General features: G+C 60.3%; 51 protein-coding genes (2 of these 51 running past the window's edge). 43 read left to right on the forward strand and 8 right to left on the reverse strand.

Annotation, left to right across the window (positions count from 1 at the left end; genetic code table 11):
* The 8 genes from GTP23_RS00780 to GTP23_RS00815 form a co-directional block, all read left to right on the forward strand.
* Nucleotides 1–76, forward strand: partial view of an ABC1 kinase family protein gene (locus tag GTP23_RS00780; RefSeq protein WP_161033455.1) — the end only. The gene continues 1,232 nt to the left of window position 1, outside the view; only the last 76 of its 1,308 coding nucleotides appear in the window; the start codon falls outside the window, past its left edge; its stop codon occupies nucleotides 74–76.
* Nucleotides 77–128: 52 nt separating this feature from the next.
* Nucleotides 129–845 (forward strand): DJ-1/PfpI family protein, encoded by a 717-nt coding sequence (locus GTP23_RS00785; RefSeq protein ID WP_161033456.1) that lies wholly within the window; start codon nucleotides 129–131, stop codon nucleotides 843–845.
* The gene (locus GTP23_RS00790; RefSeq protein WP_202411863.1) at nucleotides 842–1,357 is read left to right on the forward strand and encodes a DUF2867 domain-containing protein; all 516 of its coding nucleotides are present in this window, start codon (nucleotides 842–844) and stop codon (nucleotides 1,355–1,357) included. Before GTP23_RS00785 ends, GTP23_RS00790 begins: the two co-directional genes overlap by 4 nt.
* 48 nt (nucleotides 1,358–1,405) lie before the next feature.
* The gene (locus tag GTP23_RS00795) at nucleotides 1,406–2,290 is read left to right on the forward strand and encodes an alpha/beta fold hydrolase (RefSeq protein WP_161033457.1); all 885 of its coding nucleotides are present in this window, start codon (nucleotides 1,406–1,408) and stop codon (nucleotides 2,288–2,290) included.
* Nucleotides 2,291–2,587: 297 nt separating this feature from the next.
* Nucleotides 2,588–3,232 carry a TetR/AcrR family transcriptional regulator gene (locus GTP23_RS00800; RefSeq protein ID WP_161033458.1) on the forward strand — a complete coding sequence of 215 codons (645 nt, stop codon included), beginning with the start codon at nucleotides 2,588–2,590 and terminating at the stop codon, nucleotides 3,230–3,232.
* A gap of 169 nt (nucleotides 3,233–3,401) precedes the next feature.
* Nucleotides 3,402–4,055 (forward strand): protein-L-isoaspartate O-methyltransferase family protein, encoded by a 654-nt coding sequence (locus tag GTP23_RS00805; RefSeq protein WP_161033459.1) that lies wholly within the window; start codon nucleotides 3,402–3,404, stop codon nucleotides 4,053–4,055.
* Between the two features lie 17 nt (nucleotides 4,056–4,072).
* The gene (locus GTP23_RS00810) at nucleotides 4,073–4,396 is read left to right on the forward strand and encodes a rhodanese-like domain-containing protein (protein ID WP_155432689.1); all 324 of its coding nucleotides are present in this window, start codon (nucleotides 4,073–4,075) and stop codon (nucleotides 4,394–4,396) included.
* A gap of 68 nt (nucleotides 4,397–4,464) precedes the next feature.
* A complete protein-coding gene (locus GTP23_RS00815) occupies nucleotides 4,465–5,793 on the forward strand; it encodes a TolC family outer membrane protein (protein WP_161033460.1) in 1,329 nt (442 codons plus the stop codon).
* Nucleotides 5,794–5,883: 90 nt separating this feature from the next.
* Here GTP23_RS00815 and gloA read toward each other — a convergent pair whose 3' ends face one another.
* Together gloA and GTP23_RS00825 are read right to left on the reverse strand one after the other, a co-directional pair.
* Nucleotides 5,884–6,291 (reverse strand): lactoylglutathione lyase, encoded by a 408-nt coding sequence (gene gloA / locus GTP23_RS00820; RefSeq protein WP_161033461.1) that lies wholly within the window; start codon nucleotides 6,289–6,291, stop codon nucleotides 5,884–5,886.
* A 65-nt stretch (nucleotides 6,292–6,356) separates the two neighbouring features.
* Nucleotides 6,357–6,614, reverse strand: a complete 258-nt coding sequence (locus GTP23_RS00825; protein ID WP_161033462.1) for a hypothetical protein — start codon at nucleotides 6,612–6,614, stop codon at nucleotides 6,357–6,359.
* Between the two features lie 130 nt (nucleotides 6,615–6,744).
* Between GTP23_RS00825 and GTP23_RS00830 the strand changes: the two genes are divergently transcribed.
* The 4 genes from GTP23_RS00830 to hemH all read left to right on the forward strand — a co-directional run bounded on the left by GTP23_RS00830 (nucleotide 6,745) and on the right by hemH (nucleotide 11,659).
* Entirely contained in the window at nucleotides 6,745–7,728 is a 984-nt protein-coding gene (locus tag GTP23_RS00830; protein WP_161033463.1) for a DUF3667 domain-containing protein, read from the forward strand.
* Between the two features lie 160 nt (nucleotides 7,729–7,888).
* Nucleotides 7,889–8,797, forward strand: a complete 909-nt coding sequence (locus GTP23_RS00835; protein ID WP_161033464.1) for an NAD kinase — start codon at nucleotides 7,889–7,891, stop codon at nucleotides 8,795–8,797.
* Between the two features lie 14 nt (nucleotides 8,798–8,811).
* Nucleotides 8,812–10,464, forward strand: a complete 1,653-nt coding sequence (gene recN / locus GTP23_RS00840) for a DNA repair protein RecN (RefSeq protein WP_161033465.1) — start codon at nucleotides 8,812–8,814, stop codon at nucleotides 10,462–10,464.
* An 85-nt stretch (nucleotides 10,465–10,549) separates the two neighbouring features.
* On the forward strand, nucleotides 10,550–11,659 hold the full coding sequence (hemH, locus tag GTP23_RS00845; RefSeq protein WP_161033466.1) for a ferrochelatase: 1,110 nt from the start codon (nucleotides 10,550–10,552) through the stop codon (nucleotides 11,657–11,659).
* Between the two features lie 10 nt (nucleotides 11,660–11,669).
* Here the strand turns inward: hemH and GTP23_RS00850 are convergent, their stop codons facing one another.
* Complete coding sequence (locus tag GTP23_RS00850; protein WP_161033467.1) at nucleotides 11,670–12,680, reverse strand: TraB/GumN family protein; 1,011 nt, start codon at nucleotides 12,678–12,680, stop codon at nucleotides 11,670–11,672.
* 381 nt (nucleotides 12,681–13,061) lie between these two features.
* Between GTP23_RS00850 and grpE the strand changes: the two genes are divergently transcribed.
* The 19 genes from grpE (at nucleotide 13,062) to GTP23_RS00945 (ending at nucleotide 36,076) form a co-directional block, all read left to right on the forward strand.
* Nucleotides 13,062–13,604 carry a nucleotide exchange factor GrpE gene (gene grpE / locus GTP23_RS00855; RefSeq protein WP_155432700.1) on the forward strand — a complete coding sequence of 181 codons (543 nt, stop codon included), beginning with the start codon at nucleotides 13,062–13,064 and terminating at the stop codon, nucleotides 13,602–13,604.
* Nucleotides 13,605–13,697: 93 nt separating this feature from the next.
* Nucleotides 13,698–15,641, forward strand: a complete 1,944-nt coding sequence (dnaK, locus tag GTP23_RS00860; protein WP_161033468.1) for a molecular chaperone DnaK — start codon at nucleotides 13,698–13,700, stop codon at nucleotides 15,639–15,641.
* 163 nt (nucleotides 15,642–15,804) lie between these two features.
* The gene (gene dnaJ, locus GTP23_RS00865; protein WP_155432702.1) at nucleotides 15,805–16,929 is read left to right on the forward strand and encodes a molecular chaperone DnaJ; all 1,125 of its coding nucleotides are present in this window, start codon (nucleotides 15,805–15,807) and stop codon (nucleotides 16,927–16,929) included.
* An 86-nt stretch (nucleotides 16,930–17,015) separates the two neighbouring features.
* A complete protein-coding gene (can, locus tag GTP23_RS00870; RefSeq protein ID WP_161034567.1) occupies nucleotides 17,016–17,693 on the forward strand; it encodes a carbonate dehydratase in 678 nt (225 codons plus the stop codon).
* 76 nt (nucleotides 17,694–17,769) lie between these two features.
* Entirely contained in the window at nucleotides 17,770–18,393 is a 624-nt protein-coding gene (locus GTP23_RS00875) for an ANTAR domain-containing response regulator (protein ID WP_155432703.1), read from the forward strand.
* Between the two features lie 371 nt (nucleotides 18,394–18,764).
* Complete coding sequence (locus GTP23_RS00880) at nucleotides 18,765–19,973, forward strand: CmpA/NrtA family ABC transporter substrate-binding protein (RefSeq protein ID WP_308494793.1); 1,209 nt, start codon at nucleotides 18,765–18,767, stop codon at nucleotides 19,971–19,973.
* Between the two features lie 11 nt (nucleotides 19,974–19,984).
* Entirely contained in the window at nucleotides 19,985–20,866 is an 882-nt protein-coding gene (ntrB, locus tag GTP23_RS00885) for a nitrate ABC transporter permease (RefSeq protein ID WP_161033469.1), read from the forward strand.
* A gap of 15 nt (nucleotides 20,867–20,881) precedes the next feature.
* On the forward strand, nucleotides 20,882–21,688 hold the full coding sequence (locus GTP23_RS00890; protein WP_161033470.1) for an ABC transporter ATP-binding protein: 807 nt from the start codon (nucleotides 20,882–20,884) through the stop codon (nucleotides 21,686–21,688).
* Nucleotides 21,688–22,359, forward strand: a complete 672-nt coding sequence (locus tag GTP23_RS00895; RefSeq protein ID WP_161033471.1) for a methyl-accepting chemotaxis protein — start codon at nucleotides 21,688–21,690, stop codon at nucleotides 22,357–22,359. Before GTP23_RS00890 ends, GTP23_RS00895 begins: the two co-directional genes overlap by 1 nt.
* 10 nt (nucleotides 22,360–22,369) lie before the next feature.
* Nucleotides 22,370–23,140 carry a uroporphyrinogen-III C-methyltransferase gene (gene cobA, locus GTP23_RS00900; RefSeq protein ID WP_161033472.1) on the forward strand — a complete coding sequence of 257 codons (771 nt, stop codon included), beginning with the start codon at nucleotides 22,370–22,372 and terminating at the stop codon, nucleotides 23,138–23,140.
* Nucleotides 23,141–23,416: 276 nt separating this feature from the next.
* Complete coding sequence (locus GTP23_RS00905) at nucleotides 23,417–24,736, forward strand: MFS transporter (RefSeq protein ID WP_161033473.1); 1,320 nt, start codon at nucleotides 23,417–23,419, stop codon at nucleotides 24,734–24,736.
* Between the two features lie 23 nt (nucleotides 24,737–24,759).
* Nucleotides 24,760–27,291: a nitrite reductase large subunit NirB gene (gene nirB, locus GTP23_RS00910; RefSeq protein WP_161033474.1), complete on the forward strand. Its 2,532-nt coding sequence runs from the start codon at nucleotides 24,760–24,762 to the stop codon at nucleotides 27,289–27,291.
* A 10-nt stretch (nucleotides 27,292–27,301) separates the two neighbouring features.
* Complete coding sequence (nirD, locus tag GTP23_RS00915; RefSeq protein WP_155432710.1) at nucleotides 27,302–27,649, forward strand: nitrite reductase small subunit NirD; 348 nt, start codon at nucleotides 27,302–27,304, stop codon at nucleotides 27,647–27,649.
* Nucleotides 27,646–28,863, forward strand: coding sequence for an NAD(P)/FAD-dependent oxidoreductase (locus tag GTP23_RS00920; protein WP_161033475.1), 1,218 nt, complete (start codon nucleotides 27,646–27,648; stop codon nucleotides 28,861–28,863). Before nirD ends, GTP23_RS00920 begins: the two co-directional genes overlap by 4 nt.
* 20 nt (nucleotides 28,864–28,883) lie before the next feature.
* Entirely contained in the window at nucleotides 28,884–31,607 is a 2,724-nt protein-coding gene (locus tag GTP23_RS00925; protein WP_161033476.1) for a molybdopterin-dependent oxidoreductase, read from the forward strand.
* 53 nt (nucleotides 31,608–31,660) lie between these two features.
* Complete coding sequence (locus GTP23_RS00930; protein WP_161033477.1) at nucleotides 31,661–33,031, forward strand: glutamine synthetase family protein; 1,371 nt, start codon at nucleotides 31,661–31,663, stop codon at nucleotides 33,029–33,031.
* Nucleotides 33,032–33,162: 131 nt separating this feature from the next.
* Complete coding sequence (locus GTP23_RS00935) at nucleotides 33,163–34,302, forward strand: ABC transporter ATP-binding protein (protein WP_161033478.1); 1,140 nt, start codon at nucleotides 33,163–33,165, stop codon at nucleotides 34,300–34,302.
* Nucleotides 34,303–34,316: 14 nt separating this feature from the next.
* Nucleotides 34,317–35,228, forward strand: coding sequence for an ABC transporter permease subunit (locus GTP23_RS00940; protein WP_155432714.1), 912 nt, complete (start codon nucleotides 34,317–34,319; stop codon nucleotides 35,226–35,228).
* Nucleotides 35,225–36,076, forward strand: coding sequence for an ABC transporter permease (locus GTP23_RS00945; RefSeq protein ID WP_229255881.1), 852 nt, complete (start codon nucleotides 35,225–35,227; stop codon nucleotides 36,074–36,076). The genes GTP23_RS00940 and GTP23_RS00945 overlap by 4 nt, the downstream gene beginning before the upstream one ends.
* Nucleotides 36,077–36,117: 41 nt before the next feature.
* On the opposite strand, the gene speB is transcribed toward GTP23_RS00945, so the two are convergent.
* The 5 genes from speB to pdxR form a co-directional block, all read right to left on the reverse strand.
* Nucleotides 36,118–37,059, reverse strand: a complete 942-nt coding sequence (gene speB, locus GTP23_RS00950; RefSeq protein WP_161033479.1) for an agmatinase — start codon at nucleotides 37,057–37,059, stop codon at nucleotides 36,118–36,120.
* 3 nt (nucleotides 37,060–37,062) lie between these two features.
* Entirely contained in the window at nucleotides 37,063–38,517 is a 1,455-nt protein-coding gene (gabD, locus tag GTP23_RS00955; protein WP_161033480.1) for an NADP-dependent succinate-semialdehyde dehydrogenase, read from the reverse strand.
* Entirely contained in the window at nucleotides 38,514–39,788 is a 1,275-nt protein-coding gene (locus GTP23_RS00960; RefSeq protein WP_161033481.1) for a 4-aminobutyrate--2-oxoglutarate transaminase, read from the reverse strand. Before GTP23_RS00960 ends, gabD begins: the two co-directional genes overlap by 4 nt.
* An 80-nt stretch (nucleotides 39,789–39,868) precedes the next feature.
* Nucleotides 39,869–41,047: an MFS transporter gene (locus tag GTP23_RS00965; protein ID WP_161033482.1), complete on the reverse strand. Its 1,179-nt coding sequence runs from the start codon at nucleotides 41,045–41,047 to the stop codon at nucleotides 39,869–39,871.
* Nucleotides 41,047–42,561, reverse strand: a complete 1,515-nt coding sequence (pdxR, locus tag GTP23_RS00970; protein ID WP_161033483.1) for a MocR-like pyridoxine biosynthesis transcription factor PdxR — start codon at nucleotides 42,559–42,561, stop codon at nucleotides 41,047–41,049. The genes GTP23_RS00965 and pdxR overlap by 1 nt, the downstream gene beginning before the upstream one ends.
* 200 nt (nucleotides 42,562–42,761) lie before the next feature.
* Between pdxR and GTP23_RS00975 the strand changes: the two genes are divergently transcribed.
* The 12 genes from GTP23_RS00975 to GTP23_RS01030 all read left to right on the forward strand — a co-directional run.
* Nucleotides 42,762–43,526 (forward strand): gamma-glutamyl-gamma-aminobutyrate hydrolase family protein, encoded by a 765-nt coding sequence (locus tag GTP23_RS00975; protein ID WP_161033484.1) that lies wholly within the window; start codon nucleotides 42,762–42,764, stop codon nucleotides 43,524–43,526.
* 103 nt (nucleotides 43,527–43,629) lie between these two features.
* Nucleotides 43,630–45,000 carry a glutamine synthetase family protein gene (locus GTP23_RS00980; protein ID WP_161033485.1) on the forward strand — a complete coding sequence of 457 codons (1,371 nt, stop codon included), beginning with the start codon at nucleotides 43,630–43,632 and terminating at the stop codon, nucleotides 44,998–45,000.
* Nucleotides 45,001–45,029: 29 nt separating this feature from the next.
* A complete protein-coding gene (locus GTP23_RS00985) occupies nucleotides 45,030–46,481 on the forward strand; it encodes an aspartate aminotransferase family protein (protein WP_161033486.1) in 1,452 nt (483 codons plus the stop codon).
* Between the two features lie 113 nt (nucleotides 46,482–46,594).
* Entirely contained in the window at nucleotides 46,595–47,704 is a 1,110-nt protein-coding gene (locus tag GTP23_RS00990) for a polyamine ABC transporter substrate-binding protein (RefSeq protein WP_161033487.1), read from the forward strand.
* A gap of 73 nt (nucleotides 47,705–47,777) precedes the next feature.
* Nucleotides 47,778–48,926, forward strand: a complete 1,149-nt coding sequence (locus GTP23_RS00995; RefSeq protein WP_161033488.1) for an ABC transporter ATP-binding protein — start codon at nucleotides 47,778–47,780, stop codon at nucleotides 48,924–48,926.
* Nucleotides 48,927–48,934: 8 nt separating this feature from the next.
* Nucleotides 48,935–49,843, forward strand: a complete 909-nt coding sequence (locus GTP23_RS01000; RefSeq protein WP_161033489.1) for an ABC transporter permease subunit — start codon at nucleotides 48,935–48,937, stop codon at nucleotides 49,841–49,843.
* Nucleotides 49,843–50,691 carry an ABC transporter permease gene (locus GTP23_RS01005; RefSeq protein WP_161033490.1) on the forward strand — a complete coding sequence of 283 codons (849 nt, stop codon included), beginning with the start codon at nucleotides 49,843–49,845 and terminating at the stop codon, nucleotides 50,689–50,691. The genes GTP23_RS01000 and GTP23_RS01005 overlap by 1 nt, the downstream gene beginning before the upstream one ends.
* A gap of 27 nt (nucleotides 50,692–50,718) precedes the next feature.
* A complete protein-coding gene (locus GTP23_RS01010) occupies nucleotides 50,719–52,191 on the forward strand; it encodes a DUF3138 family protein (RefSeq protein ID WP_161033491.1) in 1,473 nt (490 codons plus the stop codon).
* A gap of 23 nt (nucleotides 52,192–52,214) precedes the next feature.
* On the forward strand, nucleotides 52,215–53,702 hold the full coding sequence (locus GTP23_RS01015) for an aldehyde dehydrogenase (protein ID WP_161033492.1): 1,488 nt from the start codon (nucleotides 52,215–52,217) through the stop codon (nucleotides 53,700–53,702).
* 8 nt (nucleotides 53,703–53,710) lie between these two features.
* Entirely contained in the window at nucleotides 53,711–55,084 is a 1,374-nt protein-coding gene (glnT, locus tag GTP23_RS01020; RefSeq protein WP_161033493.1) for a type III glutamate--ammonia ligase, read from the forward strand.
* Nucleotide 55,085: 1 nt separating this feature from the next.
* On the forward strand, nucleotides 55,086–56,384 hold the full coding sequence (locus GTP23_RS01025) for an NAD(P)/FAD-dependent oxidoreductase (RefSeq protein ID WP_161033494.1): 1,299 nt from the start codon (nucleotides 55,086–55,088) through the stop codon (nucleotides 56,382–56,384).
* 29 nt (nucleotides 56,385–56,413) lie between these two features.
* Nucleotides 56,414–57,671, forward strand: the 5' portion of a protein-coding gene (locus GTP23_RS01030) for a glutamine synthetase family protein (protein ID WP_161033495.1). Its footprint extends 77 nt past the window's final position; the window shows 1,258 of its 1,335 coding nt (coding positions 1–1,258); its start codon is at nucleotides 56,414–56,416; its stop codon lies beyond the right edge, outside the window.

Genomic DNA, 57,671 nt, shown 5'->3' on the forward strand with positions numbered 1-57,671 from the left:
ATTTGAGCGCCTCGGTGCCGAAGTGCGGATGCGCCATCACTGGGAGCCCATGCTCAGCCCGGGCGGACAGGTATAGGCCGGTCCCGGGAGACACTGCACAGGTATCAGTACACGCGGAGAAACCAGCCATGTACAACATCTCTATCATCGTCTTCGATCAGTTCACCGACATCGATTTCTTCCTCATGCGCGACATCCTGGGACGGACCAACACCGATTGGCGTGTGCGCGTGCTGGGCACCAAATCGACCCATAGCTCGGCACTGGGTACGGTCATTCAGACCGATGGCCATCTTGCCGAGGCCAATAGTGCCGATGCAGTGCTGTTCGTTAGCGGTCAACAAGGGGTGCCGGCGGCGTTGGCAGACCCGGCATTTATGTCGGCCTTCCAACTAAATCCCCAAAAACAACTGATCGGCTCCGTCTGCGCCGGTTCGTTCATCCTGTGCGAACTCGGATTGCTGGACGGCCTGCCGGCAACGACACATCCGGACGCTCAACAGGGGCTGGTGGCGATGGGCGTTCAGGTGATCGACCAGGCTCTGGTAGTTGCGGGCAATATTGCCACAACGGGGGGATGCCTGGCGGCGCTGTACCTGACCGGTTGGCTGGCCGAGCAGTTGGTCGGCGTAGCCAAGCGGCGCGAGATCCATCGGCAGCTCCTTCCGGCAGGACAGAGTGAAGTTTTCGAGGCGCTTGTCCAGCAGACCATTGCCGCCGCGACGCTCACTGTCCCGCTCGAGCAGGCTCCGCGGGGTCAGCCGGCGCGCGCTCCTCATAGGCACAAAGCAACGATTTATGGCGCAGGCTCGCCCAACCCCAACGATGGAGAGATAGTTAAATGAACAATATCCAGAAAGCACAGGCGATCGCTGTGCCATCCGACTGCATCCTGGCGCCGCTGTATCGGAACGCGGATCTGGTGGATGCGTACGCGGTTCAGTTGCCGGCCGGGGCTAGCGATGATCTCGTCGCGCTGGCTCGCGCCGGGTTCGAGCGGCAGGTCTGGTGGATCCGTGCACTGATGGGGGTACGCGACACGGTGATGGCGACAGTCGGCGTCAAATCGTCGCGCGCGATCGCCATTGCTGCGGCGGCGCGGGGACCGGTGATCGGTTTCTTTCCGCTGCTTTCGAGCAGCGCGGGAGAACTGGTGATGGGCGAGGATGACCGGCATCTCGACTTCCGGCTCGCGATCCAGTTGCGCGCGGGCGCGGCAGGCGGCAAGGAGCTGGTGGCGGTGACCGTGGTGCATTGCCATAACTTGGTGGGGCGGGCCTATCTTGCCGCCATCACCCCATTCCATCGTGTCATTGCGCGAGCCAGCCTGGAGCAGGCAGCACGCCGTTCAGTCTGAACGGGTCTGCAATGGCGTTGCACACATCCATATCCAAGGATAGTTATCTTGAATTTCGTTAAACAAAAGTGGCAGGCTCTAAAGAATAGTCTGTTGCAAAAGGCTCTCAAGGCCGAGGCCAAGGCGGCAGGCTTGCATCGCAATCAAGTGTCGCTGTCCTGCGGCGAAGTCTTCTACTACTCAAAAGCAGGTCAAGGACGCACCTTGATTTTATTGCATGGTGCTGGTGCGGACAAAAATAGCTGGTGCCGATTTGCAAAACATTTATCCAGGCATGATCAAGTCATTATTCCTGATTTGCCAGGGCATGGCGACAGTGTGCGCAATCTATCGTTGAGCTATACGATTGCGCAACAGGCCCATTATCTTCGGGAATTTCTGACCCTGCTTAATGCTGGTCCCATACATATTATTGGCCATTCGATGGGTGCCGCAGTGGCTTTGCGTTACGCACATTTACACCCTCACGATGTGCAATCGCTGATTTTGATTGATTCTGCAGGTGTCGAGAAAACACCAGGTGAAATACGCCAGGAAATCGCGCTAAGCGGTGTGAATCCCATGCTGGCAATTAATAATGTGGCGGATTATAAAAAGTTAATCCGGTTTGGCATGAACAAGCCGCCTTACATTCCCGACTTCTTTTTGCAGATCCTCGCGGCTGACAAGATCAGCCGTCGTGAGATCGAACGCAAAGTCTTCAATGATATTGTTGAAGACATGGATCAAACGCCTATTCTGTCGACATTGACTCAGCCTGTACTGATAATCTGGGGGCGACTGGATCGCATTGTGCATCTGGATGATGCTGATTTGCTGCATGCACTTCTGCCAGTTAGCCAAAAGATTATTCTTGACGACATAGGACATGTGCCGATAGTTGAGGCGCCCCAACTAACCGCACGACTGTGCTTGGATTTTTTGAGCGCTTAGCATTTATTGTGGGATACAAACTGGGCTAGTCTCCTGCCTTTCAGGGCCTGCTATGCCTGGATTGCCCAAGGTTGCGGGCCACTTCTATTGGGATTGAAAGTTTTCGCATGATTCCTAAGCTAGTCAATTGGTAGCCATTGGTGCTGGAACGCTATTGGGGTATTTCTGACAGCTGAGAAACGAGTATACCAGGCAAGTGGTACATAATCTTGACGCTGGCAATGCTTGCGATTATATTAATGACTAACAAGTAAGTTAATCGCCAGCCTGAATAAGTTAGTTAAATCAAGAGCCTCCATGCAAGTTTCTCAAGAAACCAAGCCTCGCTGGGAGCGGCGCAAAGATGCGCGGCCGCAGGAATTGCTGGCCGCTGCCCTGAACCAGTTCGTCGAACGCGGCTATGCCGGCACGCGGCTGGAGGATGTGGCGAAAAGTGCCGGCGTGTCCAAGGGCACGCTGTACCTGTATTTCGCCAACAAGGAAGAACTGTTCAAAGCCGTGGTGCGGGAAAATATCGTCCACCCCATCGGCGAAGCGGAGCTGGAAGCGGCCCAGCATGACGGCCCTAGCGGTGCCCTGCTGCGTGCCATCCTGCTTAAATGGTGGCACCAGATCTGTGCCACGCCGCTGGCCGGCATTACCAAGTTGATGTTGTCGGAAGGAAATCACTTTCCCGAACTGGCGCAGTTTTACAACGAAGAAGTGGTGGCGCGCGGTAACCGGCTGATTGCCAGCGTGCTGGTGCGCGGCATCGAACGGGGCGAATTCCATCCGGTCGATCCGCTGGTGATGACGCCCGTGCTGGTGGCGCCCGTGCTGATGCTGATGATGTGGACCCACGCGTATATGCCCGATTGCGGCATGCCGCCTATCGATCCGGATACCTTCATGGCGACCTTTACCGAGGTCAGCCTGCGTGGCCTGGAAGTGCAGCGGACATGAGGTGCGGCGGCCCGCTCTGCATCAAACTTGCCATTTTGGTAGGTTCAACCCCCTTAAACTGCAGACTGTCGCAATTTCCCGCGTAAACCCCGTCATGTCGTTAATATGTGCCTCGATGCCAGTTCAACGATAAAATGACGGTTTGTTTAATCCAGACCCGAGTCAAAAGATGAATATCGAACAAGCCCGCTTCAATATGATCGAACAGCAAATCCGTCCATGGGACGTCCTCGCCGCGGACGTGCTGGACCTGCTGCTGGTGGTGAAACGTGAGAATTTCGTGCCGGAAGCCTATAAAGCACTGGCCTTTGCCGACGTGGAAATTCCTCTGCCGGGTGGTGCTTGCATGCTGGCGCCCAAGATCGAAGCGCGTCTGCTGCAGGATCTGAACCTGAAAAAGCACGAAAACGTGCTGGAAATCGGCGCCGGTTCGGGCTACATGGCTGCGCTGCTGGCGCACAAAGCCCGTCATGTGACGTCGGTAGAAGTATCGCCAGAGCTGAAAGCGCTGGCAGAAAAGAATCTGGCCGATAACGGCGTGACCAATGTAACGGTAGAACTGGGCAATGCGGCCCAGGGCTGGAGCACTGGCGCCCCGTTCGATGTGATCGTGGTGTCGGGCTCGCTGCCGGAACTGCCACAGGCCCTGTTGCAACAACTGAGTATCGGTGGCCGTCTGGTCGTCATCATCGGCGCATCGCCGGCGATGAAGGCCCAGCTGATCACCCGCACCGGTGAAGCTGGTTACGACACCCGCACCCTGTTCGAAACCGATGTGAAACCACTGGCTTCGGCTGTGGTGCCGTCGAAGTTCACGTTCTGAGCGGGGCGGAGTCGTCAATGCAGCATCTGAGTGCTCTGGAACTGGCGGACTGGCTGGCTGATAGTGGCCGGCCCGACCCGGTCCTGCTGGACGTGCGTGAGCCGTGGGAATTCGAGACCTGTCATATTGCCGGGGCTCAGCTCATTCCCATGCACACCATCCCGGCCCGTATCGATGATCTCGATGAAGATGCAGCCATCGTCTGCATCTGCCATCACGGTGCGCGCAGCCTGCAGGTGGCCGCCTATCTCGAGCATCATGGATTTGGCAAGCTGTACAACCTGACTGGCGGTGTCCATGCCTGGGCACTGCAGGTCGATAGCACGATGGCTAAATACTGAGGTGCTGACGCGGCGTCAGCACTGGTGTGTAAGGCTGTCTTTTTTTGATGACTCCCGTGGAGAAAGCAATGCAGAAACCCCTTATCGCCGTGCTGATCACCAGCGCCCTGTTGACGCTGAACATTACGACCGAGGCACAGGCGGCTGACCTGATCCAGATCTACCAGCAGGCGCTGGCCAACGACGCCACCTATGCCGGCGCCCGTTCGTCGCTGAGCGCCGGTCAGGAACGCATCATTCAGGGGCGCGCCGGTCTGCTGCCCAGCATCTCGGCCAGTGGCAGCAATCTGCGCAATAGCGGCGATCTTACGGCACCGAATGTGCTCGGCATCCGCACCAAGAGCGATACCGATTACCACAGCAATGCCTATACGGTGTCGCTGACCCAGCCCCTGTTCAACTGGGCAAACTGGGAAGGCTACCAGCAGAGCAAGCTGGCCACGGCGACCGCCGAAGCAGCTTTCGCCCAGGCCCAGCAGGATCTGATCACCCGCGTGGCACAGGCGTATTTCGATGTGCTGACGGCGCAGGACAATCTGACTTCGACCCGCGCGCAGAAAGTGGCGACCACGGAGCAGCTGGCATCGGCCAAGCGTAATTTCGAAGTGGGTACCCAGACCATTACCGATACCCACGAAGCCCAGGCCGCCTACGATCTGGTGGTGGCAGCCGAATATGCGGCCATCAACGATCTGGATAACAAGCGCGCTGCGCTGCAGGTCATCATCGGCCAGATGCCGGGCGAACTGGCACCGCTGCGTACCGGCGTGACGATTACGCCACCGTCGCCAGCGGCCATGGAGCCATGGGTCAGCTCGGCTGAAACCCAGAACTACGGCGTGGTCGCTGCCAATCTGAATGTGGAAATCGCCAAACGCGAAATCTCGCGCAATCGCGCCAGCCACATGCCGACGCTGAATCTGGTAGCCAGCTCCTCGCACCAGAACCAGACGGCCGGCCAGACCATCAACAACAACGCCATCGGCGTGAGCTGGAGCGTGCCTATCTTCAGCGGCTTTGCCGTCACCAGCAAAGTGCGTGAAACCATTGCCCTGGAAGACAAGGCGCGCAACGATCTGGAAGCCACCAAGCGCGCTGCCGCACAGGGCGCCCGTGCTGCCTATCTGGGCATGAACAGCGGTCTGGCGCAGGTAAAAGCGCTGGAAGCGGCCGAAGTGTCGAGCAAGTCTTCGCTGGAGTCGAACAAGCTCGGTTATCAGGTCGGCGTGCGTATCAATATCGACGTGCTGAATGCGCAGAAGCTGCTGTACTCGACCCAGAAAGATCTGTCCAAAGCCCGTTACGACACTATCGTCAACGGTCTGCGCCTGAAGTCGGCAGCTGGTTCGCTCAAGGAAGAGGATCTGGCTGCGGTCAACGCCATGCTGGTGCACTGACAGGCCGCCCAGGTCGTGTACTGAGCCGGCCCGAGCCGGCCAGCCATGAAGAGCCGCCCCGTGGGGCGGCTTTTTGTTTGCCTGCGGTCCTTACAGACCGGCGCCGGCGCCGTCGAAGCTGCGTTCTATCAGTTCGATCTTGTAGCCGTCCGGATCAGTCACGAAGGCGATCACGGTGCTGCCGCCTTTGACGGGGCCCGGTTCGCGTGTGACGGTGCCGCCATTGGCTTTGACCGCCACGCAGGCGCTGTAGATGTCCTCGGCCGAAATGGCGATGTGGCCGTAGGCCGTGCCCAGCTCGTAGCTGCTGACGCCATAGTTATAGGTCAGTTCCAGTTCGGCGTGGTCGGGGTTCGAGCCGTAGCCGAGGAAGGCCAGCGTGTACTGGTATTCGGGATTGTCGCTGGTGCGCAGCAGTTTCATGCCAAGTACATTGGTGTAGAAGGCGATCGAACGCTGCAGGTCGCCGACGCGCAGCATGGTGTGCAGAATACGCATAATGGTCTTTCGTGTATGAGCGGGAAAGACAGAATTCTATGCGTTTTGACGCCAGCCTGCCGAGCTTAGTCGCGTTTGGTGCCGGGCTGGGGCCGTGCCTGCCCCGAAGGTGGTTTGCCGCCTGAGGCACGAGTGGTCTGTGCGCCGGGCTGGTTGTGCAGGTCGGTATCGACCAGTCCTTCCTCCACATCGCTGGCAGCCTGCCGCATCACGCTGCGCTTGGGTGTGAGTTCGCTCTCCGGTGATTCGTCGCGTTCATGCGGCAAGCGCTGCACTCCGTCATTGCGCCGCTTGGCGCGGGTGTTGATCTTGGTATCGTGCATGATGGCCTCCGTACGGATAGGGTGACGCCATGGTAGGCGGCAAATTGCCACACTGTCGCTAGATTGAATCGTGACAAGCCGGAGCGAGTACGGTTATCATTTAGACCATCTTGAGATTCGGACTGCCTGCATGAATACTGCCGTTACGCCGGTTGCGGACGCCCACGCGGCGCCAGCCAATTGCCCCAATTGCGACACCGTGCTGACGGGGCAGTTCTGCTCCCATTGCGGACAGGAAGCGATATTGCACCATGCCAGTGTGGGCGAGTTCCTGCACGAGTTCGTGGGCCATTATGTGGCGCTCGAGGGCAAGCTGTGGGGCACGGTGATGCGGCTGCTGTTCCGCCCCGGCGTGCTCACGCTTGAATACATGCGTGGCCGCCGCGTGCGCTTTGTCCAGCCGCTGCGGCTGTACCTGACGCTGAGCCTGCTGTTCTTCGCGCTGCTGAAATTCTCCGGTACGTTTTCGCCCGGCATGACCGAGGGGAACGAAGCGCCGCAGGAGCATGCTGCTGCCGCGACCAAAACCGCGGAGAAGGCGCAGAGCAAGGTTCAGGATAAGGCTGAGCTGAAGGCGGCCATCAAACAGGCCGCTGGTGCCGATCAGGACAAGGGCGCCGAGGAAACCCGTATCGATATCGACGGCAATGAAAAGCTGAAGAGCTATCTGGACGGCTGGCCTGCCGCTCGCCATCAGCTCGACGCTTTCGACAAGCTGCCGTCGGCAGAAAAGATCAAGGTGTTCCAGAACGGCTTCTATCACTATGCGCCATACGCCATATTCGCCCTGATGCCGGTGTTCGCGCTGCTGCTGAAAGTGCTGTATCTGGGTTCGGGCCGGCGCTTTGGCGACCATCTGCTGTTCGCCCTGCACACCAACGCCTTTGCCTACTTCACCTTTATCCTGATGCTGCTGGTGCCCTGGGGCTTTGTGCAATTTGTGCTGTGGTGCTGGCTGCTGGGCTATCTGCCATGGGCCATGCGGCGCGTCTACAACAGCGGCCGTGGTACGACTTTGCTGCGCTGGCTGCTGCTGATGTCGTTCTACTCCATCCTGATCGGCCTAGCCGTGGCCGGCTCCATGCTGGCCGGAATCATGACCATCGGCCATTAAAACGCCACCGCCGCTGCCGCGCCTTGCAGTCTGGCGGCGGTCACACTATACTGCGCGCAATACTGTTTAAATATACAGTCCAAGGGCGGATCATGGCACAAGCAGGCGATATGGGTTACTCTGCTGCGTGTCGCCGATCCACCCCTTAGCCGAGACTTCTATGACTGCCACGCCAGCCGCTTTTCCTACCATCGCTCTGGTCGTGCGCCAGAATACGGACGGTATTGCCGCTCCCGTACGCAGCGTGGTGGAATTCCTGCAGAACGCTGGCCATGCCGTGGTGTTCGAAGCGCAGACGGCCGAACATCTGGCCCTGAGCCTGCCGCAGGTGCGGGTGATGACGGCGGCCGAAATCGGTACCCACTGCGATGCCGCCATCGTCATGGGTGGCGACGGCACCATGCTGGGCATCGCGCGCCAGCTGGCGCCCTTCGATGTACCGCTGATCGGTATCAATCAGGGCCGGCTCGGCTTCATGACCGATATTCCGCTCGACGGCATGCTCGATGTGCTGGCGCAGATACTGGGCGGGCGTTACAAGGCCGACCGCCGTACGCTGCTGGAAGGGCGGGTGATGCGCGATGGCGCCACCATCCATCTGGGGCTGGCCGTGAACGACGTGGTGGTGGCGCGTGGCGCCGGCGCCGGCATGGCCGAACTGCGTGTCGATGTGGACGGCCACTTCATGTACAACCAGCGCTCCGATGGGCTGATCATTTCTACCGCTACCGGTTCCACTGCCTACGCCCTGTCGGCCGGCGGGCCGTTGCTGCATCCCAGTCTGGGCGGCATCGTGATGGTGCCGATTGCGCCGCACGCGCTGTCCAACCGGCCTATCGTGCTGTCCGAAACCAGCGAGATCGTGGTCGAAATCGTGCGTGGCCGCGACATCAGCGTCAACTTCGATATGCAGACCTTTGCCAGTCTGGCCTGGCAGGACCAGATCGTGATCCGGCGTTCGCCGCACACCATCACCTTCCTGCATCCGGAAGACTGGAGCTACTACAACACGCTGCGCGAGAAGCTGCACTGGAACGAGCATCCTTCGCACGACGGCAAACTCAATTAATCTCATCCATCGCTATGCTGCGTACCCTGTCCATCCGTGATTTCGTTATTGTCGACACCATCGAACTGGAGTTTTCTGCCGGTTTTACTGTATTCACGGGCGAAACGGGCGCCGGCAAGTCCATCCTGATCGATGCGCTGACGCTGGCGCTGGGCGGCCGTGGCGATGCTTCGGTGGTGCGCGAAGGAGCGGCCAAGGCCGATATCACGGCTGATTTTGCCGCCAACGCAGCGGCCGACGCGTGGCTGGCCGCCAACGAGTTTGCGGTGGAAGAGGGCGGTGCGCTGCTGCGCCGCGTGATCGACAACGCCGGCCGCAGCAAAGCCTATATCAACGGCATCGCCGCTACTGCCACGCAGTTGCGCGATCTCGGCGATCTGCTGGTGGATATCCACGGCCAGCACGCCCACCAGTCGCTGCTGAAAACCGATGCCCAGCGTGGCCTGCTCGATGGTCAGGCCGGTGCCGATGCACAGGTGCGTGCCGTCAGCGCAGCTTACAAGGCATGGCGTGCGCTGGCAAAACAGGTCGAGGAATTCGAGACCAATGCGGCCAATGTGCTGTATGAACGCGAGCGGCTGGAATGGCAGGTCAACGAACTGGAAAAGCTGGCCGTGAAGACGGGCGAGTGGAGCGAAGTCAGTAACGAGCATAGCCGCCTGTCGCATGCGGCCAGCCTGCTGGAAGGCGCGCAGGAAGCGCTGGCGCTGCTGTCGGAAGCGGACGAGCAGCCGATTATCTCCCAGCTCTCCAGCCTGAATCAGAAACTGGGCAAGCTGGCCGGTGTCGATAGCGGGCTGCAGGCCATCGTCGATCTGATCGAACCGGCGCGTATCCAGTTGCAGGAAGCCGTGTATGCGCTGAACGATTATCTGGACCGGGTCGATCTCGATCCGCAGCGCCTGCAGTCGGTGGAAGCACGCATGGAAGCGATCCACTCGGCGGCGCGCAAATTCCGCGTCAGCGAAGACCAACTGCCGCAAGAGTACGAGCAGCTGTCGGCACGGCTGGCGCAGATGGCCGATGCCAGCGATATCGACGGCTTGCGCCAGCAGGAGCAGCAGCTCAAATCGCAGTACATGACGCAGGCGCAGCAACTGTCGGCCACGCGCAGCACGGCCGCGCGCCAGTTGTCCGACGCGGTGACGCAGGCCATGCAGGACCTGAGCATGACGGGCGGGCGCTTCGAGATTGCCCTGCACGGTGGTGAACCGAGTGCGCACGGGCTGGAGCAGGTGGAGTTTCTGGTAGCAGGCCACGCCGGTGTGGCACCGCGCTCGCTGGCGAAAGTGGCATCGGGCGGCGAACTGGCGCGCATCGCGCTGGCGATTTCCGTCATCACTTCCAACGCGACCACCGTGCCTACGCTGATCTTCGATGAAGTCGATAGCGGCATCGGCGGCGGCGTGGCCGAAGTGGTGGGGCGCTTGCTGCGCCGTCTGGGCCAGCAGCGTCAGGTGCTGTGCGTGACCCACTTGCCGCAGGTGGCCAGTCAGGCGGGCCAGCACTTCCAGGTGGCCAAAGGCACGCTAGAAAACGGCAAGACGGCTTCGCGCATCGAAGTGCTCGATGCCAAAGCACGGGTGGAAGAAGTGGCCCGTATGCTGGGCGGACTGGAAATTACTGCCACCACACGCAAACATGCACGCGAACTGCTAGCATCCTGAAGCGATAGGCATGCCGCCCACAGACGGGCGCTGCGCTACTTCACTATAATCCAATTTTGTCCTAGACATTTCGAGCACAAGGCCCATGAGTTTTCAGACCGAACCTTCTTACCAGCACGGTAGTGCCAGTCGCAGTGCCATCGTTTTAGTCAATCTGGGCACGCCCGATGCGCCTACGCGCTCTGCCGTGCGGCGCTATCTGAAGGAATTCCTGTCTGACCCGCGCGTGGTGGAAATTCCGCGCGCCGTCTGGTGGTTCATCCTTAACCTGATCATCCTGCCGTTCCGTTCCGGCCAGTCGGCGGCCAAATACCAGACCATCTGGACGCCGGAAGGCTCGCCGCTCAAGGTCTACACGGCGGCGCAGGCCAGACAGCTGGAAGCCGCACTGGCCCAGCGCGGCCACCGCGACCTGAAAGTGGTGATGGCCATGCGCTACGGTTCGCCCGCGCTGCCGGAAGTGCTGAAACAGCTGAAAGCCGAAGGCATCAACCGCATCGCCGTACTGCCAGCCTATCCGCAATATTCGGGCACCACCACCGGCTCGATTTATGACGCGGCCTTCCAGCACTATGGCTCGGTGCGCAACATTCCCGAGCTGCGCTTTGTGCGCAACTATCACGACAACGAAGCCTATATCAGTGCGTTGCGCGACAGCGTGCAGGCGCACTGGGACCAGCATGGCCAGCCCGATAAACTGGTACTGAGCTTCCACGGCGTGCCCAAGCGCACCCTGATGCTGGGCGACCCCTACCACTGCGAATGCCTGAAAACGGCGCGTCTGCTGGCCGCAGCACTGCAACTGACGCCAGATCAATATATCGTGACTTTCCAGTCCCGCTTCGGCAAGGCCGAGTGGCTGCAGCCTTACACGGCGCCTACCGTGGCCCAGCTGGCGCGCGACGGCGTCAAGCGGCTCGACGTGCTGTGCCCCGGCTTTATCAGCGACTGTCTGGAAACGCTGGAAGAAATTTCGCTGGAAGTACGCCACGAGTTCGAACAGGCGGGCGGCCAGCAGTTCCACTACATCCCCTGCCTGAATGCTAGCCCGGCATGGATAGCCGCCTTGGCCGAGATCATCGAACCCCACCTGATAGGCTGGCCTACCCGTCTGGCCGCGTCGGAACGCGAGGCGCAGCAAAAGGGTGCGCAGCTTGCCCGCGCCGCCGCGCTGGAGCGGGGCGCGACCGACTAGTTTAGCTCGCTTATTCGGGCGCTACCACCTTGTAGCCTTTGGTCTGCAGGCGCGCCAGCAATCCCGTCGGCGACAGAATCTCCTTCAGGGGCAGCATGGCAAAGGTAGTGGCATTGTTTTCCAATGCCTGCTGTGCATTCTGCAGCCATAGCTCGCGCGTCTTGGCGCGCGCCTCGCGCAGATCAGGACGGCTCTGGAATGCCGCGCTGCCTTCGATGGCGGCACGACAGGTGCCTTCATGGTCGTTATAGTCGAGTTTGCGGATCACTTCTATATCGCCGATGGCCCATGCGTTGGCGCGCAAGCGCATGTGGTCGATATCCGCTTCCAGCCGCGCCAGTGTGCTGGAGAAACAGGCCGCATCGTCCAGACCGGATTTGCTGAATTCCTTGAGTAACTTGCTGGCATCGGACAAGTCGACTTCTACCGAGGAAGGCGTGAACTTGAGTTTATATTGCTTGACGAGCTTGTTGATGGCGGGCCCCACTTCGTCCTTGTTCGACAGACCAATATGCTGCAGTCCGGCCGTGTACAGTTTGTTCGCGGCAAAAAAGGGGCGGTAACGATCCACCTCGTCATCTTGGCTCATGTACTTATCCTTGAGCACAGACCAGCGCTGGTAGGTCTCCGGCGGCACCACATCCTTGAGCATGGCGCCGTCGGGGTTCTTCTGGATGTTCCAGAGTTGCGGCAGTGAAGCGGCCAGTTTAATTCCGCCCCAGATGCCGACCTTGGCCGACGCATCGGGTTCGGCCAGATATTCCTGCGACCTGGCCAGCACGGCTTCCACTTCGTGCGAGCGCCATTCCATTTTCGCGGGCAGCGGGCCATAGCGGCCAAACACCCACAGTACATGCTCGTCTTTCGAGACTTTCCACATGCCGGGGCCGGGGCGCTGCCCATGTACCAGAACTTGTCCGGCTTCCTGTTCAGGCTCAGGCTCAGGCGTGGCTTCCTGCGCCCACACGGCGTTCGCGGCGTAGCAGAACGCGAGGGTAGTGATGATTTGTTTGAATGTCATGTGAGTCTCTTACTCGTTCAGTAATAGTTAAGAGAAAAGCAATGATAATTCAATGGCTATGCAGCGTCTAGCCAGCATGGAAATCAAGTTGCAGGCCGGACTGAGTGCATTAGCGCGGCCATTGTCCCTCCGGCACCACTGTTCTGCCGACGGCGCGTAATCAGCACTTGCCGTCGGTGAGTGCTAGCCTGTTAAAATAGCCGCCTGACGGGAGTTGCGCAGGCAGTTTTGCGTGTGATTTTTCCTCCCGGAAACTGCACTGACAATGTCCCAGTGGCATAGCCGCAGCGCTGGCGCCCTTGAAAACAGGGACTCACGCCCCACTTGCGGTCAGTGCCGTTAGAAGTTTTGTCAAACAAATACGATAGTAGGAGTCTTTAGATGCAAGATCAGGAAAATCAAGCAGTCCCTAATCCAGAAGCGGCAGAAGCCGCTGCACCGGTTCCGCCATCGACTCCTGACCAGCCATCTCTGGAAGAGCAGCTGGCCAGCGCCGAAGCCCGCTTGGCAGAAATGCAGGACGCTTTCATGCGTGCCAAAGCCGAAGGCGAGAACATCCGCCGCCGTGCCCAGGAAGATGTGGCCAAGGCCCACAAATTCGCCGTGGAGAGCTTTGCCGAAGCTATGGTACCCGTCAAGGACAGCCTGGAAATGGCGCTGAAAGTCGAAGCGCCTACGCTGGAATCGCTCAAGGAAGGCGTGGAAATGACGCTGAAACAGCTCAATTCCGCGTTCGAGAAGAACCGTCTGCTGGAAATCATGCCGGCGCAGGGCGAAAAACTCGATCCGAACAAGCATCAGGCCGTGGCCGTGGTGCCAGCGGATCAGGAAGCCAACACCGTGGTTTCCGTGTTGCAAAAAGGTTATATGATCGCTGACCGCCTGCTGCGCCCAGCCATCGTGACCGCGGCGCAAGCCAAATAATTTTTTCCTGAAGCCAAGTTAGGCTCTTGAAAACAAACAGCTATTCCACATATTCGTAGCATCTGAAACTTAAAGCATAATAGGAAGAACATCATGGGCAAAATTATCGGTATCGATCTGGGAACCACGAATTCCTGCGTTTCCATCATGGAAAACGGTCAGCCAAAAGTGATCGAAAACGCGGAAGGCGCGCGTACCACGCCATCGATCATTGCTTATCAAGAAGATGGCGAAATTCTGGTGGGTTCCCCTGCAAAACGTCAGGCAGTGACCAATCCTAAGAACACCCTGTTCGCGGTCAAGCGTCTGATCGGCCGTAAATTCGAAGAAAAAGAAGTGCAGAAAGACATTGGTCTGATGCCTTACTCGATCATGAAAGCCGACAACGGCGACGCATGGATCGGCGTGCGCGACAAGAAACTGGCGCCACCACAGATTTCCGCAGAAGTGCTGCGCAAAATGAAGAAAACGGCAGAAGACTACCTCGGTGAAGAAGTCACCGAAGCCGTGATCACCGTGCCAGCCTACTTCAACGACTCGCAGCGTCAGGCCACCAAAGACGCCGGCCGTATCGCTGGTCTGGACGTCAAACGTATCATCAACGAACCAACCGCTGCTGCGCTGGCTTTCGGTCTGGACAAGACCGACAAGGGCGACCGCAAGATCGCCGTGTATGACCTGGGCGGCGGTACCTTCGACGTATCGATCATCGAAATCGCTGACGTCGATGGCGAGAAACAGTTCGAAGTGCTGTCGACCAACGGCGACACCTTCCTCGGCGGTGAAGACTTCGACCAGCGCGTGATCGACTACATCATCGAAGAGTTCAAGAAGATCAACGGCCTGGATCTGAAAAAAGATCCTATCGCTCTGCAGCGTATCAAAGCTTCGGCCGAGCGCGCCAAGATCGAACTGTCGTCCTCGCAGCAGACCGAAATCAACGAGCCGTACATCGCCATGGCGAACGGCGCACCGGTCCACCTGACCCTGAAGATGACCCGCGCCAAGCTGGAATCGCTGGTGGAAGAGCTGATCAACGCCACCATCGAGCCATGCCGCACCGCCATCAAGGATGCGGGCGTGAAGGTTTCGGACATCGACGACATCATTCTGGTCGGCGGTATGACCCGTATGCCTAAGGTGCAGGAAAAAGTTAAAGAGTTCTTCGGCAAAGACCCACGTAAAGACGTGAACCCTGACGAAGCCGTGGCCGTTGGTGCTGCGATTCAGGGCTCGGTGCTGTCGGGCGACCGCAAAGACCTGCTGCTGCTGGACGTGACCCCGCTGTCGCTGGGTATCGAAACCCTGGGCGGCGTGATGACCAAGATGATACACAAGAACACCACGATTCCTACCAAGTTCTCGCAAGTGTTCTCGACCGCTGACGACAACCAGCCAGCCGTGACCATCAAGGTTTATCAGGGTGAGCGCGAAATCGCTGCCGGTAACAAAGGTCTGGGCGAATTCAATCTGGAAGGTATCCCGCCAGCAGCACGCGGCACCCCGCAGATCGAAGTGACCTTCGACATCGACGCCAACGGCATTCTGCACGTCGGCGCGAAAGACAAGGCCACCGGCAAGGAAAACAAGATCACCATCAAGGCGAACTCCGGTCTGACCGAAGAAGAGATCCAGAAGATGGTGAAGGACGCCGAGCTGAACGCCGAAGAAGACAAGAAAGTGAAAGAGCTGGCCGAATCGCGCAACCAGGCAGATGCACTGGTGCACTCGACCCGCAAATCGCTGACCGAATACGGCGACAAGCTGGAAGCTGGCGAGAAAGAGAAGATCGAAGCGGCCATCACCGAACTGGAAGGTTCGATCAAGGCTGGCGATAAAGCCGACATCGACGCCAAAGTGGCTGCCCTGTCGACCGCTTCGCAGAAACTGGGCGAGAAGATGTACGCTGACATGCAAGCCCAGCAAGCTGCTGGTGGCGCTGGTGCCGAAGGCGGCGCCCACGCTGGCGAACAGGCCAAGCCACAGCAGGACGACGTGGTAGACGCTGACTTCAAAGAAGTAAAAGACAGCAAGTAAGATCGCCATCCCCGCCACAGCGCGGGGACGACGAGCGCCGAGCCATCGGCCGTGTAAGCGGTACCGGCTCGGCTTTTTAGCATAATCAGTAGAGCATTTTTCTGGCGCAGTTCGCTGCGCCGGAGGTCTACACCCGTAATAACTACAGCAAGGTGCCGACAAGATGGCAAAGCGAGATTTCTACGAAGTACTAGGCGTCGCCAAGAACGCGTCGGAAGACGAGATCAAAAAGGCTTACCGCAAGCTGGCGATGAAGTACCATCCGGACCGTAATCCGGATAGCAAAGAGTCGGAAGAAAAATTCAAGGAAGTCAAAGAAGCCTACGAGATGCTGACCAATCCGGAGAAGCGCGATGCGTACGACCGTTATGGTCACGCTGGCGTCGATCCTAACATGGGCGGCGGAGGCGGCTTTGGCGGTGCAGGCGGCTTCGGTGATGCCTTCGGCGATATTTTCGGCGATATTTTCGGCGGTGGCCGTGGCCGCAGCTCGGGCCCGCAGGTCTACCGTGGCGCCGACTTGCGCTACAACCTGGAAATTACGCTGGAACAGGCAGCGCACGGTTTCGACACCACCATCCGCGTACCGTCGTGGGACAAGTGCGATACCTGCAGCGGCACGGGCGCCAAGCCCGGCACGTCGCCGGTGACCTGCTCGACCTGTGCCGGTCACGGTCAGGTGCGTATGCAGCAGGGCTTCTTCAGCATCCAGCAGACCTGCCCCAAGTGCCACGGCACGGGCAAGATCATTCCCGAGCCATGCGCAGCCTGCTCGGGTCAGGGCCGCATCAAGCGTAACAAGACGCTGGAAGTGAAAATTCCGGTCGGTATCGACAACGGCATGCGTATCCGCTCGTCCGGCAACGGCGAACCGGGTACCAATGGCGGGCCGTCGGGCGACCTGTATGTGGAAATCCATATCAAGCCGCACGCCGTATTCCAGCGCGAAGGCGACGATCTGCATTGCGAAATGCCGATTTCGTTTGCCAAGGCAGCCCTGGGTGGCGAAATCGAAGTGCCTACCCTGAATGGCAAGGTGGCCTTCACCGTGCCGGAAGGTACCCAGTCGGGCAAGACTTTCCGCCTTAAAGGCAAGGGTATCAAGGGCGTACGTTCGGGTTTTGCGGGCGATCTGTTCTGCCATGTGGCGGTAGAAACCCCCGTCAAACTGACGGACAAGCAGAAGGAACTGCTGCGCGATTTCGAAAAATCGACCACGGAAGGCGGCGCCAAACACAGCCCGCAGACCAAAACATGGCGTGACAAGGTGAAGGACTTCTTCGAGTAAGTGCTACTTTACCCGTCCTGCTAAAATCGGACCGCCGTCCTGCTATGGTGCAGTACGGCGGTCTTCTTATGTACGAGAGGAATATGATGAGTGATCTGGACATTAGTACGTCGCCCCTGAGTGGTCTGCTGGCCAACAACCGCCGCTGGGCCGAATCGGAAATCGAACGCGATCCCGAATTCTTCAAACGCCTGGCGCAGCAGGCCTCGCCTGAATACCTGTGGATAGGCTGCTCCGATAGCCGCGTGCCGGCGAACGAGCTGCTGGGTCTGGCGCCGGGCGACGTGTTCGTGCACCGTAATATTGCCAATGTGGTCGTGCATACGGATCTGAACTGCCTGTCCGTGCTGCAGTTCGCCATCGACGTGCTGAAGGTAAAGCACGTGATCATCGTGGGCCATTACGGCTGCAAGGGCGTGCATGCGGCCATGGTCGGCACCCGCGTGGGGCTGGCCGATAACTGGCTACGCCATGTGCAGGACGTGAACCAGAAGCACGAGCGCTATCTGGGCGAGATCGTCGAGACCAACAAGCGTTCCGAACGCCTGTGCGAGCTGAATGTGGTGGAACAGGTGCAGAACGTGTGCCAGACTACCATCGTGCAGGACGCGTGGGAGCGCGGCCAGCAGGTGACGGTGCACGGCTGGGTGTACGGCCTGAAAGACGGCAAGCTGCACGACCTGCAGATGACCGTCACGGGCAGCGACGAACTGGCGCCACGGGTGGCCGAGCGGCTGGCCAAATACGCGGTAGCAAGCGTCTGAACGGGCATTTGCGTGAAGCAGGAGTGATTCTTGCTTCATTGTGGGGCATGAACCTTATTACGCACCACTACCGACCATGAAACATTTACGCATCGTGGTTGTCAATCCCGTCATTCTGGCGGGTGACGAAGATGATCCGGCCCTGCAGGCCCAGACCGAGCGCGCCCGTGCGCTGCGCATCGGCCTGCTGGAGGCCGGCTATGACATCATCGCTTCTCTACCGCCCGACATGTATCTGCCCGAGCGCATCGCCCAGCTGCAGCCCGATATGATCATCGTCGATGCCGAATCCGACGCGCGCGATGTGCTCGAGCACATTGTCATCGCCACGCGCGACGAGCGCCGCCCCATCGTGATGTTCACGGAAAGCGAGGATACGGCCAGCATGGAGGCCGCCGTGGCGGCTGGCGTGTCGGCCTATATCGTGGCCGGCCTGCATAGCGAGCGCATCAAGCCCGTGCTGCAGGTGGCGCTGGCCCGCTTCAAACGCGAGCAGAAGCTGCTGGACGAACTATCCGATACCAAGAGCAAGCTGGCCGAGCGCAAGCTGATCGAGCGGGCCAAGGGCTTGCTAATGTCGCGCCAGAACTATAGCGAGGAGCAGGCCTACCAGCGCCTGCGCAGCATGGCCATGAGCAAGAACCTCAAGCTGTCCGAGGTGGCCCAGCGCATCCTTGACGTGGAAGACTTGCTGGGTTAAGCCCGGCGCCCATAAATGATGCACTGCGCAATGGCGGTGCGTTTTTTGCGCCATGGGGCGGCATGGCGCGCCTAGGCTGGCTTCCTTGCCGTTTGCTAATCCCCCTGTTATCCCCCTGCAGCATGGCTGGCACAGTCATTGCATAGTCTAGGACAAGCGCAACGATGCGCTTATGCACTCTGCCAACGGCGGTGGAGTACACCAGACAACGACGTCTACCGTACACCGAGCTTGTGGCTTGCGTGTGGGTGGGCGTTTTTTTTTGTGCAGACACGGACTAGACGAGGATAGCCATGGAAAAAAAGCAGACACCAATCGACGCAGCGCCTGAGACCGAGGTGAACGTGAAGCGGCGGGCAGTGGTGCAGAGCATGATTCATGGTGCAGGACTGGTAGCGGGAGGAAGTATGCTGGGATTGGCAACAGGTGGCGTGTGGGCGGCTGGTTCGGATAAACCGGAAAAGGAAGAAGTCAAAATCGGCTTTATTCCGCTGACCGACTGCGCCTCTGTGGTGATGGCCTCGGTGCTGGGGCTGGACAAGAAATATGGCGTGAAGTTCGTGCTGAGCAAGGAAGCCTCATGGGCCGGCGTGCGCGACAAACTGGCCAATGGCGACCTCGATGCCGCCCACGTGCTGTACGGCCTGCTGTACGGCGTGCAGATGGGCATAGGCGGCCAGAAGAAGGATATGGCGGTGCTGATGGGCCTGAACAACAATGGTCAGGCCATCACTCTTTCCAAGAAGCTGGCCGATAAGGGCGCCGTGGATGGCGCTTCGCTCAACAAGCTGATGCAGACCGACAAGCGCGAATACACCTTCGCCCAGACTTTCCCGACCGGCACCCACGCCATGTGGCTGTACTACTGGCTGGCCGCCAACGGCATCAACCCGCTCAAGGATGCCAAGGTGATTACCGTGCCGCCGCCGCAGATGGTAGCCAATATGCGCGTCGGTAATATGGATGGCTTCTGCGTAGGCGAACCATGGGGCCACCGCGCCATCATGGATGGCGTAGGCATTACCGCCACCACCACGCAGGATATCTGGCGCGACCATCCGGAGAAGGTGCTGGGCACCACGCTGGAATTTGCCAAAAAATACCCGAACACCTGCCGCGCCATGATGGCCGCCATACTGGAAGCCGGCAAATGGATCGATGCTTCGCTGGCCAACAAGAACCGCATGGCCGAAGTCATCGCCGACAAGTCCTACGTCAACACCAGCAAGGATGCCATCGACCAGCGCATCATGGGCCGCTACCAGAATGGTCTGGGCAAGACCTGGGACGATGCCAACTACATGAAGTTCTACAACGACGGCCTGGTCAACTTCCCGTATCTGTCGGATGGCATGTGGTTCATGACCCAGCATCGCCGCTGGGGCCTGCTGAAGGACGATCCTGATTATCTGGCAGTGGCCACGGCCGTCAACCAGATCGACCTGTACAAGGACGCTGCCACCATGACCAAGACGCCGCTGCCGAAAAGCCCGCTGCGTAGCTCCAAGCTGATGGATGGTTCCGTGTGGGACGGCAAGAACCCGAAAGCCTACGCCGCCTCGTTCAAAATCAAAGCCTGAAAGGGAATGCCATGAACGCCATGCTGAAACCCGAAACCGCACTACCCGTGGAGGTGCCGGTGCGCCGTCCTCGCCCTGCGCTCAAGGTCAACTCGGTAGCCCGTGCACGCGAACAGGTGTCGGCAGCAGCCGTCAAGGTGATCGCGCCGTTGCTGGGCGCAGCGCTGCTGGTGCTGGTCTGGCAGATCATCACCATCAAGAACAGCAACTTTCCCACGCCGCTGGCGACCTGGCATGAGGCCGTGACGCTGTTCTTGGATCCGTTCTACCGCAATAGCCCGAATGATCAGGGCATAGGCTGGAACATCCTCGCCTCGCTGCAGCGCGTGGCGGTGGGCTTCGGGCTGGCTGCGCTGGTCGGTATCCCGTTGGGCTTTCTGATCGGCCGCGTGCCTTTCGTCGGCAGCATGGTGGGGCCGATGATCAGCCTGCTCAAGCCCGTCTCGCCGCTGGCCTGGCTGCCTATCGGTCTGCTGGTGTTCAAGTCGGCCAACCCTGCCGCCATCTGGTCCATCTTCATCTGCTCGATCTGGCCCATGATTATCAATACGGCGGTAGGCGTGCAGCGGGTGCCGCAGGATTATATGAACGTGGCGCGCGTGCTCAATCTGTCGGAGTGGAAGGTGCTGACCAAGATCCTGCTGCCATCGGCCCTGCCTTACATTCTGACGGGCGTGCGCCTGTCCATCGGCACCGCATGGCTGGTGATCGTGGCGGCAGAAATGCTGACCGGCGGCGTAGGCATAGGCTTCTGGGTCTGGGATGAGTGGAACAACCTGAATGTACCGCACATCATCATCGCCATCGTGGCGATCGGCGTAGTGGGGCTGTTGCTGGAACAGGCACTGGTTGCACTGGCACGCGCATTCAGCTACGAACAGGTAGCCAACTAAGGAAAGGCGGATCTCATGGACGACGCAAAATTCATCGATATCGAAGGCGTGGAGATGGTATTCCATACCAGGAAAGGGGTATTCCACGCTCTGCGCGAGATTAACCTGAAGGTACGCAAGGGCGAGTTCATTACCCTGATCGGTCACTCGGGCTGCGGCAAATCGACGCTACTCAATCTGATTGCAGGGCTGACCAGGCCTACGGAAGGCGTGCTGTTATGCGCCAACCGCGAAATCGCTGGCCCAGCACCCGAGCGTGCCGTGGTGTTCCAGAACCACTCGCTGCTGCCATGGCTGACCTGCTATGAAAACATCTACCTCGGCGTCGAGCGCGTGTTCGGCAAAACGGAGACGGCCGCCCAGCTACGTGAACGCACCATGCGTGCGCTGGCGCTGGTAGGCCTGACGGCGGCCGAGAGCAAGCGGCCGCACGAGATATCGGGCGGCATGAAGCAGCGCGTGGGCATCGCCCGTGCGCTGGCGATGGAGCCTAAAGTGCTGCTGATGGACGAACCGTTCGGCGCACTCGACGCGCTGACCCGCGCCCACCTGCAGGACGAACTGCTGAAGATCGTTGCCGCCACCCAGTCCACCGTGGTGATGGTGACGCACGATGTGGACGAAGCCGTGCTGCTGTCGGACCGCATCGTCATGCTGACCAACGGCCCCGCTGCCACCATAGGCGAGATCGTCGAAGTGCAGCTCGAGCACCCGCGCGACCGCGTGGCGCTGGCGCAGGATGCGCGTTATGCCGAGTATCGCAGCGCGGTGCTGGAATTCCTGTACCGCAAACAGGCCCACCCTGCGAAAGAGGCAGCGTAATGGGCGCGCCGGATTATGCTGCAGCGCTGGCAGCCAGATCAGCACGGCCGCTGTCGGGAGAAGTATTCGGCGCGATGATCAATCTGTCGGGCCGCCGCCGCTTCACTTCGCAACGTATCGTGCTGTATGCGCTGCTGGCCCTGCAGGGAGAAGAAGCCAGTCTGGCCGTTGCGCGCGAAGCACTGGGTCTGTTCCGCAATGCCCATCAGGCCTTGCTGGAAGAAAGCGACGGTCTGCCCGGCGTGTTCTGTCCGGAGCTGCAGCGCGCCTATTTCGGTCAGGAGGAAGGCGACCGCAAGATCCGCGCTTTTGCCGATCTGGCAGAGCGCACCTTGCGCGCCATCGAAACGGCTAGCGCCGAGGCACAGGCACTGCAAGCGGAGCTGGTGCAGCAGACCACGCCCACACTGGACGTACTGAACCAGATCACCGCCATCTACGAGGAGCAGTCACGCCTGCATGCACGCCAGATGAAGCGGCAGCTGCGCAGCGTGATCAGCGATATCGAAACTATCAACCGCGAAGCGCGCATGGTGGCTTTCAATGCGCGCATCGTGGCAGCGCGGGCTGGACGGGCAGGCGTGGAATTTTCCGTGGTCGCCGGCGTGATGTCTAACATCTCGGGCGAAATCGACCAGATGATCGCGACCGCGCTGGCCGCAGCAGAATAGGGAGAGCAGCATGGGCAAGGTAACACTGGTAGGTGCAGGGCCGGGCGATCCGGAACTGCTGACCATCAAGGCAGTACGCGCCATACAGCAGGCCGACGTGGTGCTGATCGATGATCTGGTCAACCCCACCATACTGGAGTACGCACCGGCTACCGCGCGGGTAATACAGGTGGGTAAGCGCGGCGGCTGCGCCTCCACGCCGCAGGAATTCATCGAGCGGCTGATGGTGGCCGAAGCGCGCGCCGGCCAGCAGGTGGTGCGTCTCAAGGGCGGCGACCCGTATCTGTTCGGCCGTGGCGGCGAGGAACGCGCCACGCTGCAGGCGCATGGCATTGCCGTCGAGGTGGTGCCCGGCATTAGCAGCGGCGTGGCGGCACCGGCCAGCATAGGCGTGCCGCTGACCCATCGCGACTGGAGCCAGGGCGCAATCTTTGTTACCGGCCATGGCAAGGATGAACAGTCGGAGCCTAACTGGGCGGCGCTGGCGCAGAGCGGCCTCACGCTGGTGATCTATATGGGCGTGGCGCGGGTGGAGTCCATACAGGCTGGCCTGCTGGCCGGTGGCGCGGCGCTCACCTTGCCCGTGGCCGTGGTGCAGTCGGCCACGCGTGTACAGCAGCGCCAGATCGTGACTACGCTGGGCCAGCTGCCGCAGACGCTGCACGATAGCGGCCTTGGTAGCCCCTCCATCATCGTTATCGGCGATGTGGTGCGCTGTGCCGAGGCATGGCAGGAGCTGGTGCAGGTGCCGGTGTCCGCCTGCACCGCAACCGCCCGCTAATGGTGCACCGATAAAGTGCGCGCCTGCACCGCCAGCTAGCAGTTGCGGTGCAGGGAACCGATCAAATTAGCGCTGACAGCCTGATTTCCCTCTAGCGCCGTGGCTTCCCCCAAGTTGGCACGGCTCTTGCAATACTCAGGGTAAGGGATCAACGGCGATCCCCCCGAATACAACGCTGGCCTAAAGACGGGCTGGCAGGACAACGGCGTCCGCCCAACCCGGTCTTTTTGACTGTGGTTGCGCGGACGCCTTTTTGTTTTCTGAACGGGATAGAAAATGGCCAGCAAAGCTCACAGCATCCAACTCTTCACCATGTCGTCGCCTTCGATGCGGGCGTTTCATCTGACGTGGATGGCATTCTTCGTCTGCTTCTTCGCGTGGTTTGCCTGCGCTCCGCTGATGCCCGTGATTAAGGGCGAATTCGGTCTGAGCGTGGCCCAGATTGCCAACATCAATATCGCTGCGGTGGCCATCACCATCCTCGTACGCCTGATCGTCGGCCCCCTGTGCGACCGCTTCGGTCCGCGCCTGACCTATACTGGCTTGCTGCTGGTCGGCTCGATTCCCGTGATCGGCGTGGCCTTTGCCCAGAGCTATGAGAGCTTTTTGTTCTTCCGTCTCGGTATCGGCGCCGCTGGTGCCAGCTTCGTGATCACCCAGTACCACACCTCGGTGATGTTCGGCCCTAAAGTGGTCGGCACGGCCAATGCGGCTGCCGCAGGCTGGGGTAATGCAGGTGGCGGCGTGGCGCAAGCCGTGATGCCGCTGCTGATGGCTGCCATGATTATGCTGGGCGTGAGCGAAACGCTGGGCTGGCGCGCCGCCCTGATCGTACCGGGCGTACTGATGATCATCATGGCCGGTGTGTACTACCGCTATACGCAGGACTGCCCGCAAGGGAACTATCTGGAACTGCGCGCTGCCGGCATTGCCATCGAAGGCGGCAAATACAGTGATGCCAAAGGTGGTGCATGGGATAGCTTCAAGCGTGCCGCCGCCAACCACCGCGTCTGGCTGCTGTTCATCACCTACGGTGCCTGCTTCGGCATCGAAATCTTCATTCACAACATCGCTGCCATCTACTACGTCGATCACTTCAAGCTGTCGCTGGCGCAGGCCGGCATGGCAGCGGGCAGCTTCGGTCTGCTGGCGCTGTTCGGCCGTGCACTCGGTGGCTGGGCCTCGGACAAGCTGGCCGCCAGCGGCTCGCTGAACAAGCGCATCACGCTGCTGTTCGTGCTGATGCTGGGCGAAGGCGCCGGCCTGCTGATGTTCGCTCACGCTGGCGATGTGACGCTGGCCATAGCTTCCATGCTGGGGTTTGGCCTGTTCACCCACATGGCCTGCGGCGCTACCTACGCCATCGTGCCTTTCGTCGACAAGCGTGCTCTCGGTGGCGTGGCCGGCATCATCGGTGCAGGCGGCAATGTGGGCGCCGTCGCAGCCGGTTTCCTGATGAAAGGACTGGGCAATACCCAGCAAACGTTGACGGTGCTGGGCGTGGTGGTTGCAGCATCGGCCCTGTGCGCACTGGCCGCCCGCTTCAGCAGCAGCACGGAAGAAGAAGCTATCGTCGCCGCCAAGCTGGCAGTCTAACACCCATAAGAGGAACAGCAATCATGAAAATCATCGTTATCGGTCACGGCATGGTCGGCCACAAATTCCTGGAAACGCTGGCTCAGAGCGATATCAGCAATCTGCAAGTGACGGTGCTGTGCGAAGAGCCACGTCCGGCCTATGACCGCGTGCATCTGTCCGAATTCTTCTCGGGTAAATCGGCGCAGGACCTGTCGCTGGTGAAGCCGGGCTTCTTCGAGCGCGACAATCTGGCGCTGCGCCTGAATACCCGTGCCACCCAGATCGACATCGTCAACAGGAACGTCACCACGGCGGATGGCAATGTGCTCGACTACGACAAGCTGGTGATCGCCACGGGTTCTTATCCGTTTGTGCCACCACTGCCGGGCAAGGAGCGCAAGGACTGCTTCGTCTACCGTACCATCGAAGATCTGGAAGCCATGCTGGAATGCGGCCAGCGCGCCAAAACGGGCGTGGTAATCGGCGGCGGTCTGCTGGGCCTCGAATGCGCCAAGGCGTTGCGCGACATGCATCTGGAAACCCATGTGGTGGAATTCTCGCCGCGCCTGATGGCGGTGCAGGTGGATGACGGCGGTGGCCGCGTACTGCGTCGCAAGATCGAAGAGCTGGGCGTAACCGTCCACACGGGCAAGAACACCACGGCGATTGTGGATGGCGTGGAAGGCACCCACCGCATGGAGTTCGCGGACGGCAGCCATCTGGATGCCGACATGATCGTGTTCTCGGCCGGTATCCGTCCACGCGACATGCTGGCGCGTGAAAGCGGCCTGACGATCGGCCCGCGCGGCGGCATCGAAATCAACAACAACTGCGTGACCTCCGATCCGAACGTCTACGCTATCGGCGAGTGTGCGCTATGGGGCGGCCTGACTTTCGGTCTGGTGGCACCCGGCTACGAAATGGCGCGCGTGGCCGCCAAACACATACTGGGCGAGGCGGCCGAATTCGCCGGTGCCGACATGAGCACCAAGCTGAAACTGATGGGCGTGGACGTCGCCAGTATCGGTGACCCGCACGGCAAGGTGGAAGGCAGCCGTTCCTACCAGTTTACCGACGAGCGCAAACAGATCTACAAGAAGATCGTGGTGTCCGATTGCGGCAAATATCTGCTCGGCGGCGTGATGGTGGGCGACGCCAGTGAATACGGCACGCTGCTGCAGATGATGCTGAACAAAATCGAGCTGCCGGAATCGCCCGAGTTCCTGATATTGCCGCAGTCCGATGGCGCAGCCAAACCGGCGCTGGGTGTGGACGCGCTGCCGGAAACGGCGCAGATCTGCTCCTGCAACGATGTCAGCAAAGGCGCGCTGTGTTCGGCAGTGGCCGGTGGCGTGACCAATGTGGCGGACCTGAAAAGCTGCACCGGTGCCGGTACCTCGTGCGGTGGCTGCGTGCCGCTGGTTACGCAGGTGATGAAGGCAGAGATGAAGAAGCAGGGCATGGAAGTCAACAACCATGTGTGCGAACACTTTGCCCATTCGCGTCAGGAGCTGTTCCACTTGATTAAAGTCGGCCAGATTAAAACCTTCGCCGACCTGCTGGACAAGCACGGCAAGGGTCTGGGCTGCGACATCTGCAAACCGCTGGCCGCGAACATGCTGGCCACCGTGTGGAATGACTTCGTGCTGAAGAAGGAACACGCCAGCCTGCAGGATACCAATGACTACTTCCTCGGCAATATCCAGAAGGATGGTACTTATTCCGTGGTGCCCCGTATGCCGGGCGGCGAGGTCACGGCCGATGGTCTGATCGCGGTGGGCATGGTGGCCAAGAAGTACCAGCTCTACACCAAGATTACGGGCGGTGCGCGGGTCGACCTGTTCGGCGCACGCCTCGAACAGCTGCCGCTGATCTGGGAAGAACTGATCGCAGCCGGTTTCGAATCGGGCCACGCCTACGGCAAATCGCTGCGCACGGTGAAGTCCTGCGTCGGCTCCACCTGGTGCCGCTACGGTGTGGATGATTCCATCGGTCTGGCGATCGAGCTGGAGAATCGCTACAAGGGTCTGCGTACGCCGCACAAGATCAAGTTCGGCGTGTCGGGCTGCACCCGCGAGTGCGCCGAAGCACAGGGCAAGGACGTGGGCGTGATCGCTACCGAAAAAGGCTGGAACCTCTACGTTTGCGGTAACGGCGGCATGAAGCCACGCCACGCAGAGCTGCTGGCGACGGAACTCGATAAGGCCACGCTGGTGCGCTATATCGACCGCTTCCTGATGTTCTATGCCCGCACGGCGGACCGTCTGCAACGCACCAGCGTCTGGCGCGAAAACCTCGAAGGCGGCCTCGATTATCTGAAGCAGGTCGTGGTCAACGACAAGCTGGGCATAGGCGCCGAGCTGGAAGCGGACATGCAGCACGTGGTCGATACCTACGCCTGCGAATGGAAAGAAGCAGTGGAGAATCCGGAGACCCGCAAGCGTTTCCGCCACTTCGTCAACAGTGATCAGGGCGATGCCAACGTCCTGTTCATGGAAGAGCGCGGCCAGATCCGGCCCGCCACGGTGGAAGAGCGCAAACGCGTGATTCCGATTGCAGTCAACGCAGCCTGAGGAGAACGTTATGCATCGCGATATTCAAACGGATAACTGGATTAGCGTCTGCCAGCTGGGCGACATCGTGCCGAATACGGGCGTGTGCGCCTTGCTGAACCAGCGCCAGATCGCCGTATTCCATGTGCAGGCCGGCGAAGCGCGCGTGTTCGCCATCGATAACTATGACCCCAACTCGCAGGCTGCCGTGCTGTCGCGCGGGCTGGTGGGCAGCGTGGGCGAGCGCATCGTGGTGGCTTCGCCCATCTACAAGCAGCATTTCGATCTGCAGACGGGCGAATGCCTGGAAGCGCCCGAGCATTCGGTCAACACCTATCCGGCCCGTATCGAAGACGGCAAAGTGTGGGTGGGGCTATGAACAAGCCCGCGCTGGTGGTGATAGGGAACGGCATGGCAGGGATGCGCACTGTCGAGGAACTGCTCAAGCTGGCGCCCGAGATGTACGACATTACCGTGTTTGGCGCCGAGCCGCACGGTAACTACAATCGCATCATGCTGTCGCCCGTACTGGCTGGTGAAAAGCAGATGGACGACATCATGATCAACAGCCGCGAATGGTATGTGCAGAACGGGATTACCCTGCATGCCGGTGATCCGGTCGAGCATATCGACCGGCGCAACCGCGTGGTGCGCGCCCGTTCCGGCCTGATGGTGCGCTACGACCGCCTGCTGATTGCCACCGGCTCCAAGCCTTTCATCATTCCCGTGCCGGGCCACCAGCTAAAAGGCGTGCTGGCCTTCCGCGACATACAGGATGTGGAAAGTATGCTGGCCATGGCACGCAATCACCGCCACGCCGTCATCATCGGTGGCGGCCTGCTGGGACTGGAAGCGGCCAATGGCCTGCAGCGTCAGGGCATGTCCGTCACGGTGGTGCATGTGTCGGATGCGCTGATGAACCAGCAGCTCGACAAGCCTGCCGCGCAGTTGCTGCAGAAAGCGCTGGAAGCCAAGGGCTTGAAGTTCCTGATGAACGCCCAGACCGAGGAAATCGTCGGACCGGATCGCGTGACGGGCGTGCGCTTCAAGGATGGCAGCGTGATTCCTGCCGATCTGGTGGTGATGACAGCCGGCGTGCGGCCGAATATCGAGCTGGCCAAGGCGGCCGGCCTGCATTGCGACCGCGCCATCGTGGTGGATGACACGCTGCAGACTTACGATCCGCGCGTGTACGCTGTCGGCGAATGCGTGCAGCACCGCAGTGCCACTTTCGGGCTGGTCGCGCCGATCTGGGATCAGGCCCGCGTGTGCGGCGCCCATCTGGCCGGTGCCGGTGTGCGGCGTTACGTGCAGCAGACTTCACCCACCCGCCTGAAGGTGACGGGAGTGGAACTGTATTCGGTCGGTGATTTCATCGGCGGCGAAGGCAGCGAAGATCTGGTGCTGCGCGATGCACGCCGTGGCGTGTACAAGCGCCTTGTACTCAAAGGTGGCCGCCTGACGGGCGCCGTGCTGTATGGCGACGTCAAGGACGGCCCGTGGTACTTCAAGCTGATCCAGAGTGGCGCCGACATCGCCGCCATTCGTCCTACCCTGCTGTTTGGCGAGGCGCTGAGCGCCCGCGCTGCCTGAACCATTATTGCGAGCATAAAGTGAACCTCTCTTCCGACCATCTGGCGATCCGAACCACCTGTGCCTATTGCGGCGTTGGCTGCGGCGTGCAGGCCACACCGAAAGGCGATGGCACAGCCACCATCAGCGGCGATACGCTGCATCCGGCCAATCGCGGCCGCCTGTGCGTAAAAGGCTCGGCACTGGGCGAGACGCTGGGACTGGAAGGGCGGCTGCTGTATCCGCAGGTGCGTGGTGAAGATGGTCTGCGCCGCGTCTCGTGGGATGCGGCGCTCGATCAGGTGGCTGGCCAGTGGCGCAGCATCATCGCCGAACACGGCCCGCAGGCGGTGGCACTGTACGTGTCGGGCCAGCTGCTGACGGAAGATTATTACGTTGCCAACAAGCTGATGAAGGGCTATGTGGGCAGCGCGAATATCGATACCAACTCGCGTCTCTGCATGTCGTCGGCCGTGGCGGGCTACAAGCGCGCCTTCGGTGAAGATCTGGTGCCACTGTGCTACGACGATCTGGAACTGGCCGATCTGGTTGTGCTGGTGGGATCAAACACGGCATGGTGCCATCCCATCCTGTTCCAGCGCATCCTCAGGGCCAAGGAGCAGCGGCCGGAAATGAAGCTGGTGGTGATCGATCCACGCCGCACCGCCACTTGCGAACTGGCAGACCTGCATCTGCCAGTGAAAGCCGGTACGGACGTCTGGCTGTTCAATGGTCTGCTCAGCTATCTGGCCCGCATAGGCGCAATGGATCCGGCTTTTGTGGAACAGCACACCAATGGCCTGACAGCGGCACTGGAAACGGCCAATATCGATTGTGCCGATCCGGCTGCCGTGGCGCGCATCTGCCGCATCGATCCGGCGCTGCTGCTGGAGTTCTACGAACTGTATGCCGCGACAGCCAAAACCATCACCGCCTATTCCATGGGCGTGAACCAGTCTTCGGCCGGCACCGACAAAGTCAACGCCATCATCAACTGCCACCTGATAGGCGGGCGCATAGGCCAGCCCGGCATGGGGCCGTTCTCCATCACGGGCCAGCCGAATGCCATGGGTGGACGCGAAGTCGGCGGACTGGCGAATATGCTGGCCGCGCACATGGATCTGGAAAACCCCGAGCACCGCGATGTGGTGCAGACCTTCTGGGATGCGCCTGTGATGGCCGATAGCGGCGGCCTGAAAGCGGTAGACCTGTTCAAGGCCATCGAAGAAGGCAGCATCAAGGCAGTGTGGGTGATAGGCACCAATCCCGTGGTCAGCATGCCGGATGCCGATCAGGTGCGGCGCGCGCTGTCGCGCTGCGAACTGGTGGTGGCCAGCGACATCATGCAGCACACCGATACCAACGAATACGCCGATGTGCTGCTGCCTGCACTGGGCTGGGGCGAGAAAGATGGCACGGTAACCAATTCCGAGCGCCGTATTTCGCGCCAGCGGGCCTTCCTGCCGGCGCCGGGCGAAGCGCTGGCGGACTGGAAAATTCTGTCCCTGTTCGCCCAGCGCATGGGGTACAGCGGCTTCGATTTCCGCAGTGCCCACGGCGTGTTTGCCGAGCACGCGCGCCTGAGTGGCTTCCGTAATACAGCAGCCGATGTGCCGCGCATGTTCGATATCTCCGGTCTGGCCGGCCTGAATGCGCGTGAATACGATGATATGGAACCGACCCAGTGGCCGGTGCGGCGGCTGGCTAGCGGCCAGCTGGAGGTTGAAGAGCGTCTGTTTGCCGACCGTCAGTTTGCCACTGCCGATGGCAAGGCGCGCTTTGTGCCGACGGCTACCCGTGCGCCAGTCAACGCCGTGAGCGAAGACTTTCCGCTGGTGCTCAACACGGGCCGTGTGCGCGATCAATGGCACACCATGACGCGCACCGGCAAAGCGCCGACGCTGGCCGATCATACGGCCGAATCGTTTGTCGATATCCACCCGCAGGACGCGCTGCTGCATGGCGTGCGCGAAGGCGAACTGGCCCGCATCAGTTCCGAATGGGGCGCCATGGTAGCGCGGGTGCAGCATGGCGGCGGCATCCCCCGTGGCAGCGTGTTCATCCCCATCCACTGGAATAACCAGACGGCTTCCGATGCACGCGTGGGCGCGCTGGTCAATCCTGAAGTTGATCCTGTTTCGGGCGAGCCGGAATTCAAGCATACGCCCGTGCGTATCGAACAGTTCCGCGTCAACTGGCACGGCTTCATTCTGAGCCGCAGCAGCAAGGCGCTCGACAGCGTGGCGCACTGGACCCGCATACAGGGCCGCAGCTTCAACCGCTACGAACTGGCTGGGCGCAACGTCATCAAGGATTACAGCGGCTGGGCGCGTACCCTGCTGGGTGTGCACGATGCCGATGCCGACTGGCTCGAATACGAAGACCGCACAGCTGGCGTGTACCGCGCCGTGCACATCGTTGATGACCGCATCGAACAGTGCATCTTCCTCTCGCCACGGCAGGACATGCCTTCGCGCGCCTGGCTGGCCAGCCTGTTCTGCAAGGACGTGCTGAGCGAGATAGACCGCGTGGGCCTGCTGGTGGGTATGCCGGTGGAGAAGGGCGCCGATGCCGGCCCTACCGTGTGTTCGTGCTTCGGTGTGGGCCGCAACACCATTTGCCAGTCCATCGTCGAGAAGGATCTGAAAACTGTGCAGGAAGTCACGGCCTGCCTGAAAGCCGGCGGCAACTGCGGTTCCTGCGTCCCCGAGATCAAGAAGATACTGGTGCAGACACGGGTAGAGGCGGCGGAAGAAAAGTTGTAGATATGGTAAATTAAGACTGCGATATCGCGCGTATCCACATAGAGAGCGTAAGCATGTCTATCCGTGAGAACTTTACTGATGCTGATATGGAGCAGTGGCTCAATGAACACCGGGTCACTGAAATCGAATGTCTGGTGCCTGACCTGACAGGCGTGGCGCGCGGGAAGATACTGCCCCGCGCCAAGTTCAGCAAGGAGCGCGGCATGCGCATCCCTGAAGCGGTGCTGGGCATGACGGTAACGGGTAATTACCCCACCGACGATGTGGCTTATGACCGCGCCATCTCTTCCACCGACCGCGACATGATATTGCGGGCCGATCCCGGCAGCATTACCCGCGTGCCGTGGGCGATAGATCCGACCGCGCAGGTGATCCACGACTGCTATTTTGCCGATGGCACGCTGGTGGATTTTGCGCCCCGTTCCGTGCTGCGCCGCGTGCTCAAGCTGTATGCCGAGCGTGGCTGGCGCCCCGTGGTGGGCCCGGAACTCGAGTTCTATCTGACCGAGAAGAGTGTTGATCCCGATTTGCCGCTGAAGGCGCCGGTAGGCCGCAGCGGCCGTGCCGAGACTAGCCGGCAGGTGTACAGCATCGATGCCGTCAATGAGTTCGATCCCCTGTTCGAGGATATCTACGATTACTGCGCGCTCATGAATCTCGATGTGGATACGCTGATCCACGAAACGGGCGCAGGCCAGATGGGGCTGAACTTCCAGCATGGCGATCCGCTGGCACTGGCCGACAATGTGTTCTACTTCAAGCGCACCCTGCGCGAAGCGGCGCTCAAGCATGGCATGTATGCCACTTTCATGGCCAAACCCATGGCCAACGAGCCGGGATCGGCCATGCATGTGCACCAGAGCGTGAGCGATGCGGCCAGCGGGCTGAATATTTTCAGCATGGATGATGGGGCGCCGTCGGCCCAGTTCCGCCACTACATCGCCGGCCTGCAGCGCTACACGCCGGCCGGCATGGCCATCCTCGCGCCTTATGTGAATTCCTACCGCCGCATCGTGCGCCACACGTCCACGCCCATCAATATCCAGTGGGGCATGGATAACCGCACGGTGGGCTTCCGCATTCCGATTTCCGGCGTGGCGCAGCGGCGGGTGGAAAACCGCATCATCGGTGCCGATGCCAACCCCTATCTGGCCATGGCCGTGACGCTGGCCTGCGGCTATCTGGGCATGGTCGACCAGCTGGAGCCGACGCCGGCCACCACCAGCAGCGCCTATCCCAATCTGTTCGAGCTGCCGCAAAGCCTGTCGCAGGCGCTTACCTTGCTGCGCCGCGAGGACAGATTGCGCGAAGTGCTGGGCGACCGTTTTGTGGATGTCTATACCGCCATCAAAGAAGTCGAGCATCAGGAATTCATGACCGTCATCAGCCCATGGGAGCGAGAGCACCTGCTGTTGCATGTCTGATACTGTTGCGCTCCGGCCCACTGACTACGTAGGGGCCGCAGAGTGGCTATATAATCACGGGTTCTAAAATTGGGGGCGGCTTGCGGATGGCCGCCTTTTTATATTAATCATATTATTTCCATTTAAATAACATGAGCAAAGAGCGAGCTGCTGCCGGTACGGGCCAACCATTTCTGCTGATCCGCGATCTCGTCAAGGATTTTGACGGCGTGCGCGCCGTGAACGATGTATCGGTCGAAATCAACAAGGGCGAGATTTTTGCTCTGCTGGGCAGCTCCGGTTGCGGCAAATCGACCCTGCTGCGTATGCTGGCCGGCTTCGAAATCCCGACCTCGGGCAAGATACAGCTGGCCGGTCAGGACATCATCGCCGTGCCGCCATACCAGCGCCCCATCAACATGATGTTCCAGTCGTATGCGCTGTTCCCCCACCTGTCCGTGTGGGACAACATCGCGTTTGGCCTGCGCCGCGACGGCCTGCCGAAAGACGAAATCGCCACGCGCGTGGAGCAGATGCTGAAACTGGTGCAGCTGTCGGCCTATGCCAAGCGCAAACCGCATCAGCTGTCCGGTGGCCAGCAGCAGCGCGTGGCGCTGGCACGCAGCCTGGCCAAGCGCCCGCAGTTGCTGTTGCTGGACGAGCCGCTCGGTGCGCTCGACAAGAAGCTGCGCGAACAGACCCAGATGGAACTGGTGGGCATCATCGAAGAAGTGGGCGTGACCTGTGTGATGGTGACGCACGATCAGGATGAAGCCATGAGCATGGCCACCCGCATCGCCGTCATGAGCGAAGGCCGCATTCTGCAGGTGGGCGCGCCCGGCGAAATCTACGAGACGCCTAACTGCCGCTTCGTGGCGGACTTTATCGGCAGCGTGAATATGTTCGAAGGCAGCGTCAGCGCCGACGAACCCGATCACGTCATCATCGAAACACCGGAAGGCCAGCATTACATCACCCACGGCATTACCGGCACGCTGGGCATGCCGGTTTCGGTGGCTGTGCGTCCGGAGAAAATCTGCCTGCAGCAGCAGGCTCCAACGCAGGAGCAGCGTGCGCAGGCCGTGGAGCATGGCTATAACTGCGTGCAGGGCGTGATTACGGCGCTGGCCTACTTCGGCAACGAAACCCATTACCACGTGCGCCTCGACAGCGGCAAAGTGCTCAAGGTGTCGCGCACCAATGCGGCACGCCATGACGATTCGGTGCTGGAACGTGATCAGCGCGTGTACGCGTGGTGGGATGGCGCCGACGTTGTCGTGCTGACCAGCTAAGGCGGAGTGCAGCCATGAATTTTCTTAAACAGCTAGTGACGCTGCGCTGGCTCACGGGACGCACGGCGGTGATCGCCGTGCCTTTCCTGTGGCTGACCTTCGCCTTCCTGATACCGTTCCTGATCGTGATGCGCATCAGCTTCACGGAGGCCGATGCGGGTGGCAATCCGTTCGGCACGCTGATGACGCTGGTGGACGGCGTGATCACGCTGAAGATCAAGATCGCCAACTACCTGTTCATCGCACAGGATGACCTGTATGTGCTGACGTATCTGAGTTCGCTCAAGTTCGCCGCCATTACCACGGTGCTGTGCCTGATCATCGGTTATCCGTTTGCCTACTTCATGGCACGTTCCCGCTCGACTGTGCGCCCCGTGCTGATGATGATGGTGATGCTGCCGTTCTGGACTTCCTTCCTGCTGCGTATCTATGCGTGGAAGGGCATCCTTGCGAATAACGGTATCCTCAATCACATCCTGATGAGCATGGGCGTGATCACGGAACCGCTGCATCTGATGAACACCCAGTTTTCGCTGATCATCGGCATGGTGTACGCGTATCTGCCGTTCATGATCCTGCCGCTGTATGCCAATCTGGTGAAGATGGACGGACGCTTCCTCGAAGCGGCGGCCGATTTGGGCGCCACACCGGTGCAGACGTTCTGGCGTATCACTGTGCCGCTATCCAAGTCCGGCATCATCGCCGGCTCCATGCTGGTGTTCATTCCGGCCGTGGGCGAGTATGTGATTCCTGAACTGCTGGGCGGTCCGGAAACGCTGATGATAGGCCATGTGCTGTGGGATGAATTCTTCACCAATAACGACTGGCCGATGGCGTCGTCCGTCACCGTCGTAGTGATTCTGCTGATACTCGTGCCTATGGCGATCTTCAATAAATACAAAGCCGAACAGGAGGCGCGCCGATGAACTCATTTGGCTTAATGCGCTGGTTACAGCGCTGGTTCGGGCGCGGCTGGCTGGCTATGGGCTATCTGTTCCTGTATCTGCCTATCGTGGTGCTGGTGGTGTTCTCGTTTAACAGTTCGCGGCAGGACATGATCTGGAGCGGTTTCTCTACGCGCTGGTATCTGGAACTGCTGAACGATACGGAAATCATCAGCGGCTTCTGGCTGTCGATCCGCATCGCCGTGCTGACGGCCTGCGCTTCGGTCATTCTGGGTACGTTTGCCGCGTTCGTGCTGAACCGCTACCAGCGCTTCTATGGCCGCACGCTGTTCTCGGGCATGGTCAGCGCACCGCTGGTGATGCCGGAAGTGATTATCGGCTTGTCGCTGCTGCTGATGCTGGTGTCGGTGCAGAAGGTGTTCGGCTTCCCCGAGCGTGGTCTCACTACCATCTGGCTCGGTCATACGCTGCTCGGTATGGCGTATGCCGCCGTGGTGGTGCAGTCGCGCTTGCAGGAGATGAGCAAATCGCTGGAAGAAGCAGCCATGGACCTGGGCTGCAAGCCCCATCAGGTGTTCTTCCTCGTCACACTGCCGAATATCACGCAGGCGCTCGGCTCGGCGTGGCTGCTGACTTTCACCCTGTCGCTCGACGATGTGGTGCTGTCTGCCTTCCTGTCCGGCCCCGGTTCTTCGACGATGCCGATCGTGATTTTCTCGCGTGCCCGTCTGGGCCTTGATCCGCGTGTGAATGCCGTGGCGGCGCTGACCATCCTGGTTGTATCTATCGGGGTAATTGCATCGAGCCTGTATATGGCGCGCAGCGAACGCCTGCGTCAGAAGCAGGTCGCGGCTGCGGCCAAAGGCTGATTCAAGCTGAATAAGTTCAGGCCATCGCGGCCTGAACTTAATTATTTTTCTGCTTTGCTCTGCTGCGCGATGCGCGCGCACAGATAGGTCCACACGAACGTGGACGCAGCGTTGGAAGTGAGTTCCGCATGGTCGTAAGGCGGCGCCACTTCCACGCAATCCATCCCGCACCAGTTCAGTTCTGCCAGTTCCTCGATAATCGACAATACCTGTGCCGAGGTCATGCCGCCCGGCTCCGGCGTGCCAGTGCCCGGCGCAAAGGCCGGATCGAGGCAGTCGATATCGAGCGTCATGTAGACGGGCGGATGGCCAGCAGCGGCCATGCGGGCGCGGATTTCGGCCAGTACGGGCGCCAGTTGCGCAGGGCTTTCCAGACCACGCAGTTCGCGCGCCGTGAAGACGCGGCCACCGACCGTGTTCACGTATTCGCGTGCCGCACGCTCGCCGGAAGAACGGATGCCTAACTGGATGGAAGCCTGCGGAATCAGCAGACCTTCTTCCATCGCTTCATACACCCATGTACCGTGGCCGGAAGGCTCGCCGAAGTGGTTGGTCCACGTGTCGCAGTGCGCGTCGAAGTGCACCACGGCGACCGGGCCGCCATGTATCTTGTTGAGCGCGCGCAGCAGCGGCAGCGTCACGGAGTGGTCGCCGCCCAGCCAGATCATGTGGTACTTCTGCAGCAGCGCCAGTGCCTGCGGCATCAGTGCTTCACGCATGGGGCCTATGCCGGTATTCGGCAGCAGCAGGTCGCCCGCATCGGATAGCTGGCCGATAGGCGTGGTGTCGAAATGCGGGTGAGTCGCGTCGCACAGCATCTGCGATGCCAGACGGATGGCCTGTGGCCCCAGACGTGCGCCGGGACGGTTGGTTACCGCGCCGTCAAAAGCCAGACCGGCGATGCAGTAAGGCGTATCGCGTTCGCCCCGCTCGACGTTGAGATAAGTGCCGCTCGAGCGGAAAGCAAATTCGTGATTCGACATTGTCTAAATGCCTCCCATGCAGATGTATTTGATGACCAGATAATCGTCCATGCCGTAGGTAGAACCTTCGCGCCCCAGACCGGACTGTTTGACGCCGCCAAACGGTGCGATCTCGTTGGAGATCAAGCCCGTGTTGACGCCCACCATGCCCGATTCCAGCCCTTCGGCCACGCGCCAGATACGGCCGATGTCGCGCGAATAGAAGTAGGCGGCCAGACCAAACTCGGTATTGTTGGCCATGGCCAGCACTTCCTCGTCCTTGTGGAAGCGGAACAGCGGGGCCAGCGGGCCAAAGGTTTCCTCGGTGGCGACCAGCATATCACTGTTCACGTCGGCGATGATGGTAGGCTGGAAGAAGCCATGTCCGAGTGCGTGGCGCGCGCCGCCGGTTAGCACCTTGCCGCCTTTGGCCAAAGCATCGGCGATGTGCTGTTCGACTTTGACGACGGCTTTTTCTTCGATCAGCGGGCCTTGCGTGACGCCTGCTTCCGCACCGTTGCCCACTTTGAGTTTGGCCACCGCCGCCACCAGTTTGGCAGCGAAGGCTTCGTACACGCCATCCTGCACATACAGGCGGTTGGCGCATACGCAGGTCTGGCCCGCGTTGCGGTATTTGGAAGCGATAGCGCCTTCCACGGCGGCATCGAGATCGGCATCGTCGAACACGATGAAGGGCGCATTGCCGCCCAGTTCCAGCGACAGTTTCTTGATGGTGGGCGCGCACTGCTGCATCAGCAAGCGGCCCACGGCGGTGGAACCCGTGAAGCTCAGTTTGCGCACCACAGGGTTGGAAGTCATTTCGCCACCGATGGCGCGCGCATCGCCCGTTATCACGTTGAACACACCGGCAGGTATGCCGGCGCGCTCGGCCAGCACGGCCAGTGCCAGTGCCGAATACGGCGTCAGCTCGGCCGGTTTGACCACGATGGGGCAGCCTGCTGCCAGTGCCGGCCCTACTTTGCGGGTGATCATCGCAGACGGGAAGTTCCATGGCGTGATGGCCGCGCATACGCCGATAGGCTCCTTGGTCACGACTAGGCGGCGATCCGGCCATGGCGATTGCAGGGTTTCACCAGCCACCCGTTTGCCTTCTTCGGCAAACCATTCGATGAACGAAGCGGCGTAGCCGATTTCGCCTTTGGCTTCGGCTAGCGGCTTGCCCTGTTCCACCGTCATGATCATGGCCAGATCGTCGGCGTTTTCCAGCATCAGATCGTTCCACTTGCGCAGCAGGGCAGAACGTTCCTTGGCGGTCTTTTTGCGCCATGCTGGCCATGCGGCATTGGCGGCACTGATGGCGGCGGCCGTATCGGCTGCGCCCATGTAGGGCACCGTGCCCAGTGCAGCGCCGTTAGCCGGATTATGTACAGCCAGTGTGGCACCATCGGGTGCATCGACCCATGCGCCATTGATATAGCACTGGTGGCGCAATAGGCTGGGGTCTTTCAGCGCGATCATGCTGTGGCCTCCTTGAGTGCGGCGCTGAGGATGGCCAGCGCTTCATCCATCACATGGTCTTCGATGGTAAGCGGGAACAGGAAGCGCACCACATTGCTGTATACGCCGCAAGTCAGTAGTACCAGACCTTTTTGCAGCGCCAGTGTCTGCACTTTTTTGGTAAAGACGGCATCCGGTTCGCCCGTGGCAGGATCGGCAAATTCCATCGCGATCATGGCGCCGGGGCCGCGCACATCGGAAATCTGCGGCACCGCGCTGCGCAGGCCCTGCAGGGTTTCCTTCAGACGGTCGCCCAGCACATTGGCGCGCTGGCACAACTGTTCTTCTTCGATGACGTTGATCACGGCCAGTGCCGAAGCGATGGCCAGCGGGTTGCCCGCATAGGTACCACCCAGGCCGCCCGGATTCGGCGCATCCATGATTTCGGCGCGGCCGCAGACGGCCGACAGCGGCATGCCGCCCGCCAGACTTTTCGCGATCGTCATCAGATCGGGCACCACGTCGTAGTGCTCCATGGCGAACAGCTTGCCCGTGCGCGCGAAGCCGGTCTGGATTTCGTCAGCGATCAGCAGAATGCCGTGCTGGTCGCATAGTGCGCGTAGCGCCTTCATGAAGGCTGGCGGCGCGGCATAGAAGCCGCCTTCGCCCTGCACCGGTTCGAGAATGATGGCGGCCACGCGCTGCGGGTCCACATCGGCCTTGAACAGGGTGTGGACGGCATTGATGGCATCGTCCACGCTGACGCCATGCAGTTCCACCGGATACGGCGCGTGGTAAATCTCGGCAGGGAAGGGGCCGAAACCGATCTTGTATGGTGCGACCTTGCCGGTCAGCGCCATGCCCATCATGGTGCGGCCATGGAAGCCGCCGGCAAAGGCGATAACGGCGCTACGGCCCGTAGCGGCACGGGCGATCTTGATGGCGTTTTCCACGGCTTCGGCGCCGCTCGAGAAGAACGCGGTCTTCTTGGCATGCTTGCCCGGCGTGAGCTGGTTGATGCGCTCGGCCAGTTCCACATATTGCGCATACGGCACTACCTGATAGCAGGTGTGGGTGAACTTGCCCAGTTGCTGTTCGATGGCGGCCATCAGCTTGGGGTGGCGGTGGCCCGTGTTCAGTACGGCGATACCGGCAGCGAAGTCGATATAGCGTCGGCCTTCCACGTCCCATAGCTCGGCATTCAGCGCGCGCTCGGCGTAGAACTGGCACATCACTCCCACGCCGCGTGGCGTAGCCGCATCTTTACGTTTCTGCAGGTCTGCATTATTCATGGTGATTCCGGATAGGACGGGTTGATCAAAAGGCTAATTTCATACTACACGCCTAAACGGAACCATGAATAGGGCCACAATTAAGAAGTTGATGGTGCCACTTTGCGTTCTTGCCGTTCAATATAGCCCTGACGGTATTCCCACCACGCCGTGCCGACGAAAATCGCCGCGCCACACCACAGCACGGCGGGCAGCGCGTTGATGCCTACCGTCTGCATCAGCACCCCCGTCAGCAGCGGACCGCCGCTGCTGGTGATGCCCCAGCTGGCGTTGACCACGGCGCTGGCCGCGACCAGCGACTGGCCATTGAAACGGGCGCCGCAAGCCACTAGCGACAGCATGTAGATGGCGCCAGCCGTGGCGCCCAGCATCAGCAGCACGGTCCACCACAGCCATGGCGTGCCCGCAGCAAACGGCAGGATGGGCAGCAGCACGCACACGGCGATGCCGCAGCCTGTATGGACTTTGCGCCGCCCCACGTGGTCGGCCAGCCAGCCGAACACGAACTGCAGCGCCGTATCGCCCACCAGCACCACGGTGGCCGACAGCAGCGCCAGTTCGGTGGCGATACCGTGGCGGATTGCATACAGTGGCAGCAGGCTCAGTGCCAGCGTATCGAACAGGGCAAAGAAAGCAGCGCCGGCGACGATCATCAGCATGCGCGGCAGCACGCGCTGCCACGACACATGGGGTTCGTCATCATCTTCATGCGCACCGCCGGAGATCAGCACCATGCCCGGTAAGGCCAGCAGGAATAGTGCGCCGCAGACGGCAAACGGCATGCTGACGCGGCCTTCCATCTGCGCCACCAGCGCAGGGCCGATCAGCTGGAACAGGGTAAAGCTGGTGGTGTACATGGCCACCACGCGGCCGCGCGAATTGACGGGAGCGAGCCGGTTGACCCATGCTTCGCCTATGGTGAACAGCACGCCCATGGCCGCGCCGAAGATAAAGCGCAGCAGGCCCCAGCAGATCAGCGAATCGGTGAACTCCATCAGTGCGGTGGACAGGCCGCCGGCGATGATGGCGGCGATCATGCTGCCGCGCGGGCCGTGGCTGGCCGTCCAGCGCGATACAAACGGCGCGGCGGCCAGAATGCCGAAGGCACTGGCTGCCGTGATGATGCCGATGATGTCGGTGCCGATGCCGCGGCTGTCCAGTGTCAGTGCGGTCAGCGGGATGGTGGCGCCCAGACCCAGCCCTACCACGCCGATACTGGCGACGAGGGCGATGAAGTCACGCCAGGGCATGGTTTTCATTAACGTACTCCTGATTGAATCACGGCTGCCAGCAGGCGGCCGTAGTAAGCGATTTTCTCCGGCGTGCAGTAGGCATAGCCCACCAGCAGGCCGCGCCGCACCGGCGGCGCCAGATAATAGGTGGACAGGGCTTTGACCTGTATGCCTGATTCGGCCGCCAGTTTTTCCAGCGCCACGTCGTCCACACGGTCCGGCAGCTCGACTACCAGATGCAGGCCCGATTCTTCGCTCGAGATGGTGACGGTCTGCGCCAGCTGCGCACCGAGCTGGTGCACCAGCGTACGGCGCAGCAGTTCGCGCCGCGCACCATAGGTCTGGCGGATTTTGCGGATGTGGGTGGTGAAGTGGCCCAGCGCGATGAAGTCGGCCAGCGCCGCCTGCACCATCAGCTGACCGGGCCGCTGCAGATCATACAGCGCGCTCTTGAAGCCATTGATCAGGGCCGGTGGCACGACCAGATAGCCGATCTTGATGCCGGGGTAGAGCACTTTGGAGAAGGTGCCCATGTAGAGCACGCGGTCATCGTTGTCGAGCCCCTGCAGCGCGGCCAGCGGCCGCCCCGTGTAGCGGAACTCGCTGTCGTAATCATCTTCCAGTATCCATGCTTGCTTGCGCACGGCCACCTCGAGCAGTTCGCGCCGGCGCTTCAGGCTCATGACGGCGCCTGTCGGGTACTGGTGCGACGGCGTCACGTAGATCAGTTTGGGCGTGGTGGCCAGATCGGCTTCTTCCAGCGCCATGCCATCGCTATCGACGGTAATCGGATGCAGCTTCAGTTCGCGCGCTTCGAACACGCGCCGCGCGCCCCAGTAACACGGGTCTTCTACCCACGCGGTATCGCCCACATCGGCCAGCAACTGGGCGCACAGATCGAGTGACTGCTGGGTGCCGCTGGTAATCATCACCTGTTCCACCTGCACTTTGACGGAACGCGAAATGCGCAGGTATTCCGTGATGGCCTGACGCAGCGGCAGATAGCCGCCGGACTGGCCGTAGTCGAGCAGGTCGGCGCGGGCTTCGCGCCACACCCGGTTCTGCAGGCGCTGCCACAGTTTGAAGGGGAACGAAGAAAAGTCCGCATCGCCCGGTGCGAAAGGCTGTATCTCGAAGCGGGGACCAGCGGCGAAACTGGTCAGCGCCTGCCCCCGGCGCGATAGCGGTACGCTGCTGGCCGTGTTACGCGGCACTGCAGCACGGGTACTGTGTGGCGCCGAACCAACACCGCGCATGCTGGCGCTGTGTGCCTGCAGATCGCTCACATAGGTACCACTTCCCAGTTCGCTATGCACATAGCCTTCCGCTGCTAGCTGTTCGAAAGCAGCGATGACGGTGTTGCGCGAAATACCCAGATCCCGCGCCAGATCACGGCTGGACGGCAGTTTGCTGCCTGCGCCCAGCTGCTGCTGGTGGATGGCCGCCTTGGCCGCCTCGTACAGACGGCGTTGCTGCGGCAGGCGCGGATGGAAGTCGGTTTCGGCCAGCGTATGTGCCAGCAGATCGGATGTGGAGAGCATTTTATAAAGTGGTTCTAGTCATAAGCCATAAGTGGCCCTGACAATGATACCAAATTCCGCATATGATTAATTGAAATTCAAGCCAAATCGGAGCAAGATTGACTTGATTACACGGCTTTCTGACCTGCTTTGTGCAATTTCTGCGCTGGCGTCACCAAGCAGTCACAGAGTGGTACTAAAAATGCGTAATGAAAGTTCATATGCGTAGCCCAATCGTTCTGTTACCCGCCTGCGTTAATCAGATCGGCGCCCACCCGTATCACACGGCGCAACTGAAATACGTGGCCGCTGTTGCCAGCGGCGCCGGCGCAACGCCGCTGATCGTACCGGCGCTCGGCGCACAAACCGATTTCGATGCCCTGCTTGATCTGGCAGACGGCATCATGCTTACCGGTTCTCCTTCCAATGTGCACGCCAGCCTGTATGGCGAAAGCGTGTTCGATGAATCGCTACCGCAGGATGCGGCGCGCGATGCCACCACCCTGCCGCTGATCCGCGCAGCGATACAGCGCGGCATACCGCTGCTGGCCATCTGCCGCGGCTTCCAGGAAGTGAATGTGGCGATGGGCGGCACGCTGCATCAGGCCGTGCATCAGGTGGCAGGCATGGCCGACCACCGCGAGCAGAAAGGCCAGCCGCTGGAGCAGCAATATGCGCTGGCCCATCGCGTGCTGCTGGAACCCGCCGGACATTTGACGCAGATGCTCGGTGGCGTCCGCGAAATCATGGTCAACTCGCTGCACGGTCAGGGCATCAAACAGCTGGCGCCCGGCCTTGCAGTGGAAGCACGCGCCGATGACGGTCTGGTGGAAGCCTACCGCGTGGCCGATGCCGCCGGCTTTACGCTGGCCGTGCAGTGGCACCCCGAGTGGCGCCTGCAGGAAAACCCCGACTCGATGAAATTGTTCCACGCCTTTGGCGAGGCTTGTCGCATCTATAAAGCAGGGCGAGGCGGAGTACCTTAGGTTCCCCGTCCGGTAGCACGGTAGTCCCGCAGTACCAGTAGCAGGAGATGGGGCCAGCGCCCGGCCCGCCCTGCAGATGATTAAGACAATACGAGAGAGAGTTATGGCAATACGCGAGAATTTCACCTACAACGACATGGACTTGTGGCTGAATGAAAAACACGTTACCGAAATTGAATGCCTGGTGCCCGACCTGACCGGTGTAGCACGCGGCAAAATCCTCCCGCGCGGTAAATTCACCACCGAGCGCGGCATGCGTATTCCCGAAGCCGTGCTGGGCATGACGGTAACGGGTAACTACCCGACCGAAGATGACGCTTATGACCGCGCCATCTCCACCACCGACCGCGACATGATACTGCGTGCCGACCCGACCACCATCACCATGGTGCCATGGGCCACCGACCCGACCGCGCAGGTAATCCACGATTGCTACTTCGCCGATGGCCGTCTGGTGGACTTCGCACCGCGTTCGGTACTGCGCCGCGTGCTGAAACTGTATGAAGACCGCGGCTGGAAGCCTGTGGTAGCGCCGGAACTGGAGTTCTATCTGACGGCGAAAAACAGCGATCCCGATCTGCCACTGCGCCCGCCGGTCGGCCGTAGCGGCCGTGCCGAAACCAGCCGTCAGGTGTACAGCATCGACGCGGTGAACGAATTCGATCCGCTGTTCGAAGACATCTATGATTACTGCGACATGATGAATCTGGACGTCGACACGCTGATTCACGAAATCGGCGCCGGCCAGATGGAAATCAACTTCCTGCATGGCGATCCGCTGGGTCTGGCCGACAAGGTGTTCTTCTTCAAGCGTACCCTGCGCGAAGCGGCGCTCAAGCACGATATGTACGCTACCTTCATGGCCAAGCCTATGGCCGGTGAACCCGGTTCTGCCATGCACGTGCACCAGAGCGTGGTCGACGTGAAGACGGGTAAAAATATCTTCAGCGCGGAAGATGGTTCTGCTGCACCGATCTTCAAACACTACATCGCCGGTCTGCAGCGCTACATGCCTTCGGCCATGGCGATTGTTGCGCCGTATGTGAATTCCTACCGCCGTCTGGTACGCCACACGGCTGCACCGATCAACATCCAGTGGGGCATGGATAACCGTACGGTCGGTTTCCGTGTGCCTGAATCGGGTGTGCAGGACCGTCGCGTAGAGAACCGGATTATCGGCGCCGACGCCAACCCGTATCTGGCACTGGCTGTCACGCTGGCCTGCGGTTACCTCGGTATGACCGAGCAGCTGGAGCCAACGCCGATGACGGTCAACAGTGCCTACGATCTGAAAGTGGAACTGCCGCAGGGTCTGCCGGAAGCGCTGCAATTGCTGCGTAACGAGGACAAGCTGCGTTCCGTGCTGGGCGAACGTTTCATCGATGTGTATGCGGCGATCAAGGATCTGGAACACCAGGAATTCATGACGGTGATCAGTCCATGGGAACGCGAACACCTGTTGCTGCACGTCTGATTTAATCCTTTACAGAGTAGGGACTTAACATGGCTAACAATCCTCTGGCGCCTAGCGCCGCATTCGTCGCGTCTGTCAAAAGTGTCGCGGCTCAGGAAGTGGTGGACACTGCAGCAATCCAGCAGCTCGATACGGCGCACTATATGCACCCGTTCACCGACCATAAAGCGCTCGGTGAAAAGGGTGCGCGGGTGATGGTGCGCGGCGACGGCATCTATCTGTGGGACTCGGAAGGCAAGAAGATCGTTGATGGTATGTCGGGCCTGTGGTGCGTGAACGTGGGCTATGGCCGCACCAGCATTTCCAACGCGGTGTACCAGCAGATGGAGACGCTGCCGTTCTATAACAGCTTCTTCAACACCACCAATGTGCCGGCCGTGAAGCTGGCGACCAAACTGGCAGAGATTGCGCCGGCCGGTTTCAACCATGTGTTCTTTACCGGTTCCGGTTCGGAAGGCAACGACACCAATGTGCGTATGGTGCGCCGCTACTGGGATGTGCTGGGCCACAAGGACAAGCACACCATCATCAGCCGCCACAACGCCTACCACGGCAGCACCATGGCCGGTGCTTCGCTGGGCGGCATGGAAGGCATGCATGCGCAGGGCGGCCTGCCGATTCCGGGCATCGTGCACATCGGTCAGCCCAACTATCTGGAATCGGGCCGCGGCATGACGGAAGACGAATTCGGCATCGAGGCCGCATCGTGGCTGGAAAAGAAAATCCTCGAAGTCGGCGTGGAGAAAGTCGCGGCCTTCATCGGCGAGCCAGTGCAGGGCGCTGGTGGGGTGATCATTCCGCCTAAAACCTACTGGCCGGAGATCCAGCGCATCTGCGATAAATACGGCATTCTGCTGATCGCCGATGAAGTGATCTGCGGCTTCGGTCGGCTCGGTAGCTGGTTCGCATCGGACCTGTTCGGCATCAAGCCGGACTTGATCACTTTCGCCAAAGGCGTGACCTCGGGCTATGTGCCGCTTGGTGGTGTGCTGGTCGGTGATCGCGTGGCCAAAGTGCTGATCGAACAGGGCGGCGAGTTCAATCACGGCTTTACTTACTCGGGCCATCCGGTGGCCTGTGCGGCGGCGCTGGAAAACATCCGCATCATCGAAGATGAAAAGCTGGTGCAGCGTGTCGCAAATGAGACGGGCCCTTACCTGAACAAGCGTTTTGCCGAACTGGCCGATCATCCTCTGGTAGGCTATGCCAACAGCTGCGGTTTTGTGGCCGGCCTCAATCTGGTGCGCAAAAAGGCCGCCGTGGTGCACGATCATGAAGCGTTCGACGAATCACTGGCTGTAGGCATGGTATGTCGCGGCTATATGTTCAACAACGGCATGATCATGCGTGCCGTGGGCGATCGCATGATCATCGCGCCACCACTGGTCATGACAACGGCGCAGATAGATGAAATGATTGCGCTGATCCGTCATTGTCTGGATCTGACGTATGCCGATGTCAAACAGCGCGGCTGGGTATAGTTTTTGCTGAAGGTAGATACGAAGTTTAGTAGCACGGTTTTTTTCTAAGCGTATTCTCAACAGATCGAAAGAGGAAAATAATAATGACACCGAATCCAGCACTAAAGCATCGAATGTCCCGCGGGCTAGCCAGCCTGATTTCTGCAGCCGCCCTGACCGCAGCAGTCGCGCTTCCTGCCGCTGCCCAGCAGGAAGAAAAAGTCCTGAACATCTACAACTGGTCGGACTACATCGCCGAAGACACCATCAAGAACTTTGAAAAGGAAACCGGCATCAAGGTCCGTTACGACCTGTTCGACAGTAACGAAGTCCTGCACGCCAAACTGGCGGCAGGTAAGACCGGCTACGACATCGTGGTACCGTCGTCCAACTGGGCGAGGCTGCAGATCGATGGCGGCCTGCTGCGCGAACTGGATAAGAGCAAGCTGCCGAATCTGTCCAATATGGACCCGCAGCTGCAGGCGCTGATCGGCAAGCTCGATCCGGGCAACAAACATCTGGTAGTCTGGCTGTGGGGCTTCACCACGCTGGGCATCAACGTGGACAAGGTCAAGGCCGCACTGGGCGGCATGCCCATGCCGGAAAATGCCTGGGATCTGATCTTCGATCCGAAATATGTCTCGAAACTGAAGTCCTGCGGCGTCTCCGTGCTCGATTCGCCTTCCGAAATTCTGCCGCCTGCCCTGCAGTACATTAACAAGCCTGCTTTCTCGAAGAACGCTTCCGACTACCAGGATGCCGGCCGTCTGCTGCAATCGATCCGTCCTTACATCACCCTGTTCTCCTCGTCCGGCTACATCAACGACCTGGCCAATGGGTCGCTGTGCCTGTCGCTGGGCTGGTCCGGTGACATCAACATCGCCCGTCAGCGCGCCATCGACGCCAAGAACGGCAACAACATCGTCGCGCTGGTTCCCAAGACCACCGCCACCCTGCTGTTCGATACCATGGCCATCCCGACCGATGCGCCACACCCGAACAATGCTCACCTGTGGATCAACTACATCACCCGTCCTGAGGTGCACGCCAGTCTGACCAACAAGGTGTTCTACGCCAATCCGAATGCGGCTGCGCTCAAGTTCGTGAAGAAGGAGCTGGCCGAGAACAAGACCATCTATCTGTCCGACGAAGACAAGAAGCGTATGACGGTGCCAGAGCCTTACAGCTCCGATACCCGCCGCGTGATGACGCGCGTTTATACCAAGTTCAAAACCGGCCTTTGATCGACTTAACGGGCACCCGGCATGGCCCGGGTGCGGCCGCCGCATGTCCGTTTGATTTTTTGACTGCTCTATCATGAATAAAGCTTCTATTGCTACGTCGGTACGAGACGCCGACCAGCCGTTTCTGGCGATCCGGAATCTGGTGAAGTCGTTCGACGGCGTACGCGCTGTGGATGACATCTCGGTCAACATCAACAAAGGCGAAATCTTTGCCCTGCTTGGTAGCTCCGGCTGCGGTAAGTCGACCCTGCTGCGCATGCTGGCCGGTTTTGAAACCCCGACTTCGGGCCAGATCCTGCTGGGCGGACAGAACATCGTCAGCGTGCCGCCGTATCAGCGCCCGATCAACATGATGTTCCAGTCGTATGCGCTGTTCCCGCACCTGACGGTGTGGGACAACGTGGCCTTTGGTCTGCGCCGCGACGGTATGCCGGAAGACCAGGTGGCCGAGCGTGTGAAGAAGATGCTCGATCTGGTGCAACTGGCCAAATATGGCCGGCGCAAGCCGCACCAGCTTTCCGGCGGCCAGCAACAGCGCGTGGCGCTGGCACGCAGCCTGGCCAAGCGTCCGCAGTTGCTGCTGCTGGATGAACCGCTCGGCGCACTCGATAAAAAATTGCGCGAGCAGACCCAGATGGAACTGGTCAGCATCATCGAAGAAGTGGGCGTGACCTGCGTGATGGTGACGCACGATCAGGATGAAGCCATGAGCATGGCCACCCGTATCGCCATCATGAGCGAGGGGCGCATCCTGCAGGTGGGGGCGCCGGACGAAATCTACGAGACCCCGAACTGCCGCTTCGTGGCTGACTTTATCGGCAGCGTGAATATGTTCGAAGGCCGCGTGGTGGTGGATCAGCCGGACCACGTGATTGTCGAATCACCCGAGGGCAAGCATTACATCAACCACGGCATTACCGGCACCATGGGCATGGAAGTGGCCATTGCCGTGCGTCCGGAGAAAATCTGCATCCAGCTCGATGCACCGACCGACCAGCAGCGCGCCAGTCTGGCCGAGCAGGGCTACAACCAGGCTTCCGGCGTGATTACGGCGCTGGCCTACTTCGGCAACGAAACCCGCTACCACGTACGGCTCGATAGCGGCATGGATCTGCGCGTCTCGCGTACCAATGCGGCGCGCCACCAGACCACTACGCTGGAACGCGATATGCGCGTGCATGCGTGGTGGGATGGTTCCGATATCGTGGCACTGACCAGCTGAGTGACGCCATGAAAAAAGCTATCACCCATGCTTTGAGTCTGCGCTGGATTACGGGACGGCGGGTCGTTATCGCCGTGCCTTTCCTGTGGCTGACCTTTGCCTTCCTCGTGCCGTTCCTGATCGTGATGCGCATCAGCTTCACGGAATCGGATGGCGGCAATCCGTTCGGCACCCTGATGACCATGGTCGACGGGGTGATCACGCTCAAGGTCAAGATCTCCAACTACCTGTTCATCGCGCAGGACGACCTGTATGTGATGACCTATCTGAGTTCGCTCAAGTTCGCCGCCATCACCACGGTGCTTTGCCTGATCATCGGCTACCCGTTTGCCTACTTCATGGCCCGTTCGCGTACCACCCTGCGTCCCGTGCTGATGATGATGGTGATGCTGCCGTTCTGGACCTCCTTCCTGCTGCGTATCTATGCATGGAAGGGCATCCTCGCCAACAACGGCATCCTCAATCACATCCTGATGAGCATGGGCGTGATCAGCGAGCCGCTGCACCTGATGAACACCCAGTTTTCGCTGATCATCGGCATGGTGTATGCCTATCTGCCGTTCATGATCCTGCCGCTGTACGCCAATCTGGTGAAGATGGATATCCGCTTCCTCGAAGCGGCCGCCGATCTCGGTGCCACGCCGGTGCAGACGTTCTGGCGCATCACCGTGCCGCTATCCAAGTCCGGCATCATTGCCGGTTCCATGCTGGTGTTCATCCCGGCCGTGGGCGAGTACGTGATTCCTGAACTGCTGGGTGGTCCGGAAACGCTGATGATAGGCCACGTGCTGTGGGATGAATTCTTCACCAATAACGACTGGCCGATGGCCTCGTCGGTGACGGTGGTGGTGATTCTGCTGATTCTTGTGCCGATGGCGATCTTTAACAAATACAAAGCCGAACAGGAGGCCCGCTAATGAGTGGAAACTGGTTACAGCGCTGGTTCGGGCGCGGCTGGCTGGCTATGGGCTATCTGTTCCTCTACCTGCCTATCATCGTACTGGTCGTATTCTCGTTTAACAGCTCGCGGCAGGACATGATCTGGAGCGGCTTCTCGACGCGCTGGTACACGGAACTGCTGAACGACACGGAGATCATCAGCGGCTTCTGGCTGTCGATCCGCATCGCCGTGCTGACGGCCTGCGCGTCCGTAGTACTGGGTACGTTCGCCGCGTTTGTGCTGAACCGCTACCAGCGCTTCTATGGTCGCACGCTGTTCTCGGGCATGGTCAGCGCACCGCTGGTTATGCCGGAAGTGATTATCGGCCTGTCGCTGCTGCTGATGCTGGTGTCGGTGCAGAAGCTGTTCGGCTTCCCTGAGCGTGGCCTCACCACCATCTGGCTGGGGCATACGCTGCTGGGCATGGCCTATGCGGCTGTGGTGGTGCAATCGCGTCTGCAGGAGATGAGCAAGTCGCTGGAAGAAGCGGCCATGGATTTAGGCTGCAAGCCCCATCAGGTGTTCTTCCTCGTCACGCTGCCGAATATCACGCAGGCGCTCGGTTCGGCGTGGCTGCTGACTTTCACCCTGTCGCTGGACGATGTGGTGCTGTCGGCCTTCCTGTCCGGCCCCGGCTCGTCCACCATGCCGATCGTGATTTTCTCGCGCGCCCGTCTGGGCCTCGATCCACGGGTGAACGCTGTAGCAGCATTAACGATATTGGTAGTTTCCATCGGTGTGGTTGCTTCGAGTTTGTACATGGCGCGTGCCGAGCGCCTGCGGCAGAAACAGATTTCCGCTGCCTTCAAAGCAGATAACGAGTAACGCTTACAACAATCATAAGGAGTAGCTATGCACATACTGAAGAAAGTCGTACTGGCACTGGCCGTTGCTTACCCAGCGATTGCTGGCGCACAGACCAATAAGGAGCTGAAGGCCGAACTCGAAGCGCTGAAAAATCAGGTCAAGCGGCTGGAAGCCCTGATCGAGAAGACCGGCGCACAGGCCCAGCAGGCCAGCACGCAGGCGGTACAGGCCAGCACACAGGCAGCGCAGGCTAGCACCCAGGCTGCCGAGGTGAGCGCCAAGGTAGCGCAGGTAGCCGATAACGGTGTTGATCCGGCCGAGTTCAATCGCATCCGCATCAAGACCGAAGCGATGGAAGACGCCACCGAAGCCAATGGCTTCAAGGGCGTGAAGATTTCCGGTTATATTGATCCGACCTATATGTATAACCGCAATGCGAAGACGTCGAGCTTCGTATTCCTGAACAATAACAGCGCGGTGAATGGCTCGACCGAGACCTTCGGCTACGACAATACCTTCTTCGGCAGCGGCATGCTGAACTTCGAGAAGGAACTGGAAGGCGGTACCAAGGTCAAACTGACCATGATGCCTAGTAAGAGCGCGGGTGCTGGCTACAACTTCGGCAATCTGGTGCATGAAGCCACGCTGGTGGTGCCGCTGGGTGACCTGAACACCCGCTTGATCGCCGGTCAGTGGGCTGACTGGACGGGTTACGAGCTGATTCCATCGAACCAGAACAAGCTGATTACCCACAACCTGCTGTTCGACTTCTCGGCGGCTAACTTCTACACGGGCGCCGGTATGGAGTTCGTCAACGGCCAGTGGGACACCAAGGTATTGGTGGGTAACCTGAACCGTTCGCGCATCGATACGGGCAAGCGTGAAACGCCGGGCCTGTTCTACCGCGTCGACTACGCCAAGGGCGAGTTCAATGGCTTCGGCTTCTCCGGCATCCACGCCGGCTTTGACGATCACGACCAGTTCGGCCGCCTCGACCTGATGGAAGTGGATGGCTACTTCACCCGGGGTGACTGGAACGTGCAGGGCCAGTTGTCGTATGGCCGCCAGAAAGCTACTAGCAGCAATGCCTACAGCGGCAACGGCACCCACTGGTTCGGTTTGTCCGGCCTGGCTTCGTACAAGATCACGCCACGATTCGAAACCATTGCCCGCTTCGACTACATCAACAACCGCAGCAATGGCGGCGGCGTATTCGGCTCCACCTTTGGCGGCACTTGCAAAGACATTACGGGCGCCGATGCCAATTGCCCGGATGGCCGCAACGGCTTCGGTTCCAGCATGATGTTCGATGGCAGCAGCTGGGTGGTCTCCGATCCTACGCAGGGTACGCGCCGTTACGCCCTGTCGCTGGGTGTGAACTATGCGCTGATGCCCGGTGTGAACGTGAAGGGCGAATACCGCTACGACCGTTCGTCCGGCAATGTGTTCAAGACGTTTGATGAAAACTACCGCAAAGACAACCACGTGCTGGGTGTTTCGACGGTGGTCAGTTTCTAAAAAAGAGAGTAGTGGAGGCGAAGATGACAGCAACATCGTGGCATGAGCGTGCAGCACAACTGGAAATCGATGGCCGCGCCGTAATCGGCGGCCAGCGGGTATGGGCTGTGGCCGGACAGCAGTTCGAAAATCTATCGCCGATAGATGGACGCAAGCTGGGTATGGTGGCACGCTGCGATGCTGCCGATGTTGATGTCGCCGTCGCCGTGGCGCGCGCTGCGTTTGAAGACCGGCGCTGGGCGGGTAAGTCGCCTGCGCAGCGCAAGCGTGTGCTGATCAAGTTTGCCGATCTGGTACAGCAGCACGGTGCCGAACTGGCGCTGCTGGAAACGCTGGATATGGGCAAGCCTATCAAGTACAGCCAGAGCGTGGACGTGGGCGCGACGGCCAACTGCCTGCGCTGGTATGGCGAAGCGATCGACAAAGTGTATGACGAAATCGCGCCGACGGCCGATAACAGTCTGGCCCTGATTACGCGCGAGCCGGTGGGTGTGGTGGCTGCCATCGTGCCATGGAACTACCCGATGATCATGGCGGCGTGGAAGATCGCGCCGGCACTGGCAGCGGGTAATAGCGTAGTGCTCAAGCCGTCGGAGAAATCGCCGCTGACGGCCCTGCGTCTGGCTGATATTGCACTGGAAGCCGGCATACCGGCCGGGGTATTCAATGTGCTGCCCGGTTATGGCCACGAGGCCGGTGCGGCGCTGGCGCAGCACATGGATGTGGACTGCATAGGCTTTACGGGGTCCACCCGTGTGGGCAAGCAGATCATGCAGATGGCTGGCCAGTCCAACCTGAAACGGGCGTGGACGGAGCTGGGCGGTAAATCGGCCAACATCGTCTGTGCCGATTGCCCCGATCTGGATGCGGCCGTGGCAGCAGCCATCGGTTCCATCTATTTCAATCAGGGCGAAAGCTGCAATGCGCCTTCGCGCCTGTTCGTGGAAGCCTCTATCAAGGATCAGTTCATCGAAAAGGCGCTGGCCATGATGCCGAGCTATCAGCCCGGCGATCCGCTCGATGAAGCCACCGTGATGGGCGCGATAGTCGATGCGACCCAGATGAAGACAGTGCTCGGCTATATCGAGGCTGGCAAGGCTGATGGTGCCCGTCTGCTGTCGGGCGGCCAGCAGTCGCGTACGGCCAGCGGTGGCTACTTCGTCGAGCCTACGCTGTTCGATGGCGTGAGCAGCGAGATGAAAATCGCCAGAGAAGAAATCTTTGGCCCTGTGCTGTCGGTGCTGAGCTTTACCGACCTGCAGGATGCCATCAAACAGGCGAATGCGACCTCCTACGGTCTGCAGGCTGCCGTGTGGACGGCCGACCTGTCCAAAGCCATCCAGACGGCGCGTGCGCTGCGTGCCGGTACGGTGCACGTCAACCAGTACGACGGCGACGATATCACCGTGCCGTTCGGCGGTTACAAGCAGTCGGGCAATGGTCGCGACAAGTCGCTGCACGCCTTCGATAAATATACCGAGCTGAAAACCACCTGGATACAGATCGGCTGAGAGTTCCCATGAATCGCACCACTTCGACTACCCGTTCCGTCACCGAGCAGCAGCGTGAGCTGGCCGCGCAAGGCATCAAATATGTCTTCGCCCAGTTCACCGATATCCATGGCGCAGCCAAAGGCAAGCTGATACCGCTGGCCTACCTGGCCGATATCGTGGCGCCCGGTGCGGGCTTTTCTGGGCCGTCGATCTGGGGCACGGGGCTGCCGCGCAACGGCGCCCGTTCCGAATACTATGGCCGTGCCGATCTGGCCACGCTGCAGCCTATGCCGTGGATGCCCGGCTATGCACGGGTGGCGCTCGACGGCTATGTGGCGGGCGAAGCTTTCGATGCCTGCCCGCGGCAGGTGCTGCGCAAGCAGGTGGCGCGGCTGGCGCAATATGGCTGGACCCTGAACGCTGGTCTGGAACCGGAATTCTTCCTGCTCGAGAAAGGCGCCAAGGGCTACGATGCAGAATCCGGCGATACGCTGGAAAAGCCTTCGTACGATAGCAAGAGCCTGATGCGCAAGCGCGATTTCCTCGACCAGCTCAGCACAGGGCTGGATCAGTGCGGGCTGGGTGTATTCCAGATCGACCACGAGGATGCCACTGGCCAGTTCGAAGTCAACTACCGCTATGCCGATGCGCTCAAGGCGGCCGATAACTTCATGCTGTTCAAGATGGCGGCGCACCACCTGGCGGAAGAGCAGGGCATGCTGTTTTCCATGATGCCCAAGCCGTTTGCCGACCGCCCCGGTAGCGGGCTGCATTTTCACTTGTCACTGGCCGATGCGAGCGGCAAGCCGCTGTTCGCGCTGGGCGCTGGTGAAGCGGAGCAGGGGGAACATGGGCTAGGCCTGTCGCCTCTGGCCTATCAGTTCATGGCAGGGCTGCTGCGCCATGCGCCAGCGCTGACGGCGCTGTGCGCGCCGACGGTGAACTCCTACAAGCGTTTGATGTGCGGCGAATCGCTGTCCGGCACCAGCTGGGCGCCAGCGTTTATCGGCTACGGCGAGAATAACCGCACGGTGGTGGCGCGGGTGGTGTACCAGCGTATCGAATGGCGGTTGCCTGATAGCTCGGCCAATCCCTATCTCGCGCTGGCTGGTGTGATTGCCGCAGGTCTCGATGGTATCGAGAACCATCTGGCCGCAAGTGCGCCGGTCAATCAAGATGTGTACGAAATGACGGCCGCGCAGCGTGCCGAACTGGGGTTGCAGATGCTGCCACAGAATCTGGGTGCAGCCGTCGCTGCGCTCAAGGCTGATACGGTGCTGGCCGACGCGCTGGGCACCAGTCTGGTCAAGGAATTTACCACGCTGAAGCAGGCGGAATGGCTGGAATATTGCCAGCACGTGAGTGCGTGGGAAACCGCCCGATATCTGGATCGATACTGACATGCTCCTGAAAAGAGAAGTGCACCTGACGCAGAACTCTTATTACGAGGCTAGCGTCTCCCGACCCACGCCTGAAGCTTCGCTAGCAGGCGCGATACGCGCCGATGTCTGCGTGGTGGGCGCCGGTCTGGCCGGACTTTCCGCTGCGCTGGAACTGCGCCAGCGCGGCTTCACTGTCGCGCTGCTGGAAGCCAAGACGGTAGGCTGGGGTGCCTCGGGCCGTAACGGCGGGCAGCTGATCGCCGGCTATGCCAGCGATGATGCGATCGAGTCGCAACTTGATGCAGCGGCCGCGCGCGAGGCGTGGCAGGTGACGGTGGATGCACTGGCGCTGGTGCGTCAGCGGATTGCCGACCACCAGATCGATTGCGACTTTGTGCCCGGTTATATGAGCCTAGCCGTGAATGCGCGCAAGGCGCGCGAACTGGCCGGCTACAGCGAGCAGCTGATGCAGCGTTACGGCTATGCCGTGCAGCCGATTGCGCCTGCTGACGTAGGCAACTGGATCGCCAGCGACCGCTTCCACTCGGGTGTGTATGATCCGCAGTCCGGCCATCTGCATCCGCTCAAATACACGCTGGGGATAGCAGCGGCGGCCCGTGCGGCCGGGGTGCAGATTTATGAGAATTCGCCAGTACACAAGGTGCACCGCGCAAACCGCCCCGTGGTGCATACGGAGCAGGGTAGCGTAACTTGTGATTTCGTCGTCATGGCCGGCAATGTGTACCTGAACGAGTATGGCAATGCGGTAGCGCCGGAACTGGCACCGCGCATCATGCCGGTCGGGACGTACATCATCGCGACAGAACAGATGGCGCCGGAACGGGCGGCGGAACTGATACGCCATCGCGCTGCCGTCTGCGATACCAATTTCGTGCTTGACTACTTTCGCCCGACGGCCGACCACCGCATGCTGTTCGGCGGGCGCGTGAGCTATAGCGGAGCGACGCCGCTGAATCTGGCCGGTTCCATGCGCCAGCGCATGCTGTCCGTGTTCCCGCAACTGTCCGATCTGGCCGTGCCGTATGCGTGGGGTGGCTTTGTCGACATCACCATGAATCGCGGCCCCGACTTCGGCCGGCTCGATCCGAATATATACTATCTGCAGGGCTTCTCCGGCCACGGTCTGGCCCTGACAGGCATGGCGGGCCAGCTCGCTGCACAGGCGATAGCCGGGCAGGCCAGCCGTTTCGATCTACTGGCGCGTCTGCGCCACCACAACTTCCCCGGCGGCGCAGCGTTGCGCACACCGGCCCTCGTACTAGGCATGCTGTATCACAGGATTAAAGATTTGATGTAACTAATTGATGTAACGACGGGAGACGTAAAATGGAGCAGGTCATGATGGATTTTCTGCGTGAACGTAATATTCACGAAGTAGAGTGTGTGATAGCTGACATGACCGGCATTGCACGCGGAAAAATACTCCCCAAGGACCTGTTCCTGAGCGAAGGCGAAATGCGTTTGCCCAAGAGCGTGTTACTGAATACGGTGAACGGCGAACAGCCCAACAACCTGCCGTATGTAGGGGCGACTGATCCCGACATGATCTGCAAGCCTGATCTGGCCACACTGCGGCAGGTGCCGTGGGCGGCCGAGAATGTGGCGCTGGTGATTCACGACTGCCAGAATTTCGATGGCTCGCCGGTCGGCCTGTCGCCACGCGCTGTGCTGCGCCGTGTGCTGGCGCTGTACGCAGCGCGCGGCTGGCAACCCGTGGTGGCGCCGGAGATGGAATTCTATCTGGTGGCGCGCAGCAGCAATCCCCATGAACCGCTGGCACCCCCGCTGGGCCGCAGCGGCAAGCCGGAGTCCGGCCGCCAGTCGTATTCCATCGATGCGGTGAATGACTTCGACCCCTTCTTCCTCGAACTGTCTACCTTCTGCAAGCAGCATGATCTGGGTGTGGAAACGCTGATTCACGAAGCCGGTGCCGGGCAGATGGAAATCAACTTCACCCATGGGGAGGCGCTGGAACTGGCGGATCGCGTGTTCCTGTTCAAGCGCGCCGTGCGCGAGACGGCACTGCGCCACGGTATCTTTGCCACCTTCATGGCCAAACCCATGGAGACCGAACCGGGTAGTGCCATGCACATCCACCAGAGCGTGCTGGATAAGGCTGGCAACAACATCTTCAGCACGGAGACGGGTGAAGCCAGCCCGCTGTTCTTCAACTATATCGCGGGGCTGGAACGTTATACCTCGGCGGCCACGCTGCTGCTGGCCCCCCATGTGAATTCCTACCGCCGCCTGTCACGCTTCATGTCGGCGCCGACCAATGTGCACTGGGGTTATGACAACCGCACCTGCGGCATCCGTGTGCCGAACTCCAACCCGCGCAACCGGCGTGTGGAGAATCGCGTGCCCGGGGTGGACGTGAACCCGTATCTGGCCATGGCGGCCACGCTGGCCTGCGGCTATCTCGGCATGCTGGAAGGCTTGCAGCCGTCCGAACCTACCTACGGCAGCGCCGAGCATGTGCACGATCAGCTACCGCGCAATCTGGAAGACGCCATCATGCGTCTGCGCGAGTGCAAGCCGCTCAGCGAAATACTGGGCGAACTGTTCGTACAGGCTTTCTGCGAGG

The sequence above is a fragment of the Duganella fentianensis genome (genome assembly GCF_009857835.1).
In the GTDB taxonomy this organism is placed as follows: Bacteria; Pseudomonadota; Gammaproteobacteria; order Burkholderiales; family Burkholderiaceae_D; genus Rugamonas; species Rugamonas fentianensis.

What these genes read in the sequence shown, in the direction of transcription:
- GTP23_RS00785 (WP_161033456.1), top strand. Translation starts at nt 129, where the DNA reads ATGTACAACATCTCTATCATCGTCTTCGATCAGTTCACCGACATCGAT.
- GTP23_RS00790 (WP_202411863.1), top strand. Translation starts at nt 842, where the DNA reads ATGAACAATATCCAGAAAGCACAGGCGATCGCTGTGCCATCCGACTGC.
- GTP23_RS00800 (WP_161033458.1), top strand. Translation starts at nt 2,588, where the DNA reads ATGCAAGTTTCTCAAGAAACCAAGCCTCGCTGGGAGCGGCGCAAAGAT.
- GTP23_RS00805 (WP_161033459.1), top strand. Translation starts at nt 3,402, where the DNA reads ATGAATATCGAACAAGCCCGCTTCAATATGATCGAACAGCAAATCCGT.
- GTP23_RS00810 (WP_155432689.1), top strand. Translation starts at nt 4,073, where the DNA reads ATGCAGCATCTGAGTGCTCTGGAACTGGCGGACTGGCTGGCTGATAGT.
- GTP23_RS00815 (WP_161033460.1), top strand. Translation starts at nt 4,465, where the DNA reads ATGCAGAAACCCCTTATCGCCGTGCTGATCACCAGCGCCCTGTTGACG.
- gloA (WP_161033461.1), bottom strand. Translation starts at nt 6,291, where the DNA reads ATGCGTATTCTGCACACCATGCTGCGCGTCGGCGACCTGCAGCGTTCG.
- GTP23_RS00825 (WP_161033462.1), bottom strand. Translation starts at nt 6,614, where the DNA reads ATGCACGATACCAAGATCAACACCCGCGCCAAGCGGCGCAATGACGGA.
- GTP23_RS00830 (WP_161033463.1), top strand. Translation starts at nt 6,745, where the DNA reads ATGAATACTGCCGTTACGCCGGTTGCGGACGCCCACGCGGCGCCAGCC.
- GTP23_RS00835 (WP_161033464.1), top strand. Translation starts at nt 7,889, where the DNA reads ATGACTGCCACGCCAGCCGCTTTTCCTACCATCGCTCTGGTCGTGCGC.
- recN (WP_161033465.1), top strand. Translation starts at nt 8,812, where the DNA reads ATGCTGCGTACCCTGTCCATCCGTGATTTCGTTATTGTCGACACCATC.
- hemH (WP_161033466.1), top strand. Translation starts at nt 10,550, where the DNA reads ATGAGTTTTCAGACCGAACCTTCTTACCAGCACGGTAGTGCCAGTCGC.
- GTP23_RS00850 (WP_161033467.1), bottom strand. Translation starts at nt 12,680, where the DNA reads ATGACATTCAAACAAATCATCACTACCCTCGCGTTCTGCTACGCCGCG.
- grpE (WP_155432700.1), top strand. Translation starts at nt 13,062, where the DNA reads ATGCAAGATCAGGAAAATCAAGCAGTCCCTAATCCAGAAGCGGCAGAA.
- dnaK (WP_161033468.1), top strand. Translation starts at nt 13,698, where the DNA reads ATGGGCAAAATTATCGGTATCGATCTGGGAACCACGAATTCCTGCGTT.
- dnaJ (WP_155432702.1), top strand. Translation starts at nt 15,805, where the DNA reads ATGGCAAAGCGAGATTTCTACGAAGTACTAGGCGTCGCCAAGAACGCG.
- can (WP_161034567.1), top strand. Translation starts at nt 17,016, where the DNA reads ATGAGTGATCTGGACATTAGTACGTCGCCCCTGAGTGGTCTGCTGGCC.
- GTP23_RS00875 (WP_155432703.1), top strand. Translation starts at nt 17,770, where the DNA reads ATGAAACATTTACGCATCGTGGTTGTCAATCCCGTCATTCTGGCGGGT.
- GTP23_RS00880 (WP_308494793.1), top strand. Translation starts at nt 18,765, where the DNA reads ATGATTCATGGTGCAGGACTGGTAGCGGGAGGAAGTATGCTGGGATTG.
- ntrB (WP_161033469.1), top strand. Translation starts at nt 19,985, where the DNA reads ATGAACGCCATGCTGAAACCCGAAACCGCACTACCCGTGGAGGTGCCG.
- GTP23_RS00890 (WP_161033470.1), top strand. Translation starts at nt 20,882, where the DNA reads ATGGACGACGCAAAATTCATCGATATCGAAGGCGTGGAGATGGTATTC.
- GTP23_RS00895 (WP_161033471.1), top strand. Translation starts at nt 21,688, where the DNA reads ATGGGCGCGCCGGATTATGCTGCAGCGCTGGCAGCCAGATCAGCACGG.
- cobA (WP_161033472.1), top strand. Translation starts at nt 22,370, where the DNA reads ATGGGCAAGGTAACACTGGTAGGTGCAGGGCCGGGCGATCCGGAACTG.
- GTP23_RS00905 (WP_161033473.1), top strand. Translation starts at nt 23,417, where the DNA reads ATGGCCAGCAAAGCTCACAGCATCCAACTCTTCACCATGTCGTCGCCT.
- nirB (WP_161033474.1), top strand. Translation starts at nt 24,760, where the DNA reads ATGAAAATCATCGTTATCGGTCACGGCATGGTCGGCCACAAATTCCTG.
- nirD (WP_155432710.1), top strand. Translation starts at nt 27,302, where the DNA reads ATGCATCGCGATATTCAAACGGATAACTGGATTAGCGTCTGCCAGCTG.
- GTP23_RS00920 (WP_161033475.1), top strand. Translation starts at nt 27,646, where the DNA reads ATGAACAAGCCCGCGCTGGTGGTGATAGGGAACGGCATGGCAGGGATG.
- GTP23_RS00930 (WP_161033477.1), top strand. Translation starts at nt 31,661, where the DNA reads ATGTCTATCCGTGAGAACTTTACTGATGCTGATATGGAGCAGTGGCTC.
- GTP23_RS00935 (WP_161033478.1), top strand. Translation starts at nt 33,163, where the DNA reads ATGAGCAAAGAGCGAGCTGCTGCCGGTACGGGCCAACCATTTCTGCTG.
- GTP23_RS00940 (WP_155432714.1), top strand. Translation starts at nt 34,317, where the DNA reads ATGAATTTTCTTAAACAGCTAGTGACGCTGCGCTGGCTCACGGGACGC.
- GTP23_RS00945 (WP_229255881.1), top strand. Translation starts at nt 35,225, where the DNA reads ATGAACTCATTTGGCTTAATGCGCTGGTTACAGCGCTGGTTCGGGCGC.
- speB (WP_161033479.1), bottom strand. Translation starts at nt 37,059, where the DNA reads ATGTCGAATCACGAATTTGCTTTCCGCTCGAGCGGCACTTATCTCAAC.
- gabD (WP_161033480.1), bottom strand. Translation starts at nt 38,517, where the DNA reads ATGATCGCGCTGAAAGACCCCAGCCTATTGCGCCACCAGTGCTATATC.
- GTP23_RS00960 (WP_161033481.1), bottom strand. Translation starts at nt 39,788, where the DNA reads ATGAATAATGCAGACCTGCAGAAACGTAAAGATGCGGCTACGCCACGC.
- GTP23_RS00965 (WP_161033482.1), bottom strand. Translation starts at nt 41,047, where the DNA reads ATGAAAACCATGCCCTGGCGTGACTTCATCGCCCTCGTCGCCAGTATC.
- pdxR (WP_161033483.1), bottom strand. Translation starts at nt 42,561, where the DNA reads ATGCTCTCCACATCCGATCTGCTGGCACATACGCTGGCCGAAACCGAC.
- GTP23_RS00975 (WP_161033484.1), top strand. Translation starts at nt 42,762, where the DNA reads ATGCGTAGCCCAATCGTTCTGTTACCCGCCTGCGTTAATCAGATCGGC.
- GTP23_RS00980 (WP_161033485.1), top strand. Translation starts at nt 43,630, where the DNA reads ATGGCAATACGCGAGAATTTCACCTACAACGACATGGACTTGTGGCTG.
- GTP23_RS00985 (WP_161033486.1), top strand. Translation starts at nt 45,030, where the DNA reads ATGGCTAACAATCCTCTGGCGCCTAGCGCCGCATTCGTCGCGTCTGTC.
- GTP23_RS00990 (WP_161033487.1), top strand. Translation starts at nt 46,595, where the DNA reads ATGTCCCGCGGGCTAGCCAGCCTGATTTCTGCAGCCGCCCTGACCGCA.
- GTP23_RS00995 (WP_161033488.1), top strand. Translation starts at nt 47,778, where the DNA reads ATGAATAAAGCTTCTATTGCTACGTCGGTACGAGACGCCGACCAGCCG.
- GTP23_RS01000 (WP_161033489.1), top strand. Translation starts at nt 48,935, where the DNA reads ATGAAAAAAGCTATCACCCATGCTTTGAGTCTGCGCTGGATTACGGGA.
- GTP23_RS01005 (WP_161033490.1), top strand. Translation starts at nt 49,843, where the DNA reads ATGAGTGGAAACTGGTTACAGCGCTGGTTCGGGCGCGGCTGGCTGGCT.
- GTP23_RS01010 (WP_161033491.1), top strand. Translation starts at nt 50,719, where the DNA reads ATGCACATACTGAAGAAAGTCGTACTGGCACTGGCCGTTGCTTACCCA.
- GTP23_RS01015 (WP_161033492.1), top strand. Translation starts at nt 52,215, where the DNA reads ATGACAGCAACATCGTGGCATGAGCGTGCAGCACAACTGGAAATCGAT.
- glnT (WP_161033493.1), top strand. Translation starts at nt 53,711, where the DNA reads ATGAATCGCACCACTTCGACTACCCGTTCCGTCACCGAGCAGCAGCGT.
- GTP23_RS01025 (WP_161033494.1), top strand. Translation starts at nt 55,086, where the DNA reads ATGCTCCTGAAAAGAGAAGTGCACCTGACGCAGAACTCTTATTACGAG.